The following is a 57,671-nucleotide window of genomic DNA, read 5'->3' on the forward strand; positions in this document are numbered from 1 at the left end:
AAGCCCTGTTACGACAAAAACCAACCGTCTTGGCCATAGAAAAACTGCACCTCCAAATGTTAGATGGTGTCTAACAAGTGGGGTGCAGTTCACGATGGTTGGTTTTTTAGTTCGGCTCTACTCAGGTTTCCTTTGTCCCGGGTCTGCTTGAATGCTCTCGTCTTCACCGGGATACTCCCGTTCGATGCCCATGTGCAGGTTGCGATCCTCATAATCAAACCGATTCGGAGGCCGCTGATCCATGCGCCATGGGGTGCTCTTGCCAAGGGAATCGCTGCGGAGATCGGAACCGTAAGGTCCCTCGGGAAATTCCTCGGCCACCAGATCGTTCCGCTGTGACTCAACGGTGGATAGGTCCGTAAAGTTATCCCTTTCTTCCTTCTCAAATCCGTTCATTCCTGAGACCTCCCAAAAAGGTACTTAAGCTACCGTTCCAGTGTTCCCCTGAACAGATGGAATCATTCCGTTATGTGGCCTGGCTTTCCCCATCTGCATGACATGGAGTGTTAGCCGATCCCGGATCTCTATCGTCAGTTAACGACTCAAACATGCCTGAAACCCTACTATAATCCTGCAGCACCGAATACGCTGTCAAAGGCTCGCCGTGATTTAGCGATCAATTCCTCAGGAGTCCCGGTCGGCGTGGAAGGTGTCAATATTTCTTGTGTAACTGGGCCTGCATAGCCGATATCGTTCAGAGCCTGAAGGAACCCCGGAAGATTAATTACGCCTTCACCCGGATAAAGCCGATCATTATCGAGAACATCCCCCACGTGAATATTCTTCGCATCATTAATGTGGACATGAACGATTTGTTCAGCCCGCAGCTGCCGGATATCCGAAACCGTCATCTCATTGGTGTACCAGTGATATGCATCATATAGCAGCCCGACATTCGGTTCCCCGATGGCATCGATCCAATCCAATGTTTCTTGTACTGTCCAGATAAACGGGTTCTTCCATTGGGTGCGCAGATGATGTGGTCCTACAAACTCCAAGGCTAATCGAATTCCATATGCCCCCAAAATGTTGGCGCAAGCCCGCAGCCTTGTGGTGGCCAGCGTCATGAAATGAGCTGCGGGTGCATCAGTGGAAGGAAGAATGTATGTACAGCAGCGAGTGCAGCCAAGGGCCTTGGCAGCTGCCGCTGCAGCCGGCAGTTTCTCGAGTCCGCTTAGGAACTGCTCGTCCGATCCTCTCCATTCCACGGGAAGACCGACTGCCCCAATTTCCAGTTGGCGGGATTGCAGCATATCGGCTGCCGCTTCCACGCCAAGGCGGTCTACAAGACCTTTGGCATCGATATCGACGCATTGAAATTCATATTTGGCCGCGAGTTCGATAAACTGTAAATCGCTTTCAAGTTTTCCGAGTCCTGCGCTTGTTAAACCTTGCAGCATATTCATCGTCTCCATTCGCTATGAGATGTCGTATTGCTAGAGGCGGGTGTTTTATATCAACCCTTTGGTTTTTCATAGTTTCTATTATGATATGTTCCACTCTATAAATCTATGATCGCTTATTATTTTTTTTAGAGAAAGATAACGATTGGAGCTGCGGCCTAATCGTTAATATGAAAGGGGTTTGTAATAAAGCGGCATGAATTCCTACTCTTTCGCAGGGGATTACGGACGTTATGCCGAAATTACCATGTTACACGAACGTTCATATTACTCGCGAAAAGGAGATATAACTCAGAATGAATACCATTGAGCTGCGTAAAAAAGAGCTTGGCAACTTGTATCCGGAACCCACAATCAACGAGGAGGTTTTGAATCAATTTTGGGAGGAAGTGTTGAAGGCGTATAACGAAAAGCCGCTTCACATTGTTAGTCTACTGGAAGCGACGCCATATCCTCATATGGAAGTATCCAAGGTCACCTATCATGGTTATGATGATACGCCCATCCATGCTTGGTATATAGCTCCAGCTAAACGTTCTTCGGACGAAAAAAAACGACCGTGTATCGTAACCTTTCCGGGTTATTCCGGAGACCGTGGATTTCCAGAGCGGTATGCTCACTGGCTGATGCTGGGTTATACGGTGTTTGCCGTGGATGTCAGGGGACAGGGCGGAGAGACGGGGAATCTGCTTCCATTGGACAGCGGCGTGGTTAAGGGCTGGGTGACACAGGGGATTACGGATATTCGTCGCTCCTATTACATGGCAGTCGTTATGGATGCTGTGCGAGCGGTGGATGCGGCATCGCAGCAACCCGGAGTGGATTCGAAAAAAATTGCCGTGGTAGGCGGCAGTCAGGGTGGCGGACTGTCTCTGCTGGCAGGGGCCCTGAATCCGAAGGTCGCGGCCATTCTGGCCGACATTCCCAACATGTGCAGGATGGATTACGGGATTCTGCATTCGGTCAGCTCGCTGAACGAAATCGCCCAATACATCAAGCGCTACCCGGAGCAATTGGATCAAATCCTGGAGCATCTCTCGTATTTTGACATGCTGAATCTGGCGCCGCGAATCCAGGTGCCGGTCATGGTATCCGTCGGCTGGAAGGATGCGGTCTGCATGCCTGAAACCATATATGCAGCATACAACCGAATGAAATCGGCTAAAGAAATAAGAGACTATCCGTTCTCCGGCCATGAAGTTAATGAGCACCAGAAGCGGGAGGGCGTCTTGTTCCTGGAACGGATTTTTAACGGGGAATAGAACAAGGTGATAGATTTAGGGCGTGGGCACGGGGCCCGACGCTCGATTAGGATTACTCTTTATTTAGGAAGAGGGCAGAAGTAAAGTAAACGGAATCACACTCAAAAAAATTGTTATGTTAATGTTATATAAACTAACACAAATTAAATATTTGTTATATTTTTTGACGTAAATGTATTGACAACTAGCCGAAATCACCTATAATTATACCCAAGGACAGAAAAAACTCGATAAACACCCTATACCTACCCCGGTCAATGTGATATTAATTTACACAAAGGGATGTTGAACCATGATGACAGCAGGCGAACTCATACAGGATCTTTTGAGGGTTTACAACGCGATAAATAAGAAAATATTTAACGTGGGTGTAAAGCAGCAAAAAGTCGACTTCGTTGGCAACAAAATCATCATTGTATCGAGGAATAGTAGAGTCCCCGTCCTCAAACTGCTGGATGAGAATTACCCCCTCTCTACCCGGCAGTTGGACCACCTTTTATTCCAGGTGTTCAAGCAGGAGATTGAAGCTTCCCTGGAACAGTAGTTTCAATTTAAAATCATCTCCATTCTTAAAGACTATGATGCAGAGACCGAGTTTTCCGGTACCATCGTGTTTTTGGAGAAGGATGTAGAAGCATATCTGAACGACATGCCGGAACTCTTGTAGTGCGGGTTCAAAAAGTCAGGTTTTCAGCACCGAAGCTTATGCTTCCGATGTGCGTTTTTTCAAAACGCTTTAGTTGGATGAAGCTAGGGACGTCAGGAGCGGAGCGTAGGCAAAACCTACGTGAGCACCGGAAGGCCCGGCTGAATTCAAGATTCGATGTCGATTAAGCTTCTGACTTTTTGAACAACCTCGAGTAGAAGAGCGGGCCGATCGTCAGTTTGGTACCAAGGCACATACATGTGTGCGGCTTGGGGCTGGACTGGCGATTTTTTGTTACATCCACTTTTGAAAATACATGTTTGATGTATCATAGAGGAGGAAGGGGTATGACTCACAAAATTGAAATTTCGGGCGTCAGCAAATGGTTCCGCAGAAACGGGGAAGAGATTGCGGCCATGCGGGAGACAAGCTTGGCGATCGAGGAGGAATCAAGACCCTGATAATGACGGGAGTCAGCACCAATGTATGCGTGGAATCAACGGCCCGCGACGGGTTTATGCTGGATTATCATATCGTGCTTGTAGCGGATGCTTGCGCATCGTATTCGCAAGCGGCTCATGACATGACGCTTGAGAATATTGAAGGCTATTTCGGGAAAGTTAGTGAAGTGGCGCAGATTATCGATATTTGGATGGATCAAATGCCTGAGGAACGGCTGCGGTCGATGTCGACCGCTCAGCCGGCTATCGGCTAGCTTGTCAGAACGTGGTTCAACCAGGGGAAGCTCTCCGCATGCGGGGGCTTTTTCTATGAACGGCACAGAAATTAATGAATAAAGCGGGTGAGTCCTGCATGAATGACAAATCAAGGATGATCGTCCAATATACCATTTGTTTAGGGGCATTTCTGTCCAATCTGTCGGCCGGCATGTTCAACATTGCGCTTGTTGATATAGCCAGAACATTCGATTCCACCATCCCTACGGCACAGTGGATTGTCACCGCCTATTTGCTCGTCATCTCCATACTACTTCCGGTCATGGGAAAGCTGGGGGATATGTTGGGTAGGCGGAAAATCCACAATATCGGCTATTTTGTGTTTATGGCAGGGGCGCTCTGCTGCGCCTTGTCACCTTCATTAAACGGACTGATATCTTCGCGAATTCTGCAAGGCGTAGGAGCGGCCATGTATCAAGCCACCAATATGGCGCTGATCGTCTCGGTATTTCCGAAGGAGCAGCGAGGTAAAGCACTCGGGCTCATCAGCACGTTTGTCGCTGCTGGCTCGATGGTCGGACCGAGCCTTGGCGGAATACTGATTCAGTGGTTTTCGTGGCGGAGCAATTTCTGGCTGCTGACGGCCATTTCTCTTATTGCATGGTTGTTCGCTCAGCGATTCATTCCGAAGGACGAACCGGAAAAAGGCGTAAGCCGATTGGATGTGCCGGGGGCTGCCTTGTTTGCGATATCCCTAACCGGACTGGTTACGGCCGTGAATATGGGGGCTCAGTGGGGTTGGGGTTCCTGGCAAGTTACGCTGTTGTTCATCGTATTCGGAGCGGGAGCTGCTGCATTCATCGGGTGGTGTCTATCTTCGCGGTGGGAACGAGTAGGGAAGGGGAAACTCCCGTTTATGAAGCTGGATCTGTTTCGGGACGCAGGCGTTAGCATGGGAATCATCATCACCATCATTACCTATATGGCGGCTTTCTCCGCTCAGCTTGTGCTCCCCGTGTTTTTGCTGAGCGAGCTGGGCGTTGAACCTGCCACGGCAGGGCTGATCATGATGGGATATCCGTTGTCGCTGATCATATTCTCGCCACTGAGCGGGAGCCTGTCGGACAAGTTGGGGACATTTCCGTTATTGTCAGCCGGGCTGCTGCTCATGACAGCAGCGTTAATTGTGCTTGGTTTTGTATCGCCGGCATATCCGATCTTCTTCCTGATTCTGCTTATCGTCCTGCTCGGCGGTTCCATGGGCATCATTACGCCGCCGAACAATTCCCTCGTGATGGGCAGGACATCCAAAACGGACCTCGGCCTGATCAGCAGCATTTTGGCACTGTCACGAAATCTGGGGATGATGTTTGGTACGGCGGCAGGGGGTGCCATGCTGGCGCTCCCGAGCCAATTGGTAGGGGGACCTTTAGGATTTCGCATGATATTTGTGCTGAATACGGTTCTGGTTGTCATCGTCTATGTAACGATGCTCATATCTTTTCGCTTCGCAAGACATAAGGAGACGTTATCTTCATAGGAATTAGCCAAAAAGGGTATCCTACGGTCTTTTTGAGACCTGCAGGGTACCCTTTTCTTTCCTTATTAGCTTACGCCCGGTCCAGAATCGTCTGGAGTGTCGTGCGATCCAAACCTTTTACGAGCTTGATCAGAAGTTCTTTAGCAGCTTCATAGTCGTCCGTGTGGATGATGGACGAAGATGTGTGAATATAGCGGGAGCAAATCCCGATGATGGTGGACGGAACGCCGATGCCGCTAAGATGCACTTGGCCTGCGTCTGTGCCGCCCGGTGAGACAAAGTATTGGTATTTGATTTTGTTGGTCTCCGCCGTATCTTGAACGTATTCCACCATTCCGCGGTGAGTCAGCATCGTCGGATCGAAGATGCGAAGCAGTGCGCCTTGACCCAATTGGCCGAACTGGCTCTTGTCCCCCATCATGTCGTTCGCCGCGCTGGCATCCAATCCGAAGAAAATATCCGGTTGAATCAGGTTGGCCGAAGTACGTGCTCCACGCAGTCCGAGCTCTTCCTGGACGGTTGCACCGGCGTAAACGGTGTTGGGCAGCTTCTCGCCATGGAGCGCCTGGACTAGCTCGATCGCCAGGCCGACGCCATAGCGGTTATCCCATGCTTTGGCCATGATTTTTTTCGGATTGGCGAGCGGCGTAAATTCACAGATCGGAACCACCTGCAATCCGGGACGAATGCCGAACGCTTCGGCTTCCGCCTTGTTGTCGGCACCGATATCGATATACATGGTCTTGATGTCGACCGGCTTGCTGCGCTGCGCTTCATCCAGCAGGTGTGTAGGAATGGAGCCGACAACCCCGACGACAGGACCGTTGTCTGTAATAATTTGCAGGCGCTGAGCAAGCACGGCCTGACTCCACCAGCCGCCGAGGGGCTGAAAACGGACCATACCCGCTTCGGTAATGCCGGTTACCATGAATCCGACTTCATCCATGTGACCAGCCACCATGACTTTTGGACCTTCATCGTTACCGCGAAGAACGGCGAACAGACTGCCCAGCCGATCCTGCACGAACTCATCTGTATATGGAGAGAGGGTATTCTTCAACCAGGAACGAAGTTCCCTCTCAAAGCCCGGTGCAGCCGGGAATTCCGTCAAAGTACGAAATAATTCCAGTGTTGATTCATTCATTACGAAATCGCTCCTTTAGAAAAGGTATGTAAGAGTTTTTCCTTTTCTAGTATGCCCCTATATATCTGAAAAGTCTACAAACCCGTGCCGCTAAGGCTACGTGATTTAAAAGCAAATGGAACAAGCACCCTGCATCCGGGAAAGGAATACGATGTTGAAACGAAGTGGAATTTTTGTTGTCCGAGGGAAGGAGCAGAGTATGAAGCACCATGGGATTGAGGTAAACGTCTATCATGCCGAAGTCAGAGAACTTCTGCTCATTATGGTTCTGTTCATCCTCCTCGTCATTTTGCTGAAATACATTCTTATATAATGACCAGCTCCAGCAATGATGGCAGGCGAATCTTATTTCAGCTTTCAGGGATACTCCTGGAGGCTGATTTTCGTGTGGGGAAATCTTGACGTTAGGACAAGCAGTGATTGCCAAGTAAGAAGGATGATTTTCCAAACATAAAGGGAGTTCAATCAAAGCATAATGATATCGAGTGATATCCATAGTGGCTCTTTAGCGTTTATAGAGGATTCCATACTTAAATAAAAGCGGAGGTGTATTGAAATGTCAGGCTCTAACCAAAAGCCTAAGTCTGATATCACCACAATGAGCTCAGGGGAATATCAGGCGATTGCCAAAAAGCATGAACCTCCCCGCCCCATACTTAAAAATTGCCTGCGTGCGTTTTTGGTGGGAGGTCTCATCTGTTTGATCGGCCAATGCATTCAGAAGTTTTTTATGTCCGTATTCGACATGAGCACCACGGAAGCGAGCAATCCGACGGTAGCCGTGCTGATTATACTCTCCGTCATTCTGACCAGCTTCGGCGTGTATGACAAAATCGCGCAATGGGCGGGAGCAGGCAGCGCCGTGCCGGTTACGGGGTTTGCGAATTCCATGTGCTCCGCAGCGCTCGAGCACCGCGCGGAGGGTTTGGTACTGGGGGTCGGGGCCAGCATGTTTAAGCTGGCAGGATCAGTCATTGTATTTGGTACCGTCGCTGCGTTTATCATCGGTATCATTTACGCTATTTTTGGCATCGAGGGGAGGTAACGAGAGAGATGAAGGTGATCGGCCAAACCTGGCAGTTCGAGAACAAACCCGTCATTATCGGCACGGGGACGATTGTAGGACCTGAGGAAGGCGAAGGGCCACTCGCCAATGATTTCGACTATGTCTACGACAATATTGAGATCAACGAAAAAACATGGGAAAAGGCGGAGCGAAAACTGCTGGAGGATGCTTCAAGTAAGGCGGTCGAAAAGGCTGGCATCAAGGAAGACCAGCTGCAGTTTTTTGTGGGCGGGGACTTGATGAACCAGATCATCAGCAGTTCCTTTGCTGCAAGACAGTTGGGTGTGCCTTACATCGGTGTATTCGGTGCCTGCTCTACTTCAATGGAGAGCCTCGCGGTGGCCTCCATGCTCGTGGATTCAGGAGGGGCCAAGTATGTCATGGCCGGTACTGCAAGCCATAACTGTACGGTCGAGAAGCAGTTTCGTTATCCTACGGAGTACGGATCGCAGAAACCGCCGTATGCACAGTATACGATAACGGGAGCAGGCTGCTCCGTCATTTCGGACAAGGGAGACGGTCCTGCTGTCACGTATGCCACTATTGGCAAGGTGGTCGATCTGGGCATCAAGGACCCGTTCAATATGGGGACGGCGATGGCTCCGGCGGCAGCCGATACAATAACCAAGCACTTTAAAGACACAGGCCGGCAAGCGAAGGATTATGATCTGATCGTGACCGGTGACCTGGCCTCGGTTGGACTTCCGATCGCCAAGGATCTCTTGAAACAGAATGATGTCATCATGGACGGCACGGTATTTGCCGATTGCGGCTTAATGATCTACGACATGGAAAAGCAGAAATACGTCAATGCAGGGGGCAGCGGCTGCGGCTGCTCGGCTGTTGTCACTTATGGCCATATTTTGAAACGGATGCTTAAAGGCGAATTGAAAAAGGTGCTGGTCGTTGCTACCGGAGCTTTGCTGTCGCCTCTTTCTTACCAGCAGGGTGAGAGCATACCGTGCATCGCTCACGCTGTAGCTTTAGAGATGGGAGGATAACGTAATGCAGTTTTTATGGGCGTTTATTATTGGCGGTCTGATTTGCGTCATTGGGCAAATTATGATGGACGTTATTAAATTGACACCGGCACATACGATGAGTACGTTAGTGGTCGCCGGAGCCATCGCCGACGGGTTCGGATTGTATGAGCCGCTGGTCAAATTCGCGGGAGCGGGAGCCTCGGTGCCGATCACCAGCTTTGGTAATTCGCTTGTGCACGGCGCCTTGACGGAGCTGGGGAGGGACGGCTGGATCGGGGTCGTGACGGGGATATTCGAAGTCACCAGTGCAGGGATATCCTCGGCCATCATTTTCTCGTTCCTGGCCGCTCTGTTTGTTCGTCCGAAGGGATAAAACTAAATATCAAGAAGGAGAGGACCCAGGCATTATGCCGGGGTCTTTTCCTGTTTATAGGGACGATAAGAAGGTGAATAGGCAAAATATCTCTTCGAATGTACTCCGGGACCTCGATCATGTACAATAGTACTAAAATAAGTATTTATTCCCTTACAGGAGGTTAGTCATACATGCCCGTAAGCCAAGAATCCATGAAAATCATTACCTCGGTGCGAACCAATCTGGAGTCGTGCCTGTTAGGCAAAGAATTTGAGATCCAATTGCTCCTTACGGCGCTGCTCGCTGGCGGACATGTACTGATCGAGGATGTGCCCGGCACAGGAAAGACCCAACTGATCAAAGCATTAGCGAAATCCATGCAGGGAGACTACCGACGCATTCAGTGTAACCCGGATATTCTCCCGAGTGATATAACGGGCGTTTCGGTATTCCACCCGAGAGACGAAATGTTTTACTTCCGTCCTGGCCCGGTCATGACCAACATTTTGCTGGCGGATGAAATCAATCGAGCGACAACCAAGACGCAATCGGCCCTGCTTGAGGTAATGGAGGAGCGCAGCGTAACAGTGGATGGAGCTACCCATGAGCTTCCGCATCCTTTCATGCTGTGCGCGACCCAGAACCCGATCGATTTTGAAGGCACCTATATGCTCCCGGAAGCACAGCTGGACCGGTTTATGCTGAAGCTGAGCCTGGGTTACCCTGATGCTGCTACGGAGAAGCAGTTGATGTACCGTTCGCGGGACGGACAACTGGCGGACAAGCTTCAGCCGGTGACGCATATGGATACCATTTCGGCTATTCAACGTGAGATTCGCGAGGTATTCATCGGTGACCCCGTCGCCGATTACTTGCTGAATATTACCCGGTCGACCCGTGAGCACCCTTCCGTTATGCTGGGCGCAAGTCCCCGGGCAACGCTATCATTCATGAATGCTGCTAAAGCTTATGCCTTCTTGCAAGAGAGGGATTACGTTCTGCCAGATGATGTGAAGACGCTGGCTCCATACGTACTTTCGCACCGGATCATGCTGCGTCCGGAAGCCAGGCTCGACAATGCGAGTCCCGAATCGGTGCTCGAGTTTATACTGCGTCAGGTCAAAGTGCCTGTTCAGATGGGGAGATAGGCATGCGCCGCGCTGTTTCGTTATTTTTGAATGGCATGCAGCCGTCTAGACTGGCAGCGGTATTGGCGGTATGGTGCCTATGTCTTTTGTATGTATTATTTCAGGGGGGCAAAACCTCGCTCATGCTTTTCTCCATGGTCAGCCTTCTGACGATCTATTTGATCGGTGCAGGCTTTGGTGGGGTCAATCGTGTGAAAGCCCAGCGAAGAGTGCTGGGACGATCGGAGCAAGAAGGAGAACTTCTTCACGCCGGTGAACAGGTTCGCGTGAAGCTGGAGGTCCATGTTCCGGGATTGCTTCCGATGCCCTATATGATCGTGCGTGAAGTATTGCAAAGGCACAACGGCGACTCCTGGTCTTTTGAAGATAGCGTCATTCCGAACCTCCGCGGTGCGGGCAAACTTGTATTTCAGACCCCTCCGCTTGAACGGGGGCGGTACGCTTTTTCAAAGACGGAATGTATTAGCGAGGATATTTTCGGATTAATGGAGCACAAGGGACGGATTGAAGTTCAGACCGATTTCCGCGTCCTGCCAAGAACTATATATATTCCTAAATGGCAGCGAAACATACGGAATTCAAGATTGGGCGGTACGCATACCACGGTTTCGGCTTCAAGACGGGAAACAACGCAGATCAACGGAGTTCGCGATTATGTATATGGCGACCGGATCTCCCGGATTCACTGGAATGCAACGGCGAAGACGGGCTCGTGGAAGTCGAAGGAATTTGAGCATGAATCGTTTCCCAGAACGATGATCGTGCTGGACTGCACTGCGGACGGATATGATCATGCCCAGCAATTCGAGCTCGCCGTATCGGCCGCCGCATCGCTGATCGAGTATGGGGCCAAGGAGCATGCGGGTACAGGCTTGTTCACGGCTACCCGAGAAGCTCAAATATTCGCTCCCGCCGATCACGCCGGAGAGCGGATGCGCATGATTCAGCATTTGGTTGACGTGGATTATAACCGCAAAACCAAATTGATTGCTTCCCTGGAGAAATCCTATCGCCATTTTCCAAAAGGAGCCCTGTTCCTGCTGATCAGCCCGATGAGCGGCAAGGACGCTTCAGAGATCATGCGCTGGGTAGAAACCAGGGGAATGAACCCTTGCTTCTTGCAAATAAACAATTCCAATGAAACGAAAAAACGCGATGAATCCATATCGCTTCTGCAATCCCGGGGGATTTCAAGCTATTCGGTTTCTTCCCTTGATGAGCTTCCGGCTGCGCTGGGAGGTGGTGCATGATGAAGTTATGGCTGGACAAACTATCTACTACCTTCTTTAGTACCTTAACGATGCTATGGATCTGGATCATCGGGATGCAGTGGGTCTCCTTTACGGAGACGATATGGCTCTCGGAAACGACAGCCATGGTTATCGCAGCATTAACCATTACGGCGGTTACCGAAGCGCTGCTGCCGATCAAGCAAGGTTACCGGGTGCTTATCCAGTTTGTTTTGATCTTGTATTGTGTGTACAGTTTGCTGAAAACTTACGGTAATCCGGTTCCCGCCTTCGGAGCTGAAGGCGTTCTGACCGAGGAAATCATGTATCTTTTTCCTTATTTGTGGTTTGCTATCGCCGCATGGGCCGCTTTCCTGTTCCTTACGCGGTGGGCCAAAACCAAGGGGCGCGTGCTTTTTGCAGTCGGGATCAACGTCATCGGTTTTGCCGTGCTGGATTCCTTTACGAAAATCGTGCTGTGGGATGAGATCGCCTGGGTGGTCGGAGCAGGGATGGGCTGGCTCGTATCCAGCCATTTTAACCGGTTCCGCAGGCGTTTTCCGCAGGGTTGGGTCAATTTATCGAAATATCCGTTTAAGATTATCGCCAACATTCTGGTCATCTTCTCTTTGATCATTGTGGCCGGCGTGAATATGCCGCATGTGAAGCCGACATTAACCGATCCTTACACGGCGTGGAGAGAGTGGAACGGAGTGCCGTTATCCGGCAGCAGTACAACCGGGACCGGAACCCTTATCGAGTCACCGTCTGAAAGCATGTCCGGGTATGGACGAGAGGATAATGACCTTGGCGGCGGTTTTAATTTTGACTATTCACCGGTGATGTCGATTACCTCGGATGAACGCAGCTATTGGCGAGGGGAGACCAGAGCCGTCTACTCGGGAACTGGTTGGGCGGACGGAGCCAGCAGCCGGCGTTCCGGTACGGGCGTGGGCATCGGTGAGGAATTGCCGGGAGAAGCCAGCGCATCCGTACCTACCAAAACGCTGGAGCAATCGGTAACGATGCTGAGTGATACGGTGTATCCGGTATTGTTCGGTGCCTACACCGTTCGTCAGTTGGAGAATTTGGATGAGGATATCGATCCGGATCGGCTCAGCTGGGTGACCGAAGGCGCGGAGATACATCTGGACGACGTTCGTAATGCGGACTACCCGAAGAGTTATACCTTAACGTCGCAAGTGCCGGTGATTCCAATCGATGAGCTGAGCACCAGGACTTATGATGAACTATATTCCAGCTCGATTGACGATGCTTATATCCAGATGCCGAGAAACTTTCCTGACCGCGTTTCCAATCTGGCCGAAGAAATTACCGCGGACGGAGATACGCCGTATGAGAAGGTCATGCTCTTGCAACAATATTTAACGAGCAACTTTACTTATACCAACACACCGGATCTTACGCGCAAGAAGAGCGATGATTTTGTGGATGCGTTTCTGTTTGAAATCCAGGAAGGGTATTGTGATTATTTCTCAACATCCTTGGTGATGATGACACGGTCGCTGGATATCCCCGCGCGCTGGGTCAAAGGCTACGCGCCGGGAAGAATGACGGCTTCGGAGTACGTTCCGGCCGATGGTCAGACCACGATTGAGCCCGGAAACTATACCGTTACGAATGCTGACGCTCATTCCTGGGTTGAAGTATACTTCGGTGAGTACGGCTGGGTTCCGATTGAAGCGACACCGGGCTTCAGCATGCCGATTTTGACGGCCGACACAGACGCTAAGCCTGTCATTGAGGAAGAAGTTGAAGAAGAAGAGAAGGCAGAGGACAAGGCTACGCCAGCCGCAGCCTCTGATCATCAGCAACCTGTCTGGGTTAAAGTTGTTGTCACGGCAGCCGTGGTTGTTATCGTATTGTGGATTCTGTACATCGTGTGGAGAATGCGCATCAGCCTGCGTTTTGCCGGGGCACGCATTCGGGCGGGCAAGCCGCTGACGGCAGCGGATAAAGTCATTGCCGAAACCGAACGATGGATTCGTTCCGTGCAGCGCCGAGGCTTAGTGAGGCAGGAACATGAAACTCTCCGTGAATCGGTTGGCCGCTGGGTTAGTGCACACCCTGAGCTGGGAGCGGAGCTGAGACCGCTGCTGCAGCAATTTGAAGCGGCTCGGTACAGTCCGGCTGAAGTGAAGGAGGAGCAGTGGCGCTCAGTCCAACATGATGCTCAGAAGCTGAAGAAGTCCATCAAGAAGGTCCGCATTGTATCCGAGAAACGTCTATCAACCTAATCCAAGAAGACAGATTCGCGTGATGGGTGGTTGTGTTGCGTGTATCAGGATAACTCGATATGAATACGTTCTGATATCCGGTCATTTCAAGACCGCCCGGTCTGCTTCCAATTAGCCGCCGGGTGGTCTTTTGCTAGTAAAGTCAGCGGTGCGGTATAAGGGAAGAAAAAGGCTCGTGATTATTTTTACTAAGGAACCGGAATATGGTATAGTTTTTCGTATGAAATTGAGGTGACGAACTTGTTTGAAATGTTAATTCCAAAGCTCCGTGTCAATACGGTTTTTGATATTAACCTAGAGGAATTATATGAGCAGGGGTATCGGGGGATCATTACCGATTTGGATAATACTCTTGTAGGGGCGAAGGCACCGGTTGCCACGCCGGAACTGGTCGTTTGGTTCAAAAGGGTGAAGGAGATCGGTTTCCAGCTCATCATCGTCTCCAATAACCAGTTGGAACGCGTGTCTAAATTTGCGACGCCGCTGGATATCCAGTATGTGCATGAAGCCCGCAAACCAAGCAATACCCCGTTTCGCAAAGCGATGAAGATGATGGAGCTTACGCCGGAGAAAACGGTAGTTGTCGGCGACCAGATGCTGACCGACGTGTATGGCGGGAATCGGCTGGGTCTGTACACGGTACTGGTTATGCCCATCGCCATCAACGATGAGGGATGGTTTACGCGCCTGGTCAATCGCCGGGTGGAGCGCATCGCATTGACCCGTTTGCGCAAAAAAGGATTATGGATGGAGGAGGAACCGAAATCATGACGTTGCCTACTGGCGGAGAAGACATCAAGAAGTGCAGCGGCTGCGGCATACAGCTTCAGAGTGCAGCACAGGACAAGCCGGGCTATTTGCCGGAGAAGGCTTGGGACCGTGACCCGGTTATTTGCCAGCGCTGTTTCCGGATAAAGAATTATAATGAAGCGTCCTCGGTTGCCGTAGACCAGGATGAGTTTTTACGGTTGCTGGGACAGATCGGCGGCAAGAACGCGCTTGTCATTCATATCGTGGATCTCTTCGATTTTGAAGGCAGCCTTATTTCGGGGCTGCAGCGGTTTGTCGGCAACAACCCGGTTATTCTGGCCGTTAACAAGACGGATCTTCTGCCGAAGGTCACCAATTGGAACAAGGTTCTCAATTGGGTACAGAAGCAGTGCAAGGAGCATGGTCTGAGAACCGAAGACATCGTGCTCTGCAGCGCGAAGAAGAATCAAGGCTTTGAGCGGTTGCTGGAGACGGTAGCGCATTACCGAGGCGACCGGGACGTCTACGTGGTTGGCGCCACGAATGTGGGTAAATCCAGCTTGATCAATCGCCTGATCCGCGACTACAGCGATTTAGATCAGGAGCTGACCGTTTCCCGTTATCCGGGAACAACGCTGGATATGGTCAATATTCCACTGGACGACGGCCGGTATATTATTGATACGCCGGGCATCGTGTACCCTTGGCGCTACAGCGAGCTTGTGAGCCGTGAGGATTTGGGGACGGTTATGCCGGAAAATCCGCTGAAGCCGATGGTTTATCAGTTGAACGAAGGGCAGACGCTATTCTTCGGAGGTTTCGGCCGTTTTGATTTTCTCCAAGGAGAGCACCAATCCTTTACTTGCTTTATTAGCGGTAGATTAGGGATTCATCGGACCAAACTGGAGCGAGCGGATTCGTTATTTGCTGAGCATGCCGGAGAGCTGCTCTCACCGCCGACCAAAGAACGGATTGAAGAACTACCGGAATGGACAAGACATGAAATCCGTATTCCTAAGGGAACCCGCCAAGACGTGTTTATCTCAGGGCTCGGCTGGATCAAGATCAATGGTGAACAGGGAGCGCTCGTTGCGGTTCATGTCCCTAAAGGAATCAAAGTTCTGTCGCGTCCATCCTTGATATAATTGATGAATCGCTCTGGTATACCGTCCGGTTTATCATGGGGGAGATAGGGGAGAAATGAAAGTGAATCCAATGATCGAGCGTGATTATTTGCTCCTTGGCGTAATGGGGGACCCGATCGGTCACTCGAAATCACCGGCCATGCATCATGCGGCGATCACCGTCCTGGGATTGTCAGGGGCCTATGTGCCTCTTCATATACGTCCGGAAGGGCTTAGTGACGCCATCCAGGCTGTCAAAGCGCTGGGATTCCGGGGGGTGAACGTAACGATCCCGCACAAGGTGGAGGTTATGAAGTATCTGGATGTCGTCGATGAAGGGGCGCGGCGCATCGGTGCCGTGAATACCATCGTCAACGACAATGGCCAATTGACGGGTTATAATACGGATGGGATCGGATATGTTCGTTCATTAAAGGATGAAGCCTGTCCCGATCTTAAGGGGAAGCGCATCGTCGTCATCGGCGCTGGCGGAGCGGCCAGGGGGATCATCTATGCCCTTACCGGAGAAGGGCCTGAGAAGATATCCATTGTGAACCGGACATCCGCCAAAGCGCTTGCGTTGGCCGAGGAGTGGAGCTCGCTTGCCGACTTGAGGGGATACGGAGAGGATCATGCCAGAGAGGCGTTGTCGGATGCCGATGTTGTGATCAACACCACTTCGGTGGGCATGTTTCCCCGGGTTTCCGAGCTTCCCATTCCAATGGAGTATATACCGGAAGGGATCGTTGTCAGCGATCTGATCTATAATCCGTTGAAGACCGAGCTGTTACGGGTAAGTGAGCTTCGGCAATGCACGGTGCATGGCGGACTTGGGATGTTCATCAACCAAGGGGCGTATGCATTCGAGTATTGGACAGGTCTGACGGCGCCTGTACAGGCGATGAAGGAAGCCGTTCTGACCAGCTTCTAAGTCGAGGTTTAATATCTTGTTTATTGATTAATGCTTATGCAAAAGCTACAATATAGCTTTCGATAAGCAGCAAGCTTTAATAATTGAATATTTAAGGAGTAATGACCAAGCATGTTAACAGGAAAGCAAAAACGACATTTACGTTCGCTTGCGCATCATCTGGATCCGCTGTTCCAGGTAGGCAAGGGAGGCAGCAACGAGCATCTGATCCGGCATATTTCCGAGGCGATTGAGAAACGGGAACTCATGAAAGTATCCGTTCTCAACAATTGTCTTGAAGACCCGCGCGAAATCGCCGAGGAGCTTGCTGAAGGTGCCGGAGCCGAACTGGTACAGGTTATCGGCAAGACGATTGTGCTTTATAAAGAATCGAAAGACCACAAAACCATCGAATTGCCGTAAGGGAGCCCTAATAGCTCCAGTTTTATCGGATATAGAATAACTCTCTTATTAGGGGAGGTGAACCCGAATGAAGGTAGGGATAATGGGTGGAACCTTCGATCCCATTCATATCGGGCATATGCTAGCAGCCGAGTGCGCGCGGGACGCTTACGATCTGGAAGAAGTATGGTTTATGCCAAGCCATATCCCCCCACACAAGGAAGATGCTGGCGTAACCGGTCTGATGAGGCTGGAGATGACCGCTGAGGCAGTAGCCGACCATCCATCTTTTCGTACATTGGATTGGGAAGTGAAGCGCGGCGGCGTATCCTATACGGTAGACACGGTTAGAGAACTGCAGGATACGTATCCCGAGCATGATTTCTCGTTCATTATCGGAGCGGATATGGTAGCGTATCTTCCCAAGTGGAATCGGATCGGGGAGCTGGCGGACATGCTGACGTTTATTGGGCTTAACCGTCCCGGAACCAAGCTATCGGTGGATGATCTGCCTGATTTCCTGCAAAAGGTGGTAGTGACAGCGGAGATGCCGTTGATCGAAATATCCTCCACCATGATTCGGAGCAGAGCCGCATCAGGTTCGTCCATCCGTTATATGGTGCCGGACCGTGTATACGATTATATTGTTAGGAGCGGTATTTATGGAGTACAGCCGTGATGAACTCATTGAAGCGGTATCCTCCCAGATGCCGGCCAAGCGCTGGGATCACACAAAAGGCGTAATGGAAACCGCGGTCATCCTTGCAAAGAGGTTCGGGGCCGATCCGGTTAAGGCGGAATTGGCTGCCATCCTGCATGATGTGGCCAAATACTGGCCCGTGCAAAAGCTTCATCAAATGATGGTGGAGCATGCGCTCTCCGAAGAGCTGCTCTATTACGATAAGCAGCTTTGGCATGCTGAGGTAGGCGCATTCGTAGCGGAGCAAGAGTATGGCGTGACGGATGCTGAGGTGCTTGACGCCATCCGCTACCATACGTCGGGGCGCATAGGCATGACGCTGCTTGACAAGGTGGTCTGTCTTGCGGATTATATGGAGCCGGGACGGGATTTCCCCGGCGTGAATAATATTCGCGAACTGGCCAACCATAGCCTTGAAGAGGCGCTTGCAGCCGGTTTTGATTCGACGATCGGACATCTGCTTTCGCGCAGACAAATCATTTTTCCGTTGACGGTACTAGCCCGCAACGATCTAATTAAGCAATTGGAGGCGAATTCATGACGTTGAAACCGAATGAATTATTAAATGTGGCAGTGACTGCCGCAGAAGATAAAAAAGCGATGGATATCGTGGTTCTGGATCTTAGAGGAATCTCCCTGATCGCAGACTATTTTGTCATTTGCCATGGTAACTCGGATACACAAGTGCAAGCGATCGCAACCGAAATTCGTAAACAGGCTCATGATGCAGGAGTGGCTTTGCGCGGACTGGAGGGAATGGATGCAGCCCGCTGGGTGCTGATGGATCTCGGAGACGTGATCGTTCATATCTTCCATCGCGATGAGCGCGAATATTACAACATCGAACGACTGTGGTCAGATGCTAAAGTGGTGGAGAACGTATGAGTCTGATTGCCGGCACATTAACGAAACTCGTCGTTTCCAGAGAAGTGTCCCCTTATGGTTATTTTCTGGATGGCGGAGATCGGGATGTGCTTCTTCATTATTCGGAGCTCACGGGTAAGATTGAGCCGGGGGATACGGTAGAGGTCTTTATATTCTTTGATACGGAAGACCGCCTGGCCGCTACGATGAAGAAGCCTTACCTTATGTTGGGTGAAACCGCTAAGCTTGAGGTGGCGGACGTCCATCCGCGCCTCGGCTGTTTCCTCGAGATGGGGCTTGGCAGGCAGCTTCTGCTTCCAATCCGAGAATTGCCGGAGTTGCGGGAGCTTCACCCCCAAGTGGGAGACCATGTGTTTGTCATCATGGAGCATGATAAGCAAGGACGACTTCGCGCGAAACTCGCCGGAGAACAAGAGCTTGCTCCGCTTGCGTTCCATGCGCCTGAATCGTGGAAGGGCCAATGGTTCACTGCTCTGGTGTACAAGCCGCTCCAGATGGGCACGTTTGTCATCATCGATGGCGGTGTGATCGGTTTCGGCGCGATTGGTATGATCCATTCCTCGGAACGGACGCGTATGCTGCGGCTTGGTGAAGAGGTGAAGGTCCGGGTCAGCCATATTCGGGAAGATGGCAGGGTCAACCTGTCCATGGTTCCGCAAAAAGAGATCGGCCGGACGGATGATGCAGACCGGCTGCTTGCTTTTCTGAAGGAGCGTCCGGGCCATGGGATGCCGTATTCGGATGAAACGCCGCCCGACATCATTAAGCAGCGGTTCGGCATTAGCAAATCCGCCTTTAAACGCGCGCTTGGCAAGCTGATGAAGGACGGTTTGGTTACGCAAAAGGACAGCTGGACGTATATGGTCAATCAAGAGGAGAACTCCGGATCAAACGAATAACCCGGCAAGGTAGGGGAAGCTTCTAAGGAAAGTGGTGTCATCATGTTGTCTTACCGCAAGTTTGCTTACGTATATGATCAACTCATGGAAGACATGCCGTACCCGGATTGGATTCGTTTTGCGAGAACCGCCTGGGATAAGCACGGAATGCCAAAAAGCGTCGTTGAGCTCGGGTGCGGGACAGGCAGCATTACCATTCCGCTCGTGAACTCCGGTTTCGAGGTAACAGGAATTGATCTGTCGGCAGATATGCTCTCAGTTGCTAGACGCAAGCTGGAGGGTACATCCCAGGGGCATCGATTGTTCCGGGAAGGCAGCGTCCGCTGGGTACAACAGGACATGCGTTCGTGGGAGCTGCCCGAGCAGGTGGATTCCGTCATTTCATTTTGTGATTGTGTGAACTATCTGCTGGAGGAAAAGGACATCCGCTCCGCATTTACAAGGACCTACAACGGTCTCAAGGAAGGCGGCACGTTCCTGTTTGATGTGCATCACCCGAACACACTGCTTCGATACGACGAAGAACAGCCCTTTGTGCTGGACGAACGGGAAGTGTCCTACATTTGGACATGCGACCTGGATGAACGACGGATGGAGATTGAGCATCATCTCTCCATCTTTGCACGTGACGGCCAAGACCCTACGGTCTACCGTCGCTTTGAGGAAACGCATGTGCAGCGGGGATATGACCCCGAATGGATGAAGGTCGAGCTGGTTAAGGCCGGATTCCGGGATGTGAAATGTTATGCCGATTTTGAGTGGATGGAAGCGGGGCAGGATGCATCCCGGCTGTTCTACGTTGCCGTAAAATAAACGAAAAAATCCTTTTATGAGAAGCACTTCTTTCGTCTGTAGCGACGAAAGAAAGTGCTTCTTTTTTCGTTATGCATGGATTCATTATATTCAAAGACATTTCTTTTCCGCTTTATTTGACTGTAGTTAAGGTTCGGTAGCAGGGATATGGGTTTGCTTCCGGGACTGTGCTACGATGAGGGATAGATAGGATGAACAGAAATGAGAGCGCTATCTCAAGAGATGTTTCTATGCATCCGATGTGCTCTGAATGACCGTATTTGAGTTCAATGATGATCAAATGATGCATAAGCTAATCTATTGGGTCGAGAGAGGATGAATGAGCATGAAACTGTCCGTATTTACAGTCGCAACTCCTGACTTACAGCCTGAGGAGTTGGCAAAAGCCGCGGCGGATGCCGGTATTGAAGGAATCGAATGGCGTTTCAAGGAGATTCCGGAAGAAGCTGCGGGGGAGAAGCCCTCCTTCTGGCGGCATAATCGCTGCTCCATGGATCCAAACGGCACGCAGGAGGATTGGCTCAGGTTTCAGCAAGCAGCCGACAAGCATGGCCGGCGGAGTCTTGCGGTCGTCCCTTATCTGACATGCGGCGACGTGGAAGCAACGGAGAAGGTCATGCAAGCGGCCAAGCTGATCGGAGCCTCCTTTATTCGCGTGGGTATTCCGGGATATGACCGAAAGCGAAATTATAATGAACTGTACGACCAGGCGGTTCGTTATCTGCATGAGGTACAGGATCTCGCTGCGGCATACGGGGTCAAGGGAGTAGTGGAAACACATCATCTTACGATCTCTCCGAGCGCGGGATTGACGCACCGGCTTGTATCTCACTTCAATCCGCAGCATATCGGCGTGCTGTATGATCCGGGCAACATGGTCCATGAAGGTTACGAGAACTACCGGATGGGCTTGGAGCTTCTTGGTCCCTTCCTGGCTCATGTCCATGTGAAAAACGGAGGCTACCGCAAAACGCCTTCCGAGGATGGCACCTCGGCGACGTGGTCCGGGGAATGGGTCCCGCTTGCCCAGGGGGCCGTGCCATGGAAGCAGGTTATACAGGATCTGCAGTCGGTTGGTTACGAAGGTTATTACGGGATCGAGGATTTTAGCGGAACGTTCCAGTCCAGGGAATTGCTTGTTCGTTTTGCCGAGCAGATGAAGTTGTGGTCAGATCAGAAACAAAACGCGTAGGTCACTTTTTGAAGGAGGCTATAGATATGGAACAGGTAAGAGTAGGGGTAATCGGACTGGGGATGGGTTTTTCGCATGCCAGATCGCTGGCGTCCGGGCGGATCAAAGGCGCGCGGCTTAGCGCTATATGCGATCTGAATCCAGCCAAGCAGGAAGAAGCGAGGGCAACGCTGCCTTCGGACGTAAAAATTTGGAGTGATACGGACGCTATGATCTCATCGGGGGAGATAGATGCGGTAATTATTGCTACGCCCCATTATGCCCATCCTCAAGTGGCGATCGAGTGCCTGAATCATGGACTCCATGTCCTGATCGAGAAACCGGCAGGCGTTTACACGAAGCAGGTACGGGAAATGAATCGCGCGGCAGAAGCCAGTGACAAAGTGTTCTCAATTATGTACAACCAGCGCTGTAATCCGCTATATAAGAAGCTGAGAGAGCTTATTGCCGACGGCGAACTCGGCGAAGTCCGGAGGATGAACTGGATCGTAACGAATTGGTACCGGTCCCAGAGCTATTATGATTCAGGCGGATGGCGAGCTACCTGGGCTGGAGAAGGCGGAGGGGTGCTGATTAACCAGTCCCCGCATCAGCTGGACCTCTGGCAGTGGACGACCGGCATGATGCCAAAGAGAATTCGTGCATTTTGCGCTTTCGGTAAGTACCGGAACATCGAAGTCGAAGATGACGTGACGGCTTATGCGGAATACGAGAATGGTGCTACGGCCGTCTTTATTACGACAACGGGTGAAGCCCCGGGCACTAACCGATATGAAGTGACGGGAGACCGCGGAAAAATCGTTATCGAGGACGGCAAGCTCACCTTCTGGCGCCTCCGTGTACCAGAGCCGGAATTCAATCGGGAGTATACCGGGGGCTTCGGCGAACCGGAATGCTGGAAATGCGAGGTGCCGATCTCGGGGGATAATCCGCAGCATAGTGGCATTATCCAGAACTTTGCGGATGCTATTTTGCATGGAACGCCATTGATTGCCCCGGGTGAAGAGGGAATTCATGGATTGACGCTGTCCAATGCCATGCATCTGTCCACCTGGACCGACAATTGGGTTGATCTGCCTCTTAACGAAGAGCTGTATTACGAAATGCTGCAGGAACGGATCACACATTCTTCCGCTCAGAAAACGGTCAAGGAGATCGGGTCGGTGGATATGAGCAAGACGTTTGGAACCTATTAAATCACAATCAGGAGGCACGTGGTATGGACCGCAGTAATGGAATGCTCTACGCGCCGGTGGGCAAGGCCCAGCCGGTGTGCAAGCCCGGAGAGTTTATGTTTGCTGCCATGTCGCTGGAGCATGGGCATATATACGGCATGTGTAACGGATTGATCGAGGCCGGGGCGACGCTGAAGTGGGTATATGACTCAGACCCCGCGAAGGTTGCGGCTTTTTGCAAGGCTTATCCAAGTGTAACCGTCGCTTCGTCGGAGGCACAGGTGCTAGAGGATGCGGAGGTTCATCTGGTAGCGGCAGCGGCCATTCCTTCGGAAAGATGCGAGCTTGGCCTGAAGGTCATGTCGCATGGCAAGGATTATTTTACGGATAAGACGCCTTTCACCACCCTTGATCAGGTGAACGCTGCTCGCGCAAAGGCCGCAGAGACGGGCAAGAAGTACATGGTCTATTACAGTGAACGGCTGCATGTGGAGAGTGCCGTCCATGCAGGAAGGCTGATCCAGGACGGGGCGATAGGGCGAGTGGTGCAAGTGATGGGAACAGGTCCGCACCGTTTAAATGCGCCTTCCCGTCCGGACTGGTTTTTCCGTCATCAACAGTATGGTGGCATTCTGTGTGATATCGGCTCCCACCAGATTGAACAATTTTTGTTTTTTGCGGGCTGCCGCGATGCCAAGGTGCTCAGCAGCAAGGTGGGCAATTATGCGAATCCGGATTACCCGGAGCTGGAGGATTTTGGAGATGCAACGCTTGTAGGAGACAACGGGGCCACGAATTATTTCCGTGTCGACTGGCTGACACCTGGAGGCCTTGGCACCTGGGGCGACGGAAGAACCTTTATTCTGGGGACGGAAGGATACATCGAGCTTCGCAAATACATCGATATCGCAAGGCATCCGCAAGGCGATCATTTGTACCTGGTTAATGGCGAGGGAGAGTTTCATATGGAGCTTCAGGGCAAGGTGGGCTATCCATTCTTCGGGGAACTTATCCTGGATTGTCTGGAACGTACGGAGCATGCCATGTCCCAGGAGCACGCCTTCAAAGCCGGAGAATTGTGCGTCATCGCCCAAAATGAGGCCGTGCGCATTCCATAAAATCATTTATAATAGAGAAAACCCCGTTTTGTTGAGGGTTGAGGATTAAACAACTCCAAAATCGCTAAAGGGGCGATTCTCTAGATGACCTCATCTGCCGATATGATGCCAGGCTTTGACCGCATGCAGCTGCAGGCGCCGTTCGATCTGACCTATTACAATGAACAGCCGTTGTCCGGAGGACAGTTTCACTCGCATGCTTTTTATGAAATTTATTATTTCCATGAAGGACGCTGCACTTATTTGATCGGTGATTCCGTTTTCACGCTGAAGCCGGGGGATCTGCTCTTGATGAACGGGCTTACGCTTCACTGTCCGAATGTGGAGCCCGATTCCAGATATGTCAGAAGCATTTTGCATTTTGATCCGGCCTGGATCTGCAAGGGGCTTTCGGATACGGGCAAATCGATATTGCTGGATCCATTCGAAACGCTGCGGAATCACCGCATGACGCTGACGGGGGCGAACCGGGAGGAATTTGAAGGCATGCTGGCCGAAATACACCGCCTGTCCACGTCTGCGGCCGGTTTTCGCCAGGAACGGATGACTTTGCGTATTCAGGAGATGATGTACGTCATCGCGGACTGGTGCCAGGACGCTGTGCAGGATCAGGACTCCATCTCCGAGAAGGAGCGGCATGTCCAGCATGTCGTGTCGTTTGTCGAGGAACATTATATGCAGGATCTGACGCTGGACCGAATCGCCCGCGATATGCATATTACGAAACACTATTTATCCTCCTTATTTAAGGAGGTTACCGGAACAACGGTGTTTAAATATTTGTATCACCGGCGGATTAACCAAGCTAAAATTTTGCTCAGGCTCCATCCACATCTCAGCATCACGGAGATCAGCCAGGCGGCAGGTTTCAAGCATTTGGCTCATTTCAGCCGGATGTTCAAGGCCATGGTCGGGACGACACCGGAATATTACCGCAGAAGCGGAGAAGAGCTTTCATTGACTTGATCGGACTTTTTGGGTATAATAGCCACATTAAAACGGTAATATGAACGCGATGATGAGGATCAATCGTTCCACTTTCGATCATGCAGAGAGCCGGTGTCTGGTGAAAACCGGTTGACGATAGGAATGAACTCGCCTCGGAGCAATGGTGTTAACCCGGCCGTCGGAGGGCTGTATTCCGGCAGATTCGGCCGCTGAAGCATCGTCGTCTCATCCGCGATAAGGATGCAAAGGGAGTGAAAGGCAAAGCATGCCTTTGGCTAACTAGGGTGGTACCACGGGAATCAAACCTCTCGTCCCTAGCGATCAGCGCTATGGATGATGAGGTTTTTTTGTTTTTTTGGGCAATGGCATAGGCCTTGTCTCTCGACTGTGAAGGAGGAGCAATGAAGTATGACGGACAATCAACCAACGGGCCACGGCTATCAGCCGCAGGCCATCGAACCGAAGTGGCAGCAATACTGGGATGAGAACAAAACCTTTAAAACGGAAGATACCTCATCCAAACCGAAATTTTATGCGCTGGATATGTTTCCATATCCATCAGGCGCAGGCTTGCACGTAGGGCATCCGGAGGGATACACGGCGACTGACATCGTGTCCCGTTACAAGCGGATGCGCGGATACAATGTGCTCCATCCTATGGGATGGGATGCCTTCGGTCTGCCAGCGGAGCAGTATGCAATGGACACAGGCAAACATCCTCGCGAGTTTACCGTGCAAAATATTGATACATTCCGCCGCCAGATCAAATCTCTCGGTTTCTCGTATGACTGGGACCGCGAGATCAGCACCACCGATCCGGAATATTATAAATGGACCCAGTGGATCTTTATCCAGCTCTATAAGCGCGGCCTTGCCTATGTGGCTGAAGTACCGGTGAACTGGTGCGAAGCGCTCGGTACCGTGCTTGCGAACGAAGAGGTCATCGACGGTAAGAGTGAACGCGGAGGCCATCCGGTCGTACGTAAACCGATGCGTCAATGGATTCTGCGTATTACCGAATACGCGGATCGTCTGCTTGAGGATCTGGATGAATTGGACTGGAGCGAGAGCCTGAAGGATATGCAGCGCAACTGGATTGGCAAATCCACAGGCGCTGAGGTTCGTTTTGACATCGAAGGGTACGATGGTCATCTGGAGGTGTTCACAACCCGTCCAGATACGCTGTTCGGGGCAAGCTACTGTGTCCTGGCGCCGGAGCATGACCTCGTGGATAAGATTACGTCAGCCGATCAGCGTGAAGCCGTCAAGGCTTATCAAGATCAAGCTGCTCGTAAAAGCGACCTGGAGCGGACGGATCTGGCCAAGGATAAAACTGGTGTATTTACGGGTGCGTACGCTATCAATCCGGTAAACGGCGCTAAAGTGCCGATCTGGATCGCGGATTACGTGCTTGCTGGCTATGGAACGGGAGCCATTATGGCGGTTCCGGGTCATGACAGCCGCGACTGGGAGTTTGCGAAGCAATTCGGTCTTCCGATTATTGAAGTTGTTCAGGGTGGAAATGTCGAGGAGGAAGCATACAGCGGCAGTGGCGCGCATGTGAATTCCGGCTTCCTGAATGGGTTGGATAATGAAGAGGCTATCCAGGCGATGAATGAATGGCTGGAGCAAGAGGGCAAGGGCAAGAAGAAGGTAACTTACCGTCTGCGCGACTGGCTGTTCAGCCGTCAACGCTATTGGGGTGAGCCGATTCCGATTCTGCATCTGGAAGACGGAACGATGAAGACCGTGCCGGAGGATCAGCTTCCATTGCTGCTGCCGGATGTGGATCAGATTAAACCGTCCGGTACCGGCGAATCGCCGCTGGCTAACGTTACGGAGTGGGTGGAAACGGTAGATCCCGAAACGGGCATGAAAGCCCGCCGCGAGACCAATACGATGCCGCAATGGGCTGGCAGCTGCTGGTACTACCTGCGTTATATCGATCCGCGTAATAATGAGGAATTGTGCTCCAAGGAGAAGCAGAAGGAATGGCTGCCGGTTGACCTGTACATCGGTGGTGTGGAGCATGCGGTGCTTCATTTGCTGTATGCACGCTTCTGGCACAAAGTATTGTATGACCTGGGTGTTGTCGATACGAAGGAGCCTTTCCAGAAACTGGTCAATCAGGGTATGATCCTGGGCAACAATAATGAAAAAATGAGTAAATCCCGCGGCAATGTCATCAATCCGGATGATATTGTTAACGAATACGGTGCCGACACGCTGCGCGTGTACGAGATGTTCATGGGGCCGCTGGAAGCGACCAAGCCATGGAACACCAACGGGGTTGAAGGAACGCATCGTTTCCTCTCCCGCGTGTGGCGCCTGTTCATCGGAGACGACGGTCAATTGAACCCTAAAATCGCGGAAGGCGAGGGTTCGGACGAATTCAAACGTACGCTGCACAAAACGATTAAGAAAGTAACCGAAGACTTTGAACATATGCGCTTTAACACAGCGATCAGCCAGCTGATGGTATTCATCAACGAGGGATACAAGACGGAAAAGCTTCCGCGCAAAGCGATGGAGAACTTCGTTCAGCTGCTTTCCCCGCTGGCCCCTCACCTGGCTGAAGAGCTGTGGAGCCGTTTAGGCTACACGGAGAGCGTAACCTACGTACCATGGCCGGAGTATGATGAGGCTTGGACTGTAGAGGCCGAAGTTGAGATTGTTGTTCAAGTTAACGGCAAAATCGTAGAACGTGCCAAAATCTCGAAAGACATGGACCAAGAAGCCATGCAACAACATAGCCTCTCCCTTCCGAATGTCAAGCAGGCGCTGGAAGGAAAGAGTATTCGCAAAATTATTGCCGTACCGGGTAAACTGGTCAATATCGTGGCCGGTTAATCGTAAAACCGAAGGCAGCATCCAGTTTGGCCAAATCCTCCTCATACTTGTCGTGTGTGGTTTTGATCAATTGGTAGAACAATCCGTTCAGGTTTGAATCAAGCAGTGCCAAAGCCTGAGCTGTGATGCCTCCGGGAACCGCAACCCGCTCTTGCAGCTGTTCGGGGGAGAAGCCCTCCTCCGTTAGCAGCTTGCCGGTGCCAAGCAGCATTTCACCGGCTAATGCATTAAGGGTCCTGCGGTCGATTCCGGTTATTTCAACGGCAGCGTCGATCCATTTTTCCATGAATAAACTTAAAAAAGCAGGTCCGCAGCTGGAGAAATCGGAAGTGATTCGTGTGTGCGATTCCAGTATCTCGAGCGGCCTGCTGATATAAGACAGGAGGCTTTCTATAAGCTGCCTGTCTTCTTCTTTTATTCGGGAACCATACATGCATAACGATGCTCCGCCTCCGGTTAAGTTGGTGATGCTCGGTATGATTTTCGCCACCTTGCAGGGCAGCGTTGATTCCAGATGGATCAATTGGACCGGACTCGTGATAGATATCGCGATTTGCCGGGCTTCAAGCCTGTCTTTGATTTCGCTGATGACCGATTTGAATTCAAGCGGCTTGATACATAGGAATAGCAGGTCGCTCTGAGAAGCCGTCTCCATGTTACAGCTGCATACGGTCAGACCGGGATGACGTTTTGCCAGCTGCAACGGCTTTTCAGGGCTTCGGTTGCTGACCCGAATCTGCTCAGGCAGGAGTGCGCCCGATTGAATGAAGGCATCGATCAACAGACTACCCATGCTGCCCGTACCGATAAAACCGACCTTCATGTGTATGTTCCCTCCTTTCGCGCTTTACGGCAGAAATGTACCGTCCTTACGTTTAATGTATGCGGGGAAGATGCCGATTCATGACGGTTTTTCATGTGATTTCGGTAGGGAAACCGAAGAATATTCATGGGTGTGTACCAAATGAACTTTGATGTTAAGGAGAGATCATAGATGAGACGAGTATCTTTAGGTTGGAGTCTTGCTGCAACGATTGCGGGCTGCGGGTTCATCTTGTTTGCTGGCGGTACGAATCAGGGGATCGAGGGCTGGCAGCCGCTAAACGATCAGCTGGAGCAGGTGGTTGCTGCCGAAGAGAATGCAGGTGTGAAGACATCTGGGGCTGATTCCCGGCATAAGGAAGTGGAACCGGCTGGAGCATCTGCTGAGCCCGAAGCGGACGTGAAAAATGCTGCAAAGACCGCTCAGGCTGGGCAGATCGAGCCTGCACATAACGTGAAGGAGCCCATGCCAAACCAAGACCAAGGAGCGGCAGGGAGCAGTACAGCAGATCATATCGCCCCATCTTCAACCTCTGGCCAATCTGCTTCTGCCTCGGTTCCACCTCAGGCTGAAGGTGTCGGTCAGCAGTTACAGCAGCAAACCCCTGTTAACAGTGTAGCGCAGCAACCAGCAGCTCCGGATTCATCCGGGTTGATTAATGTCAACACGGCGGATGCCGCAACGCTCATGGAGCTGCCTGGCATTGGCCAGGCGAAGGCCAAGGCGATTATCGATTATCGAAATCAGTTTGGTCCATTTCGAAGTCAGGCGGACTTGATGAACGTAAAGGGCATCGGTCCCAAAATGCTGGAGAAGATGAAGCCTTACGTTGGACTTTAGCTATGTGCTACAATAAAGGGGACATTGATAAGGAACAGGTGACAGATGATGAGTGCAGATCAACGTAAAGATTGGGATACTTATTTCATGGATATTGCCTTTATGGTTTCTACCCGCTCTCAATGCCCGCGGCGTCATGTCGGAGCGGTGCTGGTGCAGGGGAAGAAGCTGCTCGGAACGGCATATAACGGCGCGCCGATGGGAGTGCCTGATTGCTCGGAAGCTGGCTGTATGATCGCTGAGGATTATGAATTGGTCGTACAGGACGGCAAGGAGAGCATGGTGAAGAAACAGCGCTGCATCCGGACGATTCATGCTGAGCAGAATCTGCTGTTATTCACGGACAGGATTGATCGTGAAGGCAGCACGGTGTACGTGACGGATGAGCCCTGCTGGACCTGTGCGAATATGCTTGCCAACAGCGGCATTGTCGAGGTTGTGTTCCACCGTCCTTATCCGAAGGATTCGGGCAAGGTGTCCCGCATGATGGAACAGAAGGGTATTTTGTTCCGGCAGCTTGAAGTGTATGAGCCGCCGCGCGAAACCTTGATGACGGTAGCGGAATGATTTATGAATATAAGGTTATAGAAGAAAATGAATAGAAAGTCACAGAGGAAGGACCTTTGACTGCGATCTGCAGGCAAGGGTTCTTTTTTTATTTAATGATGAAGGGATTTGTTCGAATTATGAGGCGAAGGCCGTTACTTATGTTTACCGTGTTATGGGTAATCGGCAGCGGTGCTGCATGCCTGTACGATGGATGGAGGCTGGCTTTGATTGCAGCCGGGCTGATTCTCATACTGCTTGCTGTATGTCATTGGGCGGGGGCAGGGCGTCTTTTTACACTCTGCATGTTGTTCTCCTTGTGCGTGTCGGGCACTTACTGGGAATGGCATGATGCGGCAAATATAAGTGATTTCGAGTCGCTCCTCCCCGGGGTGTCATCGACGGACATCGTTCCGGTTACTGCGTTTGGTGTAATCACATCCCCTATAGAAGTGGACGGTGACCGCGCGGATTTTAATGTTGTCCTGCATGAGGCTGATCTCACGCTAGCAAAACCTCCAGCGCCTCAAAAACAAGCGAATCCGAATAACGGGACCATGCTGAAGACAGATGATATCGTTAGGGTTCAAGTAAAACTGCTGGACAAAAGGGAGTTGGAGAGGGTTAACCGATGGCAGCGCGGGGACCGCATACAACTGAAGGGAGAGTTGCAAAAACCTGGAGAAGCCCGTAATTTTGACGGATTTGATTATGCTCAATATTTGCGAACCCAGAAAATTCATTGGATGATTAAAGTGAAAGGCTCTGAACAAGCGGGGGTCACTCCGCCTGACAGCTGGAATTTAAGTCATATTCTAAGATGGACGGATGCCGTTCGCCATAAGCTTGGGGGCAAGCTGGATGAATTGTACGGCGGAATCCACGCGGGTTATATGAAGGGACTTGTCATTGGCAATCGGGATGATCTGGATCCCGATACATTTATGGAGTTCTCGCGGCTGGGATTGACTCATATTCTTGCGATATCGGGCATGCATGTGGCTGTTGTCGTAGGATGTCTTTTATTCATATGTACCACCCTTCGAATGACGAGGGAGACCTCGCTGACTGTGGTCATGTGGCTGATTCCCGTCTACGTCCTGCTTACCGGGGCAAGCCCTTCTATCGTCCGTGCCGGTATCATGGGGATGATCGGTTTGTATGCCGCACGGCGTCGGCTTTTGAAGGATGGACTGCATATTCTGAGTGTTGCCGTGCTCGCCATGCTGCTGTGGAACCCGTATTTTCTCGTTAACGTCAGCTTTCAATTGTCATTCATCGTGACTGCGGGCTTGATGATATTCGTGCCGAAGCTGATGCCGCTTCTAACATTTTTGCCCCGCTGGCTTGCGGGAACTGTTGGAGTCACGGTCGTAGCGCAGTTGATCTCCTTTCCTCTTACCATTCATTATTTCAACCAGGTTTCGCTGATTTCTGTTTTCGCCAACATGCTCCTGGTTCCAGTCATTAGCCTTGTCGTTCTTCCGCTAGGAATGGTGTCTTTGCTGATGGGGTGGGTCTGGATGCGAGGAGCCGGCTGGCTGGCAGCTGTAACGGAATGGTTAAACCAAATGACGTTCCGAATCGTTGAATGGATGAATGGTTCATCCGTGTTTATGACATTGTGGCCATCCCCGTCGATAGCCTGGATTCTGTGTTATTTTGTTCTTTTGTATGCATTGCTGTCCATTTTGAAAAAGAGTTCCGAAAATGGCGAAGGAGAGCGAAGCGAGTCCGATGATACAGTTCCGTTGGAAGGACGGATACCCTTGGATCGTAGAGGAAGCTTGTCTAGAGCGACCGGCATGTTTCCGCTTGTGGATCGAGGGGCCGGTGCGTTACGATGGAGAGGTTTTCTTCGCGCCAGTGATTATATCGAACGCTATGCAACGAGATCCGCGATCTTCCTGCTGTCCGGGGCTTTGGGTCTTTTACTGTACGGCGGTTATCAATCTCCGTCCATGCACGGAGCGGGACTGGTACAATTCCTGGATGTAGGACAAGGGGATTCGATACTGGTAACAACACCTGAGGGCAAGCATATTCTCATTGACGGTGGTGGCACGGTGAATTTTCGTAAGGAAAAGGATACTTGGAAACAACGAAAGTCTCCGTATGAGGTGGGAGCGAAAGTGGTGGTTCCCTTGTTGAAAAAACGGGGCGTACACCAGCTTGAGGCTGTCATCATGTCCCATGGAGACCAGGATCATATCGGCGGTTTCCAGGCTGTTCTGCAGGAAATCCCCGTAAAATCGGTTGTATTCAACGGGACCTTGACCGACTCCGCTTCCTTCCGGAAACTGATGTTAACCGCCGTTCAGCAGCGCATTCCCATTTACGAGGCTGGAGTGGATCGGGAAGTATGGAAGCTTGACAGTCATACGCAAATCCAATTTTTAGCGCCTATTTTCCCAGAAAGTGGAGAAATCATAAAACCATTACCGTTGATTAAGGAGCAGAATCATGCTTCACTAGTATTTGTCCTTCAGATGAACGGCAGCCGGTTCTTATTTACGGGTGACACGGACCAAGCTGCCGAACATAATATATTGCTGCACCTGGAGGAACGTTCTTCACAGGATGATGTCGTTTCACGTCGTGCTGCTGCCGAAAACCGGATCGATGTCATGAAGGTTGCCCATCATGGAAGCAAAACCTCGACATCCGCGCTATGGCTGAATGCATGGAAGCCGAAGGCAGCGGTTATTTCCGCTGGCGTCAACAATATGTACGGCCATCCTCATCCGGATGTGGTCGGACGGTTGGAACATTCCTCGACGCTCATCTATCAGACCAACCTTCACGGTGAAATCCAGATGAGGATCAAGGATGGACATATTGAAACGCGTACGAAGCTTCCATGAAAAAACAGCCCGCTGTCCTTTGGACATAGATTCGTAGTATGATCTTTTATAGGAAAATGCAGCGGTGACTATAATCTTTATATTTGGTATAGTTAGATGAAGTTTCCTAAAAAAATAATAGGTTACATACTGCAACATTTTTTTAATTCTATCCGTCTGTATGTATGCAGGGAGAGGGGGATCCACTGTGGTGGAGCAGGGACTCATAAGAGCCGCTCAATCGGGCGATCGCGACGCTCTAATCACCCTATTGCGAGAAATTGAGCAACATGTTTACCGAACTGCTTATTACATTTTAAACAATGAACAGGATGCTATGGATGCAGCCCAGGAAGCACTTATACGTGTATATACGAAGATTAACTCCTACGAGGAGAAGGCTCAGTTCAAAACTTGGGTCCAGCGGATTGTCACTAACATATGCATTGATAAATTCCGCAGGACCAAGCCGACGGTTTCCATCGATGAACATGATCTGGTGTTTCGGGATAATCTCGATGTAGAACGGGAAGTGATGTCGGGATATCTGGCTCAGGATATTCAGGAAGCCATTAATCAACTGCCGGATCATCATCGCACGGTCATTGTCTTAAGGTATTTGCAGGATCTATCCTACAACGAAATTGCTGATTGTCTGAACCTCCCGCTCAATACGGTGAAATCCTATTTGTTCAGGGCCAGGCAGCAGCTGCAGAATATGCTCCAAGAGCATCAGAAAGGTGGTGTATCAGGATGAATTGCCAAGAGGTGGTGGAACGTATGCACCGGTATTTGGACCGGGATCTCACTTCGGAGGAGACGGCCGAAATGTATCAGCATATTGCCGTGTGCCCCATGTGTGCGGAGACCTTTAATATATTGAAATCATTGAACAGAGAGCTTGAGGATCTCCCGGCCGTAACCCCGCCTGTCAGTCTGGTAGACGCTATCATGCCTAGACTGGATGCCATTGACCGTGATCGCCAGAACCTTGTCGTACCTCCAGCCGTGAAAAGCCAAGAGCCCGCCGAAATGATGCCGGAAATGCGGCGTCCGCGACGTGCGGGAAGCTGGTGGAGCACGGTTGGCGGAAGAACGGCTATCGGTGCCGCTGCCGCTGTACTTATTTTTAGCGTAGCTATTTTAAATAATGAACCGAAGATGCTATCCGATGCGGAGATTCCATACGAAGAGGCAAGCACGACCAGTGCCGGGGCGAATGACGACTCGGCTGCAACGCAGAGTCAGGAAATCGCTCAGCCGTTTGCCGCCGAAGGCGGCACGGAGTCGGGTGGCGCATCGGATGAGGGAAGCGATCCATCCGCAAATCTGCGGAGTTCGCCTTCAGAATCGTCATCGGAAGCCAATTCTAAGTCAGCTCCGAATGAAACGAAGGCAACGCCGGAACCATCGGATGGGGCTAACGGCACCAAGAAAGATGTTACAGCACCCGATACTTCGGTCCAGAAGAAAGATAATGGGGAACCTCAAGCGTCAGACCAACCTGCAACGAGCAACAATGAGGTACCAAAAAACAATACCACAAGTCCGTCTGACCCTCCCGCTAGTGAACCTGAGCAGGACTCTGAGACCATGGATGCCCAGACTTCGCCTACGGAATCGGCGGATACCTCGTCAGAGATGCTGCCTCCAATTAGCGATCCTTCCGGCGATGCAGGCACGGGAAGCACGGAATCATCCGACAGGTCAACCGGATCGTACCAAGGACTGGCGATGGTACCGGAACAGTGGTCGTCCCCGGACGGCCTCTACCGAGCTTCGCTGGAGGCCGATCATCTGATTATCTATCGCCTGCCATCGGGAAGCCAAACCTCGCCTGAGGCGGTTGAAACGGTTGAGACGATTCCGCTCGGCGGAAGCTGGGTATCCGGTCAATGGTCAGAGGACGGCTTAACGTTTAAGTACAAGGTGCAGACGAATAACGAATTGGTTGAATCCGTCTATTCCATTGAGAAGTCTCAGCCTCCGGCGACTACGGGGCAGAAGCACCCTAAACAATAGAAATATTCAGAGATATATACAATCGGTGCACCAATGCCGGGAGATATGAATACACTATATATTAGAGAGAGCATTATACCAACTACCGTCGTATGACCGACGGCGAGGTGTTTCTAGAGCATACTTGCCGGCGTTTATATAGATGTGTTGGGACGAAGGGACCTTGCCGCTGCCAAGCCGAGGTCTCTTTGTTTTCGTGTGGATGATTTCATTTTTATGCTTGTTGTCTATCGCATTCAGGCACTCTTTTTTGGTATAGTGTACAGAGTAGAAAGGGGGGACGCCGATGGATGCCAAAGCGGCGGCCAAGGCGGTTAAGCAGGGAGATGTGTCTGCCGTCTATTTGTTGTATGGCAGCGAGAAATTTCAAATGAAGGAATTCGCTGAATTTCTGGAAGCCCAGCTGATCCCAAAAGAAGACCGTGATTTTGCGCTTGTTCATATGGATTTAGGGGAGGTTCCGATTCAAACCGTCATTGAAGAAGCGGAGACGGTTCCATTTATGGTTCAGAAAAAATTGATCATGGTCAGGGACACGGCTTTTTTTACCGCAGCAAAAGATAACGGGAAAGTGGATCATCGTCCAGAGGCTTTGCTGGATTATTTGACCAATCCCGCTGATTATAGTGTGATTGTCTTTATGGTTGGACAAGAAAAGCTGGATGAACGCAAAAAGGTAGTCAAGGCAGTTAAGAAATCAGGGGTTGCCTTGTCCTTTATGCCTTTGGGCGGGGAGGATCTGCTTCGCTGGGTGGACAAGCAGGTGAAGAACGGCAACTGCACGCTGCGAGAAGGTGCGGCGGAGGCGATCGTGCGAAATGCGGGAACCAGTCTTCAGGCATTATCAGGTGAGATCGAAAAGCTGTGTTTATATGCTGGTGCCGGCGGAGTGATTGATGTCGCAACCGTGGATATGCTGGTGGCGCGCAGCACGGAACAGAATGTGTTTGCGCTGGTAGAGGATATTGCGAATCTCCGATTGGACAAGGCGCTCGGAATCTATTATGAACTGCTGAAGCAGCGCGAGGAGCCGATCAAGATTGCGGCGCTCATCACCAGACAGTTCCGGATTATTCTGCAGGTGAAGACTCTATCTACCCAGAGCTACTCGCAGCAGCAAATTGCTTCCCAGATCGGATTACATCCCTATGCGGTGAAGATTGCGGGCGAGCAAGCCCGCAAGTTTGAGACAGCACGCCTTGAAGGCATTCTGAACCATCTGGCGAATCTGGATTACCAGATGAAGACCGGGGCCGTGGATAAGGTGCTCGGCATCGAATTGTTTTTGCTGCGGCTTGGGGCTTAACACATCCGCAGGCTAGTTAAGAGCGTACGGCCGCGGGAGCAGTCGTACGCTCTTTTTGTTTAGAGATCAGAAAGCATGAACTTCAGAGGCTTACCCACCTGATCTTGCAAGAAAAAAATCCGCTATATGTGGTTGTCTGCCGAGAAGAGCACGTTGATCAACGTACTACAAAAAGCCCTGAACAGTGTGAACTGTTCAGGGCTTTTTCCATGTCGTATTCAACAAACGTTACTTACGCTTGCGACGTAAGAGCGTTCAGTCTTTTCGCCAGACGGGACTTCTTGCGGGCAGCTGCGTTCTTATGGATCAGGCCCTTTGTTACAGCTTTATCAAGCTTCTTGGAAGCAGCCTGGAAAGCAACTTTAGCAGCTTCGATTTCTGTACCGTTCAACGCTACGTCAGCAGTTTTAACAGCTGTGCGAAGCGCGGATTTTTGAGAAATGTTAAGCGCGTGGCGTTTGTCATTTGTCTTTACACGTTTAATCGCGGATTTAATGTTTGGCATTACATTCACCTCCTGTAAGGCATTTCAATAGAGCGAAATGATTCACAACTTAAAATATTTTAGCATGGGGGTGGACAAAAAGCAATACTCATTCGGACTTCTGCATAATCTCTCCCATACTCTCGCACACTACTAGCAATATGAGGAGGAGTGTGAATTTCTATGGATCTGGATCTGCAAAAATACTCGGTCCGAACGGACCTGGCGGTGGAATCAAGAGAACTGGCGGGAGGCAAAGGGGGCACGCCCATTCCTGGTGTGATGGAGGATGTGGTGCAGGAGGACGGAATCAAGATTACAAGGCTGGACGTGGAGAACGATGCAGCCTCTAAGCAAATTGGAAGAGTAAAGGGCCATTACGTCACGTTGGAGGTGCCCGATCTTCGCAAGGGGGATACGGGGCTTCAGGATCAAGTATCTGTTGTCTTCGCTCGTGAGTTTGAGGCATTCATGTCCCGGATCGGCATCGGACCCAAGGCAAGCGTGCTCATTGTCGGGCTCGGCAACTGGAACGTGACGCCGGATTCCCTGGGACCGCTGGTGGTGGAGAACGTGATGGTAACCCGACAGTTTTTCGAGCTTATGCCGGATCGGGTGGCGCCAGGCTATCGACAGGTTAGTGCCGTAGCGCCAGGCGTTCTCGGTCTGACAGGGATTGAATCGAGCGAAACGGTTCAGGGCATCGTGGAGCAAACCCGTCCCGAACTGATCATCGCTATTGACGCTCTGGCTTCGCGTTCGCTGGAACGGGTGAATACGACTATCCAGATTGCGGATATCGGAATCCACCCCGGTTCTGGCGTCGGCAATAAGCGGAAGGGATTGACACAGGAGATTCTCGGGGTCCCCTGCATTGCGATCGGAGTTCCGACCGTCTGCTATGCTTCCACCATCGTTAATAACGCCATTGAGCTTATGAAATCCCATTTTGGCGAAGGTGCGCCGGAGACGGGCAAAATTATGGGCATGCTCCATGATATACCCGAAGGTGATCGCCTCGCACTGGTGAAGGAGGTTCTGGAGCCGCTGGGTCATGACCTTATCGTAACGCCCAAGGAAATCGACGAATTTATAGAGGATATCGCCAATATCGTGGCAACCGGTTTGAACGCAGCGCTGCATGAGGCTGTGGATCCCGGCAATGTAGGTGCGTACACGCACTAACCAGTATAAAAGCTCCGAATCTATCGGAGCTTTTATATTTTTCATGGATCTAGTTCTATCGATTCTCCCCGGTTCATAGATTTGAAATATAAGAGATTACACAAGTCGCGGGAACGGCGGAATGATGGCCGAAATAGCTCCCGGCGAACCGAGGAGGGCATCGTTATGAACAATCGCAAGTTTCGCATCTGGAATATTGCCAGACTGAAACGGAAGGTTATGGAAGGTCTGAGCATGGGTCGAACGCTCATTATACTAATGCTAGGTTCTCTTATATTTTTTATTTTACTAGGGCTCGGAGGGATGGCGGAACAGCGGATGAATTCCTCGCCCGTATCATCAATGAAAGGATTGGCCGCTTCGTTATCCAGCCATTTTTTCATTGATATGATCGGCATGGAGATGCCGCATATGACGGCTTCCAAAGAGACCTCAAGCTTCTCCGGCGAGAAAATGTCGACCTTCGTCTTTGAACTGCTGACGAGTGTGAATCCGAGGGATCCAAAAAGCCTTCTTGCAGGAGAACTGCCTGGCATGAAAGCAAATCAACCGGTACAGCTGTCTCATGGGTCCGGTAACGAGGATGGGGAGGCACCGGCGGATTACCGGCCGGATCCCGCGGAGGGGCAGGCAGAGGGCGATCCTGCTGATGGCGGGGAAGAGCCTCCACAAGGCGGTCGGGGAGATATCGGCAATGAGGATAATGGTGAGGATGTCCCGGATCAGGGGGCGGAGGACGAGCCTGGCAGTAAGAACGATCCTGGAAGCATCTCCAAGGATGGAAAGTCTACGAATGGAAAGAAAGCCGTTCTCATCTATCATTCTCACCCGCAGGAAGCATATAACCCGCTGCTGACACATCCTTCCGATAATCCGGGGGCGGTATCTCCGAGCAAGAATGTCATGCTGGTGGGCAGTTTGCTGAGCAAAAGACTTGAAGCCAACGGGATTGGCACCCTGCATGATCAAAGTGACTATCAATCTACCATTGAAGGGTATAATTACAATTTTTCTTATAAATACTCGCGTCAGATGGTCATGGAGGCCATGTCCCAGAACGACGGTATTAACTATCTGATCGATATCCATCGGGATTCGCAGCGGTATAACAAAACGACAGCAACCGTAAACGGCGTCAATTATGCCAAGGTTTACTTCATCATCGGACATGCGAACGAGAACTGGAGACAGAACGAGGCGTTTGCAAGCAAAATCAATGCCAAGCTGGAACAGTCCTATCCCGGGGTGTCTCGGGGGGTGTGGGGTAAATCAGCGGATCAAGGGAACGGGGAATATAATCAATCCCTGTCGCCGAACAGCATCCTGATCGAAATCGGCGGCATCGATAATACGAAGGAAGAATTGCAGCGGACAGCTGAAGCGTTGGCGGACATCATTGCAGATGTGTACTGGCAGGAGCAAGAGGCGGAGAAAGCCAGTGTGAAAAAAGACAATGATCAAACGAAGAAGCAGTCCGTTTCCGCGGAAACCAAGGGCGGAAGCAAAAAAGGCACAGCAGCCAAAGCAGGCTAACATTTCGGCGGCAACGATGGAGCAAGAGTGAGCGGGTAAATCAGGGAGGGACTCAGTGATGTCAAGAATGGGAAAACGGTTTGTGGCTCTTATCATATGGACAGGCATCGGCATATTGGTCGGCATGCAGCTTGGCGGGGCAAAGGCGCCCGTATCGACAGACGGTACAGGCGCCGTGCAAACTGTGCAGCAAGACCATGCTCAGAATCCGCAAGGCGGAGCTGCCCAAGGGAATGGATGGGGAGGGACACGCAAGACCCCTCCCTTATCAGAGTCCGTTGTTCTAGAACAAGATGCTCGTAAGACACTACCCGAATATGAGCCTACGCCTAGCGACATCCTGCTTCCCGAACGCTCGCAACCGCCTGCCGATGTCCTTGCCGACAAGACGGCAGGACTGCTCCAGCAGCTGTCTGACAAAAGCATACGCTGGGTCGTGTCGATGTTCGGATCGATCGCGGAATAAATTCACCTTTATTCTCAGCATTGCTGTGCATCCCCTCAACTGGTATAATAAGTTGATTCAAACATCTGGTGGTTGTTGGGGGTTAGGCATGACAGACGTACAAGCAAGACAACAAAAAATTCGTAATTTCTGTATCATTGCACATATAGACCATGGGAAATCGACGCTTGCTGACCGTATATTGGAATTTACGGGTGCATTAACTTCGCGTGAAATGCAAGAGCAGGTACTGGATCAGATGGATCTGGAGAGAGAGCGCGGGATTACCATCAAGCTGCAGGCGGTTCGCCTGAATTACAAAGCCGATGACGGCGAGGAGTATATATTGAACCTGATTGATACTCCAGGGCACGTCGACTTTACGTATGAGGTATCTCGAAGCCTGGCTGCTTGTGAAGGCGCGCTGCTCGTCGTTGATGCTGCACAGGGAATTGAAGCGCAGACGTTGGCCAACGTATATTTGGCACTGGATAACAATCTTGAAATTCTGCCTGTCATTAACAAAATTGACCTGCCAAGCGCCGATCCCGAGCGGGTGAAGCAGGAAGTTGAGGATGTCATCGGACTGGATGCCAGCGATGCCGTATTAGCTTCCGCCAAGGCGGGTATCGGAATCAAGGAAATTCTGGAGCAGGTGGTTCAGAAAGTCCCTGCGCCAACAGGCGATTCGGAAGCACCCCTGAAAGCGCTGATTTTCGACTCCCATTATGATCCTTACAAAGGTGTCATCGTATATGTGCGCGTTCTTGACGGAAGTATCAAAGCCGGTTCCAAGATCAAGATGATGGCTACCGGCAAAACCTTCGAGGTTATTGAGGTGGGGGCGTTTAAGCCGCGCATGTCCATCGTGGACGAGCTTAATGTTGGCGATGTCGGTTTCATCGTGGCTGGCATGAAGAGCGTTGGCGATACGCAGGTCGGTGATACGGTAACGGATGCCAAGCGTCCGACGGCCGAGCCGCTTCCGGGTTACCGCAAAATCAACCCGATGGTATTCTGTGGTCTGTATCCAATCGAGACGTCAGACTACAATGATCTGCGCGAAGCGCTCGAGAAGCTGCAGCTTAATGATGCATCGCTCAGTTTTGAGCCGGAGACATCCAGCGCGCTCGGATTCGGTTTCCGTTGCGGATTCCTAGGCCTGCTGCACATGGATGTCATCCAGGAGCGGATTGAACGCGAGTTTAATATACCGCTGATTACAACGGCGCCGAGCGTTATTTACCGCATTACGCTGACAAACGGGGAGCAGATCCAGATCGATAACCCGTCTCATTATCCTGAGGTCGGCAAGGTCGATTATGTTGAAGAGCCTTATGTTAAAGCAGGTATTATCGTTCCGAACGATTATGTTGGAGCGATCATGGAACTCTGCCAAAATAAACGCGGCGAATTCGTGAATATGGAATACCTGGACACAACGCGCGTCACCATTACCTATGAAATTCCGTTGTCGGAAATCGTGTATGATTTCTTCGACCAGTTGAAATCGAGCACCAAAGGATATGCTTCATTTGATTACGAGCTATCCGGGTACCGTCGATCCAACCTGGTCAAAATGGATATTTTGCTTAATGCCGAGCAAGTGGATGCCTTGTCCTTTATCGTGCACAAGGACCGTGCCTATCACCGCGGACGGTTGATTTGCGAGAAGCTGCGCGAGCTGATTCCTCGTCAAATGTTCGAAGTGCCGATTCAAGCTTCCGTTGGTACCAAGGTTGTGGCCCGTGAAACGGTTAAAGCGATGCGTAAAAACGTTCTTGCCAAGTGTTACGGCGGTGACATCTCCCGTAAACGGAAACTCCTTGAGAAGCAGAAGGAAGGTAAGAAACGGATGAAACAAGTCGGCAGCGTTGAAGTGCCACAGGAAGCTTTCATGGCGGTATTGAAAATTGACGACAAGTAATTTTGTATAGGAATGGCAGGCCCACGAGTTAATGGGCTGGACTGGTCCTACGTGTATAGCCTTAGTAAATGATGGGAAAGCCGATTCTCGGCTTTCCTTTCTTTCATTCCAAGAGGCATAGCGTTATAGTAGAGAAGGAACTTTCGAGAAGTTACTTTAAGTAAGTCATGCCAGAGGTGTACATGAGGGGGCAAGAAAAGAATGACGGGAAACGATCAACGGACGGAAGCAGTGTACATTCACATTCCGTTTTGTACCAATAAATGTTTTTACTGCGACTTCAATTCCTATGTGTTGAAGGATCAGCCGGTGATGGATTATCTGCGCGCGCTGGATAAAGAGATGGAGCTAACCGTTCAGGCCAACTCGCCGGGACGAATCAAAAGCATTTTTGTAGGCGGCGGGACCCCTACGGTGCTGAAGCCAAATGAAATGGAATACTTCTTGCAAAGCGTGAAGCGCCATTTTCCGGAATGGTCGGATGACATTGAATTTTCGATGGAAGCGAATCCCGGCACCACGGATTTGGAGAAACTGTCCGTGATGCGCGAAGGCGGCGTGAACCGGATCAGCTTCGGGGTGCAGGCGTTCCAGAACAGCTTGTTGACCGGCATCGGCCGGATTCACGATACGGATGACGTGTATCGAAGTCTCGAGAATGCCAGAAGAGCAGGCTTTGATAACATGTCCATCGATTTGATGTTCGGACTTCCGAACCAAACGCTGGACATGCTTGCGGAAAGCGTGGATAAGGCGCTAGAGCTTGGACTTCCGCATTATTCAATCTACAGCTTAAAGGTTGAAGAAAATACGCTGTTCCATACGATGTACCAGCGAAACCAGCTGCCGCTTCCGGATGAGGAGGATGAGCTGAATATGTATCTTCTATTAATGGAGCGGATGCAGGCTGCCGGATATAAACAGTATGAGATCAGTAATTTTGCCAAACCCGGCTTTGAGAGCCGGCATAACATGACGTATTGGCGCAACGAGGATTATTATGGCTTGGGCGCGGGAGCGCACGGATACGTCGGTCGTCAGCGCCATGTGAACATCAAAGGCGTCAACCCATATAATGAAGCAGCGAATCAAGGACTTCCGCGATTGGAGAGCTTTGAGGTATCAAGGGAAGAAGCGATGGAGGATTTCCTCATGGTCGGGCTCCGCGTGCTGGATGGCGTTTCGCGCAGCCGGTTCCGGCAGCAATTCGGAACTTCCATGGAAGAAGTATTCGCCGGGCCGCTGAATAAAATGGTGAGTGCGGGACTTCTTGATTCTACGGAGGACGGATATAAACTGAGCAGTAAAGGCATTCTGTTCGGCAACGATGTGTTCGCTGAATTTATAGGCAGTTTGACGGCAAATTAATCTATTGAACTTATATGCGCTCTGTTGTATATTTATTCATAACATGACGGAGCGTGTAAAGGGGAGACGGACAACCATGTCGGCGGTATGCAGAAAGGCGAAGTTAGAAGATGTCGAGCCGCTGTATCAGATGATTCAGGGATATGCGGAACAGGGGATTATGCTGCCACGGTCCAAAAAAGTGTTGGAGAAACAAATCGGGGAATTCGTTGTGGCCGAATCCGAAGGGAACGTGATCGGCTGCGGTTCCTTGTGTCAGCTGGGAAATGATTTGGTGGAGATTCGTTCACTCGGCATCTCTGATGGTTATAAAGGGCAAGGGATCGGCTCCATGCTCGTGGATTCCCTTCTAGAGGAAGCGAAACGCCGTGAGCTTCCGAAAGTGATGGCCTTGACGTATGAAGTATCCTTTTTCATCAAAAACGGTTTTGCCGTCGTGGAGAAGGAGATTTTTCCGGAGAAGGTGTGGACCGACTGCGTTCACTGCAAGAAGCAGCATGCTTGTGACGAAATAGCTGTTCTTAAAGTACTGAACTGACTTGACAATCCTCAGGTCGGTTTGGTATTTTTGTTATATCGGTTAGCACTCGATGACGATGAGTGCTAACGAAAGAGAAAATAAGCAGTCAGCAAGGAGGGGAGCGACATGTTAACAGATCGTCAACGCATGATTTTGAATGCCATTGTGGATGACTATATCCGTTCTGCCGAACCGGTTGGTTCAAGAAGCATTTCCAAACGCGGGGATGTCGGATACAGTCCGGCAACCATTCGAAACGAGATGGCTGATCTGGAGGAACTCGGATTTCTGGAGCAGCCTCATACATCAGCTGGACGAATTCCGTCACATAAAGGATATCGTTATTATGTTGATCATCTCACGTCGTCGTTTTCCTTGAACCCTGCGGAACTGCATATGATGAAATCCTTTTTTGCAGAAAAGCTGAACGTGATGGAGCAGATGATACAGCATACAGCGAGCATTCTGTCTCAGATGACTAATTACACTTCCATCCTGCTGGGACCGGAAGTTTTTCATACGTCTTTGCGTCATTTCCAGCTTCTTCCTCTCCATGAGGATCAAGCGGTAGCCATCATCGTCACCAGCACAGGGCAAGTCGAGAACAAAATTGTTTCGATTCCGCAGGGTGTGTCTGTTTCGGATCTGGAGCAAGTGGTAAATCTTCTGAACAAGAAGCTGGTCAATGTGCCTCTATATAAACTCAAGACCCGTTTGTATACGGAGATTGGCGAGGAAATGCAGCGGCATATTTCACATTATGAAGATCTCATGAGTATGCTGGATATCGCCCTTAACAATGAACCGGACCATCGCGGCATATATCTCAGCGGCACGACCCACATGCTGAATCAGCCGGAGTTCAAGGATGTTGATAAGGTAAGGGAAATCTTCGAGCTTCTGGAGCAGACACCCGCACTGTTGAAGCTCATGGCCCCCGCTCCCGGTGAGCATGGTGTCCAAGTGAAGATCGGTACGGAGAATACGCATGAGGCGATTTCCAATTGCAGTTTGATCACAGCGACTTATTCAATAGACGGAAAAGCGCTCGGTTCGATTGGTATTCTCGGTCCTACAAGAATGGAATATGCACGGGTGATCGGCATCTTGAATGTGTTATCCCATGACCTGACGAAGCTGCTGTCACACTGGTACAAGTAAAGGAGTGAGACAGATGAGCCAAGGACAACATAGCCAAGTGGACGGAGATGAACGTTATTCTACGCTATTGAACAACAGTAATGCCGTCCGGGCCGTCACGTCCGCTGTTGAAGGCACGCTTGGTCCCAAGGGGCTCGACGTGATGCTGGTGGGTCCCCGTGGCGAGGTGGTCATTACCAATGATGGGGTGACGATTCTGGATAAAATGGATGTCACCCACCCGGCAGCGCGCCTTCTCATTCAGGTGGCAAGAGCGCAGCAGGAGAAAATCGGCGACGGAACCACAACGGCTACCGTGCTTGCAGGCGCACTCGTGCAGGAAGGGGTCTCCCGCATAACCCGCGGGGTCCCTGCTTCCAAGGTGGTGGAGGGGCTGCGTCAGGGAATCGAGAAGTCGATGCAGCTCTTAACAAAGCGGGTTCGGCTGATTGACGGATTGGATGATCCGCTTCTGGAACGGACGGTGTACGTAGCTGGGCGTGAACGGAAGGACATCGTGGAGCTGATTATGCAAGCCGCGCGGAAAGCCGGAATCACCCGTCTTCAGGATCCTTCCTACTCGCTCGCAGACAGTATAATTGCTCTGGAGAATGCCGAGAATGAAGTGTTCGAGGGGGTTCTGCTCCGGCAGCGGCCGATCTTCGCCCGGGAGTCCAAGTCGTATGACGATGCAAAAGTGTTGGTGCTCTTTGATTCCCTGGAACCAGATGAGATCGATGAAGAGGCGCTCACAACCGAAGCCGGATTTGCCCAATATATGGACCTCCGAAAAGTGTTCGCTTCCGATTTAGAGAGATTGTCCGAACTGTCCGTAAAACTCATCCTGCTTGAAAAAGGCATCCATCCGGATGCAGAGCAGTTTTGCCTGGATCACGGCATGATGGTTGTGCCGCGCGTGTCACGTGCGGATCTTCGCCGGGTAAGCGACATGACGGGAGCTACTCCCATACGCCGGAAGGCGTTACATAAAGACTCGAAGGAGCTTGCAGCCCTTCTGGGTGATACCCCGCGTGTCGCTTACGATGAAGGCATTGAGAAAATCCGGCTGGCCTGCGGCAGCCAGGACCGGGAACGTATTGTGACGGTCATTGTTGGGGCAAGCACTTCGGAAGTCGTAGGCGAGGCGGCCAGAATTGCGGGAGATGCGGCCTCGGCACTGCAGGCTGCCGTTTCCGGCGGGGTACTTCCAGGCGGCGGGACAAGCGAACTCGCGGTGTCCTACGAATTGGAACGGATCCGGGAGGCTCAGAAAGGCATGGAAGCCTTCGGTATGGAAGCTGTTTCGGCCGCGCTGCGCAAGCCGATGTCGCAGATACTTCTCAATGCCGGTTACAATCCGCTCGAGAAGATGGAAGAAGTGCGTGCTGCGCAAATCCGTGCAGACTCTGATTGCATGGGCATTGATTGCGACAGCGGCCGGGTTGTTGATTACGAGGAGCTGGGCGTGCTGGATCCGGCTCCGGTTAAACTTCATGGCCTGCGAGCAGCCGGCGAAGTCGCTGCAGCCGTGCTGCGGATTCATCACGTCATCAAGATGAAAGAAATAGGCGAGTAACCCTTACGGGATAAAATGAATCACTGACAGTCTGTTTTAGAATATGAAGGAGGTGAAGGCGTCTTGAATAATGAGCATAAGGATGCCGTTCAAGATACAGTTACAGAAGAAACGATGGAAGAAACTTTGGAGAACACGCCAAACTCGGGTGAGAGTGGGTCTGCGGAGGAAGCCGTAAATCCCGAACAGGAGATTCCTGTAACGGATTCGGCGGATGATGCAGGTTCAGCTGAGCTTGAGAAACTTCAGGCCGAGGTGCTGGAGCACCAGCAGCGTACCCTGCGAGTACAAGCGGATTTCGATAACTTCCGTCGTCGTACACAGAAGGAGAAAGAAGATCTGGGCAAATACGCTTCTTCCAAACTGATTACAGAGCTTCTGCCTGTCATCGATAACTTTGAGCGTGCGCTTCAGGCATCCGAGGAAAACCCGGAGTTTGAATCCTTCTCCAAGGGCGTTAATATGATCTTCCGCCAGTTGGAATCTGTTCTCGCTACCGAAGGTTTAACGGCGATGAAGAGCGTAGGCGAGCCGTTTAATCCGGAGTATCACCAAGCGATCATGCAGGTGGAGAGCGATGAATACGAGGAAGGCATCGTGGTTGAGGAAGTGCAGAAGGGGTATATGCTAAAAGACAAAGTATTGAGACCTGCGATGGTTAAAGTGAGCATGTAAGCGACTTTCGATAGTCGTTTATCATATAAAAATTGATGAAGATCATGCGAGGATTCGTATGAATGAATAAGGAGGAAAATTTTACATGAGCAAAGTTATTGGTATCGACTTAGGAACAACCAACTCCTGCGTAGCCGTAATGGAGGGTGGGGAAGCAGTAGTTATCCCGAATCCGGAGGGCGCCCGTACGACCCCATCCGTTGTCGGATTTAAGAAAGACGGCGAGCGTGTCGTTGGGGATACAGCAAAACGTCAAGCGATCACAAACCCGGATCGTACCATTATCTCCATCAAGCGTCATATGGGTACGAATCATAAAGAATCCATCGACGGCAAAGATTATACGCCGCAAGAAATCTCCGCCATCATTCTGCAAAAGCTGAAATCCGATGCGGAAGCTTACCTGGGCCAACCTGTAACCCAGGCGGTTATTACGGTTCCTGCATACTTTAATGACAGCCAGCGTCAAGCGACCAAGGATGCCGGTAAAATCGCGGGTCTTGAGGTTCTGCGTATCGTAAACGAGCCGACAGCAGCAGCTTTGGCATACGGTATGGAGAAATCCGAAGACCAGACCATTCTGGTATATGACCTGGGCGGCGGTACATTCGACGTTTCCATTCTGGAACTCGGCGATGGCTTCTTCGAAGTAAAAGCAACCAGCGGTGACAACAAACTCGGCGGTGACGATTTTGACCAGGTCATCATTGACTATATGGTAGCCGAATTCAAAAAAGAGCAAGGCATTGATTTGAGCAAAGACAAAGCAGCGGTTCAACGTCTGAAAGATGCTGCGGAAAAAGCGAAAAAGGAATTGTCCGGCGTACTGACTACCACGATTTCTTTGCCGTTTATCACCGTTGCTGACGGCGTGCCTCAGCATCTTGAGCTCAACTTGACTCGTGCTAAATTCGAAGAATTGTCTGCTTCTCTTGTAGAGCGTACGCTTGGACCGACTCGTCAAGCGCTTAGCGATGCAGGTTTGACAGCTAACGATATTCATAAAATCGTTCTTGTCGGTGGTTCCACTCGTATTCCTGCCGTACAGGAAGCGATTAAGAAATTGACAGGCAAAGAGCCTCATAAAGGCGTAAATCCTGACGAAGTGGTTGCGCTTGGTGCAGCTGTTCAAGCCGGCGTATTGACAGGTGACGTTAAAGACGTCGTATTGCTCGACGTAACTCCGTTGTCCCTCGGTATCGAGACAGCAGGCGGTGTATTCACCAAAATGATTGACCGTAACACCACGATTCCAACAAGCAAATCCCAAGTATTCTCCACGTATGCCGATAACCAGCCGAGCGTTGAAATTCACGTGCTGCAAGGTGAGCGCGAAATGGCTGCCGGCAACAAAACGCTGGGACGCTTCATGCTTGGAGATATTCCTCCAGCACCACGTGGCGTACCGCAAATCGAAGTTACCTTCGATATCGATGCGAACGGGATCGTAAACGTTTCGGCGACAGATAAAGGTACAGGCAAGAGCCAGAAGATCACAATCACGTCCTCCAGCGGCTTGAGCGACGCTGAAGTTGAACAAATGATGAAGGACGCCGAGCTTCATGCCGAAGAAGACCGTAAACGCAAAGAGCTGGTAGAGGCTCGCAACAATGCGGACCAACTCGTATATACAACCGAGAAAACACTCAAGGATCTGGGCGACAAAGTTGATGCATCCGAAGTGGAAAAAGCGAACGAAGCAAAAGACAAAGTGAAGAAGGCCCTTGAATCCGATAACCTCGAAGAGATTAACGCTTCGGTAGAGGAGCTGACTCAAATCGTACAGCAGCTGTCCGTGAAGCTGTATGAGCAAGCAGCACAAGAGCAGCAGGGTGCTGAAGGTGCCGACTCCGGTGCGGCTAATAAAGACAATGTCGTAGATGCAGATTACGAGGTTGTTGACGAAGATAAAAACAAAGGTTAATCTGAATAGATTGTATGGGAAGGTCAAAGCTGCGCATCTTCGCACTTTGGCTTTCCTTATGTAAAAGAGTAATAAAGAGATTGGGGTGAAACCGTGGCTGATAAGCGTGATTATTATGAGGTGCTCGGTGTCGGCAAGGATGCATCGGAAGATGAGATCAAGAAGGCGTACCGTAAAATGGCTCGCCAATATCATCCGGACGTGAACAAAGCGGCTGACGCGGAAGCCAAATTCAAGGAAGTGAAAGAGGCTTACGACGTATTGAGCGATGGTCAGAAACGTTCGACTTATGACCAGTACGGACATATAGATCCGAACCAAGGCATGGGCGGAGGCGGTTTCTCCGGTGATTTCGGCGGTTTTGGAGATATATTTGATATGTTCTTTGGCGGTAATGGACGCCGTGATCCGAATGCGCCTCAGCGGGGGAACGATCTGCAATACACGATGACAGTTGAATTTAAGGAAGCGGTATTCGGTAAGGAAACGGATATTACCATTCCGAGAACGGAGACATGTGATACCTGTCACGGTTCCGGGGCGAAGCCGGGCACGCAGCCGCATACATGTTCGGTGTGTAACGGCAGCGGGCAGCAAGAAGTCGTGCAGAATACGCCGTTTGGACGGATGGTAAACCGTCGCGCTTGTTCGAACTGTAACGGAACAGGGAAGATCATCAAAGACCGCTGTTCGACCTGTAACGGCAACGGTAAAGTGAAGAAGCAGCGCAAGATTCATGTTCGCGTGCCTGCGGGTGTGGACGACGGAGCTCAACTTCGTATGACAGGTGAAGGCGAAGGCGGCTTCCGCGGCGGCCCGGCCGGTGACTTGTATATCGTCATCCGCGTGAAGCCGCATGACTTCTTCGAACGCGAAGGGGACGACATTTATTGCGAAGTACCGCTTACCTTTGCTCAGGCTGCGCTTGGCGACGAGATTGAAATCCCGACGTTGACGGAGAGAGTGAAACTGAAGATCCCGGCCGGCACGCAGACGGGTACCTTCTTCCGCCTGAAAGGCAAAGGAGTGCCTCGACTCCGCGGCATGGGACAGGGTGACCAGCACGTCAAGGTTGTGGTCGTTACGCCAAGCAAGCTGAGTGATGAACAGAAAGAGCTGCTTCGACAGTTTGCTTCACTTGATGGCGAACAGACCCACGAACAGGAACAGTCTTTTTTTGACCGTGTAAAAAAAGCATTCCGCGGTGACTAATACAAACTTATGGGGCTAAACTCCCCTCATAGCATAAAGAACAGCAGCAGGCTAAAGGTGATCAACCTTTGGCTTGCTGTTTTTTTGTTTTCTGGGAGCTGCTGGAGTGTCTGCCAGCTTAAACAGGCCCGTTTCTCAAGAATAAAACACTTAATGATGAAGCAACCTAGGGAAGCTCCATCTTTGGAAGATGCAATCTTGAATAGGAAATGCAGGTGAAATGAAGTGGCAGAGAAAAATATTTTGGCGTATTTCAAAAGTCCGGAAGATGCCCAGCATGCAGCCCGTAAATTGCAGTCGCTGCGCGTTGCCGATATGTCCATCGACCGGTTTAGCGCGGATCCCGGCGGGGAGCTTAACAATCCGATGAATCCGTTGACAGGCAATATTGCAAGCTTAACAACGCTGACCTTAAATGCGGATATTTCGGGGCCGGGGGCCGGAATCCTGGGGGCGGCGGATCCATCAGCCAGCGGGATGAGTAGCGGCGGACAGGACGGAACCGAGGGCCGGGATATTTTGCTGACGGTGGTATTGGACGAAGGCGTATTCCCGCAAGCTATGCGGTTAATCGAAGAATCCGGCGGCATGATTTGAGGTTATAGGCACAGCTCTGATCGTTTATACGGAAAGGAGAATAACACCCATGATGAGACGCGTAAAAAAAGGGAAAATCTCGAGCAAAACCGAAAAGATGATTACGCTTCAATCCGCTAAGGCGGAGGATGTAGAGTTTTCGGCTATGGAAGCCGACCACGATGATGTGGAGGCGCTGCGCAGAAGCGAGGCAGCGGATGAACGCCAATTGAAGAAAATTCTCGATGAAACCAGTAAAAATGTAGATTGATCATTATGATTATCAAGTGATGAAGGAGTCCTCTTACCTTTCTTGTTACGGAGGTGGTAAGCAGGGCTTTTTTTGAAGACATAAGAAAGTATAAACTTTGGAGGCTTATCGTTCTTATTTCGCAACAAAAATTTCTGCCATATGTGGTCAGTCATCTGGAGAGAGTACGTTGATAACGTTTTTCGAATTCGATCGACTTGTAAGAAAAGTCATCATGGTATTTTAGTACAAACTTTGTATCCGGGGTCCTCTATATAGTACAATAATATTTATGTATGAATGAGGAGGAACAGTAGCACATGTTATGGCATGAATTAACGATACATACCACGGAGGAAGCCGTGGAGATGATTACGAATTTCCTGCATGAAGCGGGAGCCGGAGGCGTTTCGATTGAAGAATCCGGTACGACGAACAAGAAGCGGGACACATCCCTTGGACAGTGGTTTGATGAGATCGTTCCTTTTAATGATATTCCTGAAGGTCAAGCCGTTATTAAAGGTTATTTTGATGAGACGGTCACCTTAGAAGCGATCCGTGATGAGATAGCGCCACGCGTGAATGAACTGAAGGAATTTGGGATTGATACAGGCGAAGTCAGGTATGAGATGAAGACGGTTGATGAGAATGAATGGGCAACGGCCTGGAAGCAGTATTTCAAACCGATCCGCGTGTCCGAGCGGTTAACGATCAAGCCGACATGGGAAGAGTACACGCCGGAATCCGATCAAGAATCGATTATTGAGCTGGACCCGGGCATGGCATTCGGCACAGGAACGCATCCGACAACTTCTTTATGCTTGCGCACACTGGAGATGGTGATCAAGGGCGGAGAGGAAGTCATAGATGTTGGGACAGGCTCGGGTATTCTTTCCATCGGCGCAGCGCATCTGGGAGCTTCACGGATACTGGCTCTCGATCTGGATCCGGTTGCCGTATCCAGTGCAATAGAGAATACCCGTCTTAACGGCTTGGAAGATCGGATTACGGTGAAGGAAAGCGATCTGCTCTCGGTACTCACCCATTCGTCCGATCAATCGGATCTGGGCGTGACGCTGCCGGTACAAGTTGTAGTGGCTAACATTTTGGCTGAGGTCATCCTGTTGTTTGTCGACGATGTATACCAGGCTCTCAAGCCGGGAGGCGCTTATATCGCCTCGGGCATTTACAAGAACAAAGAAGAGATCGTGGAGAAGGCGCTGATTGCCTCCGGTTTCGAAATTGCCGACATCTGCCGCGAGGATGATTGGGTTGCCTTCGTGGCGAGGAAGAACTGATTATGGATTTTTTGGATCGACTGTTATTCTATCCGCTGGAACAACTTCCATTTTATTTGATTGCTTTAATCATTGCCTTTACCGTGCATGAGTTCTCGCATGCCTATTTTGCGAATAAATTCGGAGACCCAACGGCCAAGCTGCTGGGAAGGGTCACGCTGAATCCGGCGGTGCATTTTGATTTTCTGGGGATTATTCTCTTGCTGATAGCGGGTTTCGGCTGGGCACGGCCGGTACCGATCAATCGCGAGAACTTTAGCAACCCCCGCCGAATGAGTATCATTGTGGCGGCGGTTGGTCCGCTGAGTAATCTTATGTTAGGTATACTTGGAACGCTGATCTATGCGGGACTCTATCAGTTCGGTGTGATCGAGCCGATTGGCGTCACCAAAACAGATCAAGCGATACATTTGTTTTTCAATACCTTCATACTTCTCAATTTCTTTCTGTTCCTCTTTAATCTGATTCCGTTACCACCGCTTGACGGCTACCGGATTCTTGAGAATGTGCTTCCTCCGCGCGTCAGTGCGAGGATTCAGAAGTTCGAGCAGTGGTCGATACTTATTTTTCTGTTGATCATATTGCTGCCAACCTTTCAGAGATATACGATTAAGCCATTATATGATGCAGCACATGCATTATCCATCGACTTTTTGAATCTGTTCATTAAGATGTTCGGGGGATAATGGCGCGGATTTCTCTGGTCAGTTTGCACGAAAAGTTGTATGATGGGATTTGGCGATTTTGGAGTTAGGTGAGGATAAAGATGCAGCGATATTTTGTCACTCCCGCACAATTCGAGGGAGACCGTGTTGAGATTACGGGCGATGACGCCCGTCATATTACCAAGGTCATGCGAGGCAGACTTGGTGATAAATTGATTGTAAGCGATGGGGAATCCCGCGAAGCCATGGTGGAGATTGAGAGCATCGAAGCGGCCAGTGTCATCGCCGTTGTGATTGAACCCATGGAGATGACGCAGGAACCGCGTCTGCAAGTGAGCATCGCTCAGAGTTTGCCGAAAGGCGATAAGATGGAGACCGTCATCCAAAAGTGCACCGAGATTGGCGCGGTGTCCTTTGTGCCCTTCCTATCGGACAGAACGATTGTTCAGTACGATGCCAAGAAGGAAGGAAAACGGCTGGAACGCTGGCGCAAGATTGCGAAGGAGGCGGCTGAACAGGCGCATCGTAACCGGATACCGTCTGTTGAACAGCCTCTGTCGTGGAAAAATCTGCTTGCAGCATTTTCCGGCTACGATGCCGTATATTTTTGTTATGAAAAAGAGCATGGCTCCCAGCTGAGGGACGTGCTGAAGCCTTTTGTAGAGCAGGCGCTGCCGAATTCGGCAGCGAAGGCCAGCTTGCTGCTGGTCGTAGGACCCGAGGGCGGTTTTACGGAAGAGGAATGCCAAGCGGCCGAAGATGCAGGAGCCGTATCCGTTGGGCTTGGAAAGAGGATCCTTCGCTGCGAGACTGCCGGCATGACGGCGCTTGCCTGCACACTATATGAATCTGGAGAAATGGGGGGCGTTTGAACATGCCATCCGTAGCGTTTTATACGTTGGGTTGCAAAGTCAATTTTTACGATACCGAGGCCATCTGGCAATACTTCAAAAATGAAGGCTACGACCAGGTGGACTTCGAACAAACCGCAGATGTTTATTTGATTAACACCTGTCACGTTACCAATACAGGGGACAAGAAGAGCCGTCAGATGATCAGACGTGCGGTTCGCCGCAATCCCGAGGCCATCGTGGCTGTAACGGGCTGTTACGCTCAAACCTCGCCTGCAGAAATTCTGGATATCCCGGGTGTGGATCTTGTGATCGGGAACCAGGATCGCGATAAAATCATGGATTTCATCCATGATATTGAAAAGACGCGCCAGCCGATTAATGCAGTTCGCAATATTATGAAGACCCGGGTATTTGAGGAAATGGATGTTCCGGATTTTGCGGAACGTACTCGCGCATTTCTAAAAATCCAGGACGGATGCAACAACTTCTGTACGTTCTGCATTATCCCTTGGTCCCGCGGTTTGTCACGCAGCCGTGATCCGAAGAGCATCATCAAGCAGGCGCATCAGCTGGTTGGAGCGGGTTATAAGGAAATCGTGCTGACCGGAATCCACACAGGCGGATACGGAGATGATCTTGAAGATTACAGATTGTCCGATTTGCTGTGGGATCTTGACCGGGTAGACGGTTTGGAACGGATCCGCATCAGCTCCATCGAAGCAAGCCAGATCGATGAGAAGATGCTGGATGTGCTGAACCGCTCCAGTAAAATGTGCCGCCACCTTCATATTCCGCTGCAAGCGGGGGATGATACGGTACTGAAACGGATGCGCCGTAAATATACAACCGAAGAGTTCTATAACAAGATGGGCTTGATTCGTCAAGCCATGCCCGATGTGGGCATTACGACGGACGTTATCGTTGGCTTTCCTGGCGAAACCGATGAGATGTTCCGTAACGGCTATGACCTGATGAAGGCAATTCAGTTCTCCGAGATGCATGTATTCCCGTATTCGAAGCGTACCGGTACGCCGGCAGCACGGATGGAGGATCAGGTGGACGAGGAAGTGAAGAATGCACGTGTGCATGATTTGATTGACTTGTCGGAGCAGCTGCAGCTTTCTTATGCTGAACGTTTTGTAGGTCAGATTCTGGAAGTGATACCGGAGCGTGAGTACAAGGGTGCTCCTAATGGCGGAAAGATGCAGGGTTATAGCGATAATTATCTGCAGCTTGTTTTCAACGGATCGCCTGATCTCGAAGGCAAACTGTGCCGCGTAAAAGTAACCAAAGCCGGTGTAAATGAATGCGAGGGCGAACTCCTCAGCGTCATAGATCATGGACTAAAGGCAGCTGCCCAGTAATTCCAATAGCGGCCATACCAGACAAGGATTTCATTTCCTGGCTACCGGAAGTGGAATCCTTGTTGTACATGAAGGAGGAATAGGACATGACATATACACAGATTTCCGCAGGCGGCGTGGTATACCGTCATCATGAAGGGGCGCTTCAGATCCAGCTTATTTTGGACCGTTATGGAAAAACCTCGCTTCCCAAGGGCAAGATGGAAGCCGGTGAAACCATCGAGCAGACTGCACTTCGAGAAATTTGCGAGGAGACAGGTATAGTCGGATCCATCACCTCTCCAGTGGACATTATTGCATATAAATACCATCATCCCGAATTCGGCCAGGTGGACAAGGAAGTCCATTACTATCTGGTTAAAGCAGAAAAAGGTAGCTTAAAACCCCAAATCGAGGAAATCAACGGCGTGGACTGGTTTGAGCCTTTGGCCGCATGGAGGAAGCAGCGCAGCAACGGATATAACAACAATGATATCATCCTGCGTAAAGCGCTAATGCTGCTTGAGGTTAGCATTCCTGCGGATGAAGATATGAAACTTTAGGTCTGTGCCCGCTTGTTCCAGAAGGGCAGATAGCATAGTGGAAGCGCAATAAGCGAGCATACGATATTAAATAAGGTTTGCGCATGGGCGATTTGTCCAGCAGGATCCGCCGCTAACCATCCGGATACGGTGGTTAAGCCTGATATGAACGGAGTAAAGAGCAGAACACCGCCGATATTCAGCCCCATATGGGACCAGGCCACGAATCGCCCTGCTCGGGTACTGCCAATCGCTGCTATAAGTGCTGTTGCGCAGGTGCCGACATTGGAGCCCAGAACGATGGCAACGCCGATCTCCGGAGGCAGCACTCCGCTGGCTGCAAGCCCCATAGCCATAGCGATGACAGCTGCGCTGCTGTGCATCAGAGCAGTCAATATCGTTCCGGCTGCTATACCCCAGAGGACGCTCCGAGAAGCGTGGTCCAAGAACCACTGGAATAAACCGAGGCTTTGCAGAGTCGGACCAATAGACTGCATGAATTGTATAGCAAGCAGCACCAGTGAGAATCCGGCGACAGCGAGGCATAAAAACTGACTGCGGATCAAATTGTTTTTTACCTTGTCGTAGCTCGGAGGCACGCGCTCGCTGGCGATTACGGCCCCGACCCATAGCATGAGCGAGAGGACAAGCAGAGGCATGGCGGCTTGTCCAATCTGCAGGCTGATGAGCTCGGTGGTTACCGTTGTGCCGATGTTCGTGCCGAGAATAATGCCCAAAGTACCGGCGAGGCTTAACAATCCGGCATTGGCGAAACCTATTGCCAGCACAGTAACGGCGGTACTGCTTTGCAGCAGGGCCGTGACCGCTGTACTGGCGATCATACCTTTCAGGGGCGTGGATGTCGCTTTATGGAGCCACTTATGCAACAGCGGACCGGCCCAGCGTTGGAGCGCAACTTCCATGACCTTCATGCCGAACAGGAACAGGACAAGACCATAACAGATGGGAAACCAGAGTGAGGATAGCATGATGTTCTCCTTTTAGAGGTTGTTCAAAAAGCTCTCTTTTGATAAGAAAACCAATCGAGGCCAATCAAGGATGAGCGACGCGATTCAAAGGTAGGTTTTCGTGCGATATAGAATTTCATCAGCTCTGCTGATAACGAATAAATTCTATATCTAACACGAAGTGAATCAGGAACTCACTCAGCATCGAATCGATAGACTTTTATCTTAATTACGTATATGACCCTTGGTGGACATGCATGCCTATTGAAATGGCCAGGGGATAACTTAAGGAGTGAAATACAGTGCCATCGGTAATTTTGGAGCGCAGTCGAAAAAAGAGACTGGAGCAGGGGCATCCCTGGGTTTATAAAAGCGAGATTGCCTCTGTCGAGGGTGAACCCAAGCCGGGTGATATCGTATCGGTATTAAACCATCAAGGCCGTTTTCTCGCTTCCGGTTATTACAACCCGCAATCTCAAATCACCGTACGCACCGTTTCGTATGAGCCGGTTGAGACGATGGACAAGACCTTTTTTGCCGCCAGGTTTCAGGAATGCCTGAAACACAGGGAACGGTTTATCGGAGATGAGAACGCCTACCGGCTGGTATATGGCGAGGCGGATTTTCTGCCAGGGCTGATTGTGGACCGGTTTGATGACGTACTGGTCATCCAGCTGCTGACGCTGGGCATGGATCGCTGCCGTGAGGATATCGTGAACGCGCTTGTCGAGGTGGTCCAGCCAAAAGGAATCTATGAACGAAGCGATGTATCCATCCGGGAATTGGAAGGTCTGGAACAGCGCACGGGTATTCTCTACGGGGAGTGTCCTCGCCACGTGACGGTGACGGAGAACGGCTTGAAGATCAAAGTGGATATTGAAGAAGGTCAGAAGACGGGATATTTCTTTGATCAGCGCGAGAACCGGGCATCCATAAAACCGTTAATGAAGGGTTGGGGAGACCGCAGCGGGATCACGCTTCAGACTGTGGAACGGGACGGTGAGATGAAGTCCTTGCCGGTGAACAAAAGCGGAAAAGAAGTCACGTTTCCCTATTGGGACGGTGCTACGGTGCTGGAATGCTTTTCGCATACGGGCAGTTTCACGCTGCACGCATGCCTTTATGGGGCCAAGAAAGTAACCTGTCTTGACATATCGGAGCATGCTATCGAAAGCGCCAAAGAGAATGTGGAATTGAACGGATTCCAGGATCGCGTGGAGTTTGTAGTGGACGATGCCTTCCAATATTTGCGCAACCAGGTAAAAGGCTTGGAAGAACGTGAGCAGCGTGCGCAAGGGGATCAGAAAGTGGATACCTCCAAACCGCTGA

55 protein-coding genes, 1 pseudogene and 1 other annotated feature (1 of these 57 cut by a window edge) are annotated in these 57,671 nt (G+C 50.9%); of the genes and pseudogenes, 50 read left to right on the plus strand and 6 right to left on the minus strand.

The window, feature by feature from the left end; genetic code table 11:
- Positions 1–117: 117 nt before the first annotated feature.
- Together MKY48_RS09350 and MKY48_RS09355 are read right to left on the minus strand one after the other, a co-directional pair.
- The gene (locus tag MKY48_RS09350) at positions 118–396 is read right to left on the minus strand and encodes a hypothetical protein (RefSeq protein WP_076320535.1); all 279 of its coding nucleotides are present in this window, start codon (positions 394–396) and stop codon (positions 118–120) included.
- 167 nt (positions 397–563) lie between these two features.
- On the minus strand, positions 564–1,400 hold the full coding sequence (locus MKY48_RS09355; protein WP_339292806.1) for a sugar phosphate isomerase/epimerase family protein: 837 nt from the start codon (positions 1,398–1,400) through the stop codon (positions 564–566).
- A gap of 299 nt (positions 1,401–1,699) precedes the next feature.
- Between MKY48_RS09355 and MKY48_RS09360 the strand changes: the two genes are divergently transcribed.
- The 4 genes and pseudogenes from MKY48_RS09360 to MKY48_RS09375 all read left to right on the plus strand — a co-directional run bounded on the left by MKY48_RS09360 (position 1,700) and on the right by MKY48_RS09375 (position 5,528).
- Positions 1,700–2,665: an alpha/beta fold hydrolase gene (locus MKY48_RS09360; protein ID WP_339292807.1), complete on the plus strand. Its 966-nt coding sequence runs from the start codon at positions 1,700–1,702 to the stop codon at positions 2,663–2,665.
- Between the two features lie 292 nt (positions 2,666–2,957).
- Complete coding sequence (locus MKY48_RS09365) at positions 2,958–3,209, plus strand: Na-translocating system protein MpsC family protein (protein WP_339292808.1); 252 nt, start codon at positions 2,958–2,960, stop codon at positions 3,207–3,209.
- A 550-nt stretch (positions 3,210–3,759) separates the two neighbouring features.
- Positions 3,760–4,026 (plus strand): annotated as a pseudogene (locus MKY48_RS09370) (isochorismatase family cysteine hydrolase); the annotation flags it as partial.
- A gap of 98 nt (positions 4,027–4,124) precedes the next feature.
- Positions 4,125–5,528, plus strand: coding sequence for an MFS transporter (locus MKY48_RS09375; RefSeq protein ID WP_339292809.1), 1,404 nt, complete (start codon positions 4,125–4,127; stop codon positions 5,526–5,528).
- Positions 5,529–5,598: 70 nt separating this feature from the next.
- Here the strand turns inward: MKY48_RS09375 and MKY48_RS09380 are convergent, their stop codons facing one another.
- A complete protein-coding gene (locus MKY48_RS09380) occupies positions 5,599–6,672 on the minus strand; it encodes a M42 family metallopeptidase (protein ID WP_339271888.1) in 1,074 nt (357 codons plus the stop codon).
- Positions 6,673–6,823: 151 nt separating this feature from the next.
- Here MKY48_RS09380 and MKY48_RS09385 point away from each other — a divergent pair, with 151 nt between their 5' ends.
- The 21 genes from MKY48_RS09385 (at position 6,824) to leuS (ending at position 27,477) form a co-directional block, all read left to right on the plus strand.
- The gene (locus MKY48_RS09385; RefSeq protein ID WP_179090563.1) at positions 6,824–6,985 is read left to right on the plus strand and encodes a hypothetical protein; all 162 of its coding nucleotides are present in this window, start codon (positions 6,824–6,826) and stop codon (positions 6,983–6,985) included.
- A 243-nt stretch (positions 6,986–7,228) separates the two neighbouring features.
- Positions 7,229–7,717, plus strand: a complete 489-nt coding sequence (gene spoVAC, locus MKY48_RS09390) for a stage V sporulation protein AC (RefSeq protein ID WP_076320540.1) — start codon at positions 7,229–7,231, stop codon at positions 7,715–7,717.
- Between the two features lie 8 nt (positions 7,718–7,725).
- Entirely contained in the window at positions 7,726–8,739 is a 1,014-nt protein-coding gene (gene spoVAD / locus MKY48_RS09395) for a stage V sporulation protein AD (RefSeq protein WP_339292810.1), read from the plus strand.
- Between the two features lie 4 nt (positions 8,740–8,743).
- Positions 8,744–9,094 (plus strand): stage V sporulation protein AE, encoded by a 351-nt coding sequence (spoVAE, locus tag MKY48_RS09400; RefSeq protein WP_015734153.1) that lies wholly within the window; start codon positions 8,744–8,746, stop codon positions 9,092–9,094.
- A 173-nt stretch (positions 9,095–9,267) separates the two neighbouring features.
- The gene (locus tag MKY48_RS09405; protein ID WP_339292811.1) at positions 9,268–10,224 is read left to right on the plus strand and encodes a MoxR family ATPase; all 957 of its coding nucleotides are present in this window, start codon (positions 9,268–9,270) and stop codon (positions 10,222–10,224) included.
- Positions 10,225–10,226: 2 nt separating this feature from the next.
- Complete coding sequence (locus tag MKY48_RS09410) at positions 10,227–11,474, plus strand: DUF58 domain-containing protein (protein ID WP_339271891.1); 1,248 nt, start codon at positions 10,227–10,229, stop codon at positions 11,472–11,474.
- Positions 11,471–13,711 (plus strand): transglutaminase domain-containing protein, encoded by a 2,241-nt coding sequence (locus MKY48_RS09415; protein WP_339292812.1) that lies wholly within the window; start codon positions 11,471–11,473, stop codon positions 13,709–13,711. Before MKY48_RS09410 ends, MKY48_RS09415 begins: the two co-directional genes overlap by 4 nt.
- 240 nt (positions 13,712–13,951) lie before the next feature.
- A complete protein-coding gene (locus tag MKY48_RS09420; RefSeq protein WP_098742677.1) occupies positions 13,952–14,482 on the plus strand; it encodes a YqeG family HAD IIIA-type phosphatase in 531 nt (176 codons plus the stop codon).
- Entirely contained in the window at positions 14,479–15,606 is a 1,128-nt protein-coding gene (gene yqeH, locus MKY48_RS09425) for a ribosome biogenesis GTPase YqeH (RefSeq protein WP_076320546.1), read from the plus strand. The genes MKY48_RS09420 and yqeH overlap by 4 nt, the downstream gene beginning before the upstream one ends.
- Before the next feature lie 55 nt (positions 15,607–15,661).
- On the plus strand, positions 15,662–16,516 hold the full coding sequence (locus MKY48_RS09430; protein WP_076320547.1) for a shikimate dehydrogenase: 855 nt from the start codon (positions 15,662–15,664) through the stop codon (positions 16,514–16,516).
- Between the two features lie 111 nt (positions 16,517–16,627).
- Entirely contained in the window at positions 16,628–16,918 is a 291-nt protein-coding gene (yhbY, locus tag MKY48_RS09435; protein WP_076320548.1) for a ribosome assembly RNA-binding protein YhbY, read from the plus strand.
- A 67-nt stretch (positions 16,919–16,985) separates the two neighbouring features.
- A complete protein-coding gene (locus MKY48_RS09440; RefSeq protein ID WP_339271894.1) occupies positions 16,986–17,576 on the plus strand; it encodes a nicotinate-nucleotide adenylyltransferase in 591 nt (196 codons plus the stop codon).
- Entirely contained in the window at positions 17,560–18,138 is a 579-nt protein-coding gene (gene yqeK / locus MKY48_RS09445) for a bis(5'-nucleosyl)-tetraphosphatase (symmetrical) YqeK (RefSeq protein ID WP_339292813.1), read from the plus strand. The genes MKY48_RS09440 and yqeK overlap by 17 nt, the downstream gene beginning before the upstream one ends.
- Positions 18,135–18,482: a ribosome silencing factor gene (gene rsfS / locus MKY48_RS09450; protein ID WP_071222884.1), complete on the plus strand. Its 348-nt coding sequence runs from the start codon at positions 18,135–18,137 to the stop codon at positions 18,480–18,482. The genes yqeK and rsfS overlap by 4 nt, the downstream gene beginning before the upstream one ends.
- Positions 18,479–19,381 carry a S1-like domain-containing RNA-binding protein gene (locus tag MKY48_RS09455; protein ID WP_339271895.1) on the plus strand — a complete coding sequence of 301 codons (903 nt, stop codon included), beginning with the start codon at positions 18,479–18,481 and terminating at the stop codon, positions 19,379–19,381. The genes rsfS and MKY48_RS09455 overlap by 4 nt, the downstream gene beginning before the upstream one ends.
- Positions 19,382–19,423: 42 nt before the next feature.
- Positions 19,424–20,194: a class I SAM-dependent methyltransferase gene (locus MKY48_RS09460; protein ID WP_339271896.1), complete on the plus strand. Its 771-nt coding sequence runs from the start codon at positions 19,424–19,426 to the stop codon at positions 20,192–20,194.
- A 325-nt stretch (positions 20,195–20,519) separates the two neighbouring features.
- Positions 20,520–21,386, plus strand: a complete 867-nt coding sequence (locus tag MKY48_RS09465) for a sugar phosphate isomerase/epimerase (protein ID WP_339292814.1) — start codon at positions 20,520–20,522, stop codon at positions 21,384–21,386.
- 26 nt (positions 21,387–21,412) lie between these two features.
- A complete protein-coding gene (locus MKY48_RS09470; RefSeq protein WP_339292815.1) occupies positions 21,413–22,582 on the plus strand; it encodes a Gfo/Idh/MocA family oxidoreductase in 1,170 nt (389 codons plus the stop codon).
- Positions 22,583–22,605: 23 nt separating this feature from the next.
- Entirely contained in the window at positions 22,606–23,679 is a 1,074-nt protein-coding gene (locus MKY48_RS09475; RefSeq protein WP_339292816.1) for a Gfo/Idh/MocA family oxidoreductase, read from the plus strand.
- An 84-nt stretch (positions 23,680–23,763) separates the two neighbouring features.
- On the plus strand, positions 23,764–24,645 hold the full coding sequence (locus MKY48_RS09480; protein WP_339292817.1) for an AraC family transcriptional regulator: 882 nt from the start codon (positions 23,764–23,766) through the stop codon (positions 24,643–24,645).
- Positions 24,646–24,685: 40 nt separating this feature from the next.
- Positions 24,686–24,946 (plus strand) — a binding site (T-box leader).
- An 89-nt stretch (positions 24,947–25,035) separates the two neighbouring features.
- The gene (gene leuS / locus MKY48_RS09485) at positions 25,036–27,477 is read left to right on the plus strand and encodes a leucine--tRNA ligase (protein ID WP_339292818.1); all 2,442 of its coding nucleotides are present in this window, start codon (positions 25,036–25,038) and stop codon (positions 27,475–27,477) included.
- Here leuS and comER read toward each other — a convergent pair.
- Positions 27,458–28,300 (minus strand): late competence protein ComER, encoded by an 843-nt coding sequence (gene comER, locus MKY48_RS09490; protein ID WP_339292819.1) that lies wholly within the window; start codon positions 28,298–28,300, stop codon positions 27,458–27,460. The two genes, leuS and comER, sit on opposite strands and share 20 nt — an antisense overlap.
- A gap of 171 nt (positions 28,301–28,471) precedes the next feature.
- Here comER and MKY48_RS09495 point away from each other — a divergent pair, with 171 nt between their 5' ends.
- The 6 genes from MKY48_RS09495 (at position 28,472) to holA (ending at position 35,857) form a co-directional block, all read left to right on the plus strand.
- Positions 28,472–29,140, plus strand: coding sequence for a helix-hairpin-helix domain-containing protein (locus tag MKY48_RS09495; RefSeq protein ID WP_339292820.1), 669 nt, complete (start codon positions 28,472–28,474; stop codon positions 29,138–29,140).
- Positions 29,141–29,188: 48 nt separating this feature from the next.
- Positions 29,189–29,707 carry a dCMP deaminase family protein gene (locus tag MKY48_RS09500; protein WP_076320559.1) on the plus strand — a complete coding sequence of 173 codons (519 nt, stop codon included), beginning with the start codon at positions 29,189–29,191 and terminating at the stop codon, positions 29,705–29,707.
- Between the two features lie 140 nt (positions 29,708–29,847).
- A complete protein-coding gene (locus tag MKY48_RS09505) occupies positions 29,848–32,550 on the plus strand; it encodes a ComEC/Rec2 family competence protein (protein ID WP_339292821.1) in 2,703 nt (900 codons plus the stop codon).
- 187 nt (positions 32,551–32,737) lie between these two features.
- Positions 32,738–33,286, plus strand: coding sequence for a sigma-70 family RNA polymerase sigma factor (locus tag MKY48_RS09510; RefSeq protein ID WP_036644490.1), 549 nt, complete (start codon positions 32,738–32,740; stop codon positions 33,284–33,286).
- Positions 33,283–34,551: a zf-HC2 domain-containing protein gene (locus MKY48_RS09515; protein WP_339292822.1), complete on the plus strand. Its 1,269-nt coding sequence runs from the start codon at positions 33,283–33,285 to the stop codon at positions 34,549–34,551. Before MKY48_RS09510 ends, MKY48_RS09515 begins: the two co-directional genes overlap by 4 nt.
- A 286-nt stretch (positions 34,552–34,837) precedes the next feature.
- The gene (gene holA / locus MKY48_RS09520; protein WP_076320562.1) at positions 34,838–35,857 is read left to right on the plus strand and encodes a DNA polymerase III subunit delta; all 1,020 of its coding nucleotides are present in this window, start codon (positions 34,838–34,840) and stop codon (positions 35,855–35,857) included.
- A 232-nt stretch (positions 35,858–36,089) separates the two neighbouring features.
- On the opposite strand, the gene rpsT is transcribed toward holA, so the two are convergent.
- On the minus strand, positions 36,090–36,362 hold the full coding sequence (rpsT, locus tag MKY48_RS09525) for a 30S ribosomal protein S20 (protein ID WP_009590780.1): 273 nt from the start codon (positions 36,360–36,362) through the stop codon (positions 36,090–36,092).
- Between the two features lie 162 nt (positions 36,363–36,524).
- Here rpsT and gpr point away from each other — a divergent pair, with 162 nt between their 5' ends.
- From gpr to MKY48_RS09615, 18 genes are all read left to right on the plus strand, one after another.
- Positions 36,525–37,526 (plus strand): GPR endopeptidase, encoded by a 1,002-nt coding sequence (gene gpr / locus MKY48_RS09530; RefSeq protein ID WP_339271906.1) that lies wholly within the window; start codon positions 36,525–36,527, stop codon positions 37,524–37,526.
- A 165-nt stretch (positions 37,527–37,691) separates the two neighbouring features.
- The gene (locus MKY48_RS09535) at positions 37,692–39,059 is read left to right on the plus strand and encodes a stage II sporulation protein P (protein ID WP_339292823.1); all 1,368 of its coding nucleotides are present in this window, start codon (positions 37,692–37,694) and stop codon (positions 39,057–39,059) included.
- Between the two features lie 55 nt (positions 39,060–39,114).
- Entirely contained in the window at positions 39,115–39,525 is a 411-nt protein-coding gene (locus MKY48_RS09540; RefSeq protein ID WP_076320565.1) for a hypothetical protein, read from the plus strand.
- An 88-nt stretch (positions 39,526–39,613) separates the two neighbouring features.
- Positions 39,614–41,431: a translation elongation factor 4 gene (gene lepA, locus MKY48_RS09545; RefSeq protein ID WP_076320566.1), complete on the plus strand. Its 1,818-nt coding sequence runs from the start codon at positions 39,614–39,616 to the stop codon at positions 41,429–41,431.
- Positions 41,432–41,632: 201 nt separating this feature from the next.
- Positions 41,633–42,799 carry a radical SAM family heme chaperone HemW gene (gene hemW, locus MKY48_RS09550; protein ID WP_339292824.1) on the plus strand — a complete coding sequence of 389 codons (1,167 nt, stop codon included), beginning with the start codon at positions 41,633–41,635 and terminating at the stop codon, positions 42,797–42,799.
- A gap of 76 nt (positions 42,800–42,875) precedes the next feature.
- Complete coding sequence (locus tag MKY48_RS09555; RefSeq protein ID WP_076320568.1) at positions 42,876–43,337, plus strand: N-acetyltransferase; 462 nt, start codon at positions 42,876–42,878, stop codon at positions 43,335–43,337.
- Positions 43,338–43,445: 108 nt separating this feature from the next.
- Positions 43,446–44,480, plus strand: coding sequence for a heat-inducible transcriptional repressor HrcA (hrcA, locus tag MKY48_RS09560; RefSeq protein WP_076320569.1), 1,035 nt, complete (start codon positions 43,446–43,448; stop codon positions 44,478–44,480).
- A 13-nt stretch (positions 44,481–44,493) separates the two neighbouring features.
- Positions 44,494–46,035, plus strand: a complete 1,542-nt coding sequence (locus MKY48_RS09565) for a TCP-1/cpn60 chaperonin family protein (protein ID WP_076320570.1) — start codon at positions 44,494–44,496, stop codon at positions 46,033–46,035.
- 63 nt (positions 46,036–46,098) lie between these two features.
- The gene (gene grpE / locus MKY48_RS09570; RefSeq protein ID WP_076320571.1) at positions 46,099–46,710 is read left to right on the plus strand and encodes a nucleotide exchange factor GrpE; all 612 of its coding nucleotides are present in this window, start codon (positions 46,099–46,101) and stop codon (positions 46,708–46,710) included.
- A gap of 85 nt (positions 46,711–46,795) precedes the next feature.
- Positions 46,796–48,634: a molecular chaperone DnaK gene (gene dnaK, locus MKY48_RS09575; RefSeq protein WP_076320572.1), complete on the plus strand. Its 1,839-nt coding sequence runs from the start codon at positions 46,796–46,798 to the stop codon at positions 48,632–48,634.
- 93 nt (positions 48,635–48,727) lie between these two features.
- The gene (dnaJ, locus tag MKY48_RS09580; RefSeq protein ID WP_076320573.1) at positions 48,728–49,846 is read left to right on the plus strand and encodes a molecular chaperone DnaJ; all 1,119 of its coding nucleotides are present in this window, start codon (positions 48,728–48,730) and stop codon (positions 49,844–49,846) included.
- Between the two features lie 225 nt (positions 49,847–50,071).
- Positions 50,072–50,443: a hypothetical protein gene (locus tag MKY48_RS09585; protein ID WP_339292825.1), complete on the plus strand. Its 372-nt coding sequence runs from the start codon at positions 50,072–50,074 to the stop codon at positions 50,441–50,443.
- A 49-nt stretch (positions 50,444–50,492) separates the two neighbouring features.
- Positions 50,493–50,693 carry a YfhD family protein gene (locus MKY48_RS09590; protein WP_339292826.1) on the plus strand — a complete coding sequence of 67 codons (201 nt, stop codon included), beginning with the start codon at positions 50,493–50,495 and terminating at the stop codon, positions 50,691–50,693.
- Between the two features lie 299 nt (positions 50,694–50,992).
- Entirely contained in the window at positions 50,993–51,970 is a 978-nt protein-coding gene (gene prmA, locus MKY48_RS09595) for a 50S ribosomal protein L11 methyltransferase (RefSeq protein WP_076320575.1), read from the plus strand.
- Positions 51,971–51,972: 2 nt separating this feature from the next.
- Positions 51,973–52,656 (plus strand): site-2 protease family protein, encoded by a 684-nt coding sequence (locus MKY48_RS09600; RefSeq protein ID WP_076320576.1) that lies wholly within the window; start codon positions 51,973–51,975, stop codon positions 52,654–52,656.
- An 80-nt stretch (positions 52,657–52,736) separates the two neighbouring features.
- Positions 52,737–53,507: a 16S rRNA (uracil(1498)-N(3))-methyltransferase gene (locus MKY48_RS09605; RefSeq protein WP_339292827.1), complete on the plus strand. Its 771-nt coding sequence runs from the start codon at positions 52,737–52,739 to the stop codon at positions 53,505–53,507.
- A gap of 2 nt (positions 53,508–53,509) precedes the next feature.
- Positions 53,510–54,853: a tRNA (N(6)-L-threonylcarbamoyladenosine(37)-C(2))-methylthiotransferase MtaB gene (gene mtaB / locus MKY48_RS09610; RefSeq protein WP_076320578.1), complete on the plus strand. Its 1,344-nt coding sequence runs from the start codon at positions 53,510–53,512 to the stop codon at positions 54,851–54,853.
- A gap of 86 nt (positions 54,854–54,939) precedes the next feature.
- Entirely contained in the window at positions 54,940–55,395 is a 456-nt protein-coding gene (locus tag MKY48_RS09615) for an NUDIX domain-containing protein (RefSeq protein ID WP_339292828.1), read from the plus strand.
- Here MKY48_RS09615 and MKY48_RS09620 read toward each other — a convergent pair.
- Positions 55,392–56,363 carry a Na/Pi symporter gene (locus MKY48_RS09620; RefSeq protein WP_339292829.1) on the minus strand — a complete coding sequence of 324 codons (972 nt, stop codon included), beginning with the start codon at positions 56,361–56,363 and terminating at the stop codon, positions 55,392–55,394. The genes MKY48_RS09615 and MKY48_RS09620 overlap by 4 nt on opposite strands.
- Positions 56,364–56,644: 281 nt before the next feature.
- Between MKY48_RS09620 and MKY48_RS09625 the strand changes: the two genes are divergently transcribed.
- Positions 56,645–57,671, plus strand: the 5' portion of a protein-coding gene (locus tag MKY48_RS09625) for a class I SAM-dependent rRNA methyltransferase (RefSeq protein WP_339292830.1). It continues 347 nt past the right edge of the window; the window shows 1,027 of its 1,374 coding nt (coding positions 1–1,027); the start codon lies at positions 56,645–56,647; its stop codon lies beyond the right edge, outside the window.

The sequence above is a fragment of the Paenibacillus sp. FSL W8-0187 genome, from assembly GCF_037969755.1.
Classification (GTDB): Bacteria; Bacillota; Bacilli; order Paenibacillales; family Paenibacillaceae; genus Paenibacillus_AQ.

Coding starts and splice junctions, on each gene's coding strand:
- MKY48_RS09460 (WP_339271896.1), top strand. CDS start 19,424: ATGTTGTCTTACCGCAAGTTTGCTTACGTATATGATCAACTCATGGAA.
- spoVAE (WP_015734153.1), top strand. CDS start 8,744: ATGCAGTTTTTATGGGCGTTTATTATTGGCGGTCTGATTTGCGTCATT.
- MKY48_RS09555 (WP_076320568.1), top strand. CDS start 42,876: ATGTCGGCGGTATGCAGAAAGGCGAAGTTAGAAGATGTCGAGCCGCTG.
- MKY48_RS09515 (WP_339292822.1), top strand. CDS start 33,283: ATGAATTGCCAAGAGGTGGTGGAACGTATGCACCGGTATTTGGACCGG.
- hrcA (WP_076320569.1), top strand. CDS start 43,446: ATGTTAACAGATCGTCAACGCATGATTTTGAATGCCATTGTGGATGAC.
- rsfS (WP_071222884.1), top strand. CDS start 18,135: ATGACGTTGAAACCGAATGAATTATTAAATGTGGCAGTGACTGCCGCA.
- dnaK (WP_076320572.1), top strand. CDS start 46,796: ATGAGCAAAGTTATTGGTATCGACTTAGGAACAACCAACTCCTGCGTA.
- MKY48_RS09590 (WP_339292826.1), top strand. CDS start 50,493: ATGATGAGACGCGTAAAAAAAGGGAAAATCTCGAGCAAAACCGAAAAG.
- lepA (WP_076320566.1), top strand. CDS start 39,614: ATGACAGACGTACAAGCAAGACAACAAAAAATTCGTAATTTCTGTATC.
- MKY48_RS09430 (WP_076320547.1), top strand. CDS start 15,662: ATGAAAGTGAATCCAATGATCGAGCGTGATTATTTGCTCCTTGGCGTA.
- spoVAC (WP_076320540.1), top strand. CDS start 7,229: ATGTCAGGCTCTAACCAAAAGCCTAAGTCTGATATCACCACAATGAGC.
- MKY48_RS09565 (WP_076320570.1), top strand. CDS start 44,494: ATGAGCCAAGGACAACATAGCCAAGTGGACGGAGATGAACGTTATTCT.
- MKY48_RS09480 (WP_339292817.1), top strand. CDS start 23,764: ATGACCTCATCTGCCGATATGATGCCAGGCTTTGACCGCATGCAGCTG.
- MKY48_RS09415 (WP_339292812.1), top strand. CDS start 11,471: ATGATGAAGTTATGGCTGGACAAACTATCTACTACCTTCTTTAGTACC.
- MKY48_RS09375 (WP_339292809.1), top strand. CDS start 4,125: ATGAATGACAAATCAAGGATGATCGTCCAATATACCATTTGTTTAGGG.
- MKY48_RS09355 (WP_339292806.1), bottom strand. CDS start 1,400: ATGCTGCAAGGTTTAACAAGCGCAGGACTCGGAAAACTTGAAAGCGAT.
- yqeH (WP_076320546.1), top strand. CDS start 14,479: ATGACGTTGCCTACTGGCGGAGAAGACATCAAGAAGTGCAGCGGCTGC.
- MKY48_RS09440 (WP_339271894.1), top strand. CDS start 16,986: ATGAAGGTAGGGATAATGGGTGGAACCTTCGATCCCATTCATATCGGG.
- MKY48_RS09350 (WP_076320535.1), bottom strand. CDS start 396: ATGAACGGATTTGAGAAGGAAGAAAGGGATAACTTTACGGACCTATCC.
- gpr (WP_339271906.1), top strand. CDS start 36,525: ATGGATCTGGATCTGCAAAAATACTCGGTCCGAACGGACCTGGCGGTG.
- MKY48_RS09380 (WP_339271888.1), bottom strand. CDS start 6,672: ATGAATGAATCAACACTGGAATTATTTCGTACTTTGACGGAATTCCCG.
- MKY48_RS09465 (WP_339292814.1), top strand. CDS start 20,520: ATGAAACTGTCCGTATTTACAGTCGCAACTCCTGACTTACAGCCTGAG.
- MKY48_RS09495 (WP_339292820.1), top strand. CDS start 28,472: ATGAGACGAGTATCTTTAGGTTGGAGTCTTGCTGCAACGATTGCGGGC.
- MKY48_RS09505 (WP_339292821.1), top strand. CDS start 29,848: ATGTTTACCGTGTTATGGGTAATCGGCAGCGGTGCTGCATGCCTGTAC.
- MKY48_RS09615 (WP_339292828.1), top strand. CDS start 54,940: ATGACATATACACAGATTTCCGCAGGCGGCGTGGTATACCGTCATCAT.
- prmA (WP_076320575.1), top strand. CDS start 50,993: ATGTTATGGCATGAATTAACGATACATACCACGGAGGAAGCCGTGGAG.
- rpsT (WP_009590780.1), bottom strand. CDS start 36,362: ATGCCAAACATTAAATCCGCGATTAAACGTGTAAAGACAAATGACAAA.
- MKY48_RS09410 (WP_339271891.1), top strand. CDS start 10,227: ATGCGCCGCGCTGTTTCGTTATTTTTGAATGGCATGCAGCCGTCTAGA.
- MKY48_RS09475 (WP_339292816.1), top strand. CDS start 22,606: ATGGACCGCAGTAATGGAATGCTCTACGCGCCGGTGGGCAAGGCCCAG.
- comER (WP_339292819.1), bottom strand. CDS start 28,300: ATGAAGGTCGGTTTTATCGGTACGGGCAGCATGGGTAGTCTGTTGATC.
- mtaB (WP_076320578.1), top strand. CDS start 53,510: ATGCCATCCGTAGCGTTTTATACGTTGGGTTGCAAAGTCAATTTTTAC.
- MKY48_RS09455 (WP_339271895.1), top strand. CDS start 18,479: ATGAGTCTGATTGCCGGCACATTAACGAAACTCGTCGTTTCCAGAGAA.
- spoVAD (WP_339292810.1), top strand. CDS start 7,726: ATGAAGGTGATCGGCCAAACCTGGCAGTTCGAGAACAAACCCGTCATT.
- MKY48_RS09605 (WP_339292827.1), top strand. CDS start 52,737: ATGCAGCGATATTTTGTCACTCCCGCACAATTCGAGGGAGACCGTGTT.
- yhbY (WP_076320548.1), top strand. CDS start 16,628: ATGTTAACAGGAAAGCAAAAACGACATTTACGTTCGCTTGCGCATCAT.
- hemW (WP_339292824.1), top strand. CDS start 41,633: ATGACGGGAAACGATCAACGGACGGAAGCAGTGTACATTCACATTCCG.
- yqeK (WP_339292813.1), top strand. CDS start 17,560: ATGGAGTACAGCCGTGATGAACTCATTGAAGCGGTATCCTCCCAGATG.
- MKY48_RS09385 (WP_179090563.1), top strand. CDS start 6,824: ATGTTGAAACGAAGTGGAATTTTTGTTGTCCGAGGGAAGGAGCAGAGT.
- MKY48_RS09365 (WP_339292808.1), top strand. CDS start 2,958: ATGATGACAGCAGGCGAACTCATACAGGATCTTTTGAGGGTTTACAAC.
- MKY48_RS09360 (WP_339292807.1), top strand. CDS start 1,700: ATGAATACCATTGAGCTGCGTAAAAAAGAGCTTGGCAACTTGTATCCG.
- MKY48_RS09405 (WP_339292811.1), top strand. CDS start 9,268: ATGCCCGTAAGCCAAGAATCCATGAAAATCATTACCTCGGTGCGAACC.
- MKY48_RS09470 (WP_339292815.1), top strand. CDS start 21,413: ATGGAACAGGTAAGAGTAGGGGTAATCGGACTGGGGATGGGTTTTTCG.
- holA (WP_076320562.1), top strand. CDS start 34,838: ATGGATGCCAAAGCGGCGGCCAAGGCGGTTAAGCAGGGAGATGTGTCT.
- MKY48_RS09500 (WP_076320559.1), top strand. CDS start 29,189: ATGAGTGCAGATCAACGTAAAGATTGGGATACTTATTTCATGGATATT.
- MKY48_RS09535 (WP_339292823.1), top strand. CDS start 37,692: ATGAACAATCGCAAGTTTCGCATCTGGAATATTGCCAGACTGAAACGG.
- MKY48_RS09620 (WP_339292829.1), bottom strand. CDS start 56,363: ATGCTATCCTCACTCTGGTTTCCCATCTGTTATGGTCTTGTCCTGTTC.
- leuS (WP_339292818.1), top strand. CDS start 25,036: ATGACGGACAATCAACCAACGGGCCACGGCTATCAGCCGCAGGCCATC.
- MKY48_RS09600 (WP_076320576.1), top strand. CDS start 51,973: ATGGATTTTTTGGATCGACTGTTATTCTATCCGCTGGAACAACTTCCA.